The 57,671-nt window shown below is 38.5% G+C and carries 52 protein-coding genes (2 of these 52 cut by a window edge); 42 read left to right on the top strand and 10 right to left on the bottom strand.

Features of this window, described 5'->3' with window-relative positions:
• The 7 genes from glmM to H509_RS0100525 form a co-directional block, all read left to right on the top strand.
• Window positions 1–1,055 carry the 3' portion of a phosphoglucosamine mutase gene (gene glmM, locus H509_RS0100555; RefSeq protein WP_028543347.1) on the top strand. The gene continues 286 nt to the left of window position 1, outside the view, so only the last 1,055 of its 1,341 coding nucleotides appear in the window; its start codon lies off the left edge, out of view; its stop codon occupies window positions 1,053–1,055.
• 971 nt (window positions 1,056–2,026) lie between these two features.
• Complete coding sequence (gene glmS / locus H509_RS0100550) at window positions 2,027–3,862, top strand: glutamine--fructose-6-phosphate transaminase (isomerizing) (protein ID WP_028543346.1); 1,836 nt, start codon at window positions 2,027–2,029, stop codon at window positions 3,860–3,862.
• A 176-nt stretch (window positions 3,863–4,038) separates the two neighbouring features.
• Window positions 4,039–4,377, top strand: a complete 339-nt coding sequence (locus tag H509_RS0100545) for a helix-turn-helix domain-containing protein (RefSeq protein ID WP_028543345.1) — start codon at window positions 4,039–4,041, stop codon at window positions 4,375–4,377.
• Window positions 4,378–5,008: 631 nt separating this feature from the next.
• Window positions 5,009–5,542 (top strand): GNAT family N-acetyltransferase, encoded by a 534-nt coding sequence (locus H509_RS0100540; RefSeq protein WP_028543344.1) that lies wholly within the window; start codon window positions 5,009–5,011, stop codon window positions 5,540–5,542.
• 141 nt (window positions 5,543–5,683) lie between these two features.
• Window positions 5,684–6,157: a DUF2716 domain-containing protein gene (locus tag H509_RS0100535; protein WP_028543343.1), complete on the top strand. Its 474-nt coding sequence runs from the start codon at window positions 5,684–5,686 to the stop codon at window positions 6,155–6,157.
• Between the two features lie 253 nt (window positions 6,158–6,410).
• Window positions 6,411–6,704: a GNAT family N-acetyltransferase gene (locus H509_RS23905; RefSeq protein ID WP_342663628.1), complete on the top strand. Its 294-nt coding sequence runs from the start codon at window positions 6,411–6,413 to the stop codon at window positions 6,702–6,704.
• A 256-nt stretch (window positions 6,705–6,960) separates the two neighbouring features.
• Window positions 6,961–8,280, top strand: a complete 1,320-nt coding sequence (locus tag H509_RS0100525) for a DNA polymerase III subunit epsilon (RefSeq protein ID WP_028543342.1) — start codon at window positions 6,961–6,963, stop codon at window positions 8,278–8,280.
• A gap of 595 nt (window positions 8,281–8,875) precedes the next feature.
• Here the strand turns inward: H509_RS0100525 and H509_RS0100520 are convergent.
• Window positions 8,876–10,216 (bottom strand): hypothetical protein, encoded by a 1,341-nt coding sequence (locus tag H509_RS0100520; protein ID WP_028543341.1) that lies wholly within the window; start codon window positions 10,214–10,216, stop codon window positions 8,876–8,878.
• A 223-nt stretch (window positions 10,217–10,439) separates the two neighbouring features.
• Here H509_RS0100520 and H509_RS0100515 point away from each other — a divergent pair, with 223 nt between their 5' ends.
• The 17 genes from H509_RS0100515 to H509_RS0100415 all read left to right on the top strand — a co-directional run bounded on the left by H509_RS0100515 (window position 10,440) and on the right by H509_RS0100415 (window position 29,533).
• The gene (locus tag H509_RS0100515; protein WP_028543340.1) at window positions 10,440–11,285 is read left to right on the top strand and encodes a heteromeric transposase endonuclease subunit TnsA; all 846 of its coding nucleotides are present in this window, start codon (window positions 10,440–10,442) and stop codon (window positions 11,283–11,285) included.
• Window positions 11,269–13,434 carry a Mu transposase C-terminal domain-containing protein gene (locus H509_RS0100510; protein ID WP_028543339.1) on the top strand — a complete coding sequence of 722 codons (2,166 nt, stop codon included), beginning with the start codon at window positions 11,269–11,271 and terminating at the stop codon, window positions 13,432–13,434. The genes H509_RS0100515 and H509_RS0100510 overlap by 17 nt, the downstream gene beginning before the upstream one ends.
• Window positions 13,427–14,257, top strand: a complete 831-nt coding sequence (locus tag H509_RS26545; RefSeq protein ID WP_051286737.1) for an ATP-binding protein — start codon at window positions 13,427–13,429, stop codon at window positions 14,255–14,257. Before H509_RS0100510 ends, H509_RS26545 begins: the two co-directional genes overlap by 8 nt.
• Before the next feature lie 47 nt (window positions 14,258–14,304).
• On the top strand, window positions 14,305–15,171 hold the full coding sequence (locus H509_RS26540; RefSeq protein ID WP_157277388.1) for a hypothetical protein: 867 nt from the start codon (window positions 14,305–14,307) through the stop codon (window positions 15,169–15,171).
• Window positions 15,172–15,227: 56 nt separating this feature from the next.
• Window positions 15,228–16,952, top strand: a complete 1,725-nt coding sequence (locus H509_RS0100500) for a TnsD family Tn7-like transposition protein (protein ID WP_084159021.1) — start codon at window positions 15,228–15,230, stop codon at window positions 16,950–16,952.
• A 3-nt stretch (window positions 16,953–16,955) separates the two neighbouring features.
• On the top strand, window positions 16,956–17,441 hold the full coding sequence (locus H509_RS0100495) for a TniQ family protein (RefSeq protein ID WP_028543337.1): 486 nt from the start codon (window positions 16,956–16,958) through the stop codon (window positions 17,439–17,441).
• Window positions 17,417–18,808 (top strand): TnsD family Tn7-like transposition protein, encoded by a 1,392-nt coding sequence (locus H509_RS0100490; protein WP_084159020.1) that lies wholly within the window; start codon window positions 17,417–17,419, stop codon window positions 18,806–18,808. The genes H509_RS0100495 and H509_RS0100490 overlap by 25 nt, the downstream gene beginning before the upstream one ends.
• A gap of 411 nt (window positions 18,809–19,219) precedes the next feature.
• A complete protein-coding gene (locus tag H509_RS27015) occupies window positions 19,220–20,143 on the top strand; it encodes an AlbA family DNA-binding domain-containing protein (RefSeq protein WP_084159019.1) in 924 nt (307 codons plus the stop codon).
• A gap of 97 nt (window positions 20,144–20,240) precedes the next feature.
• Window positions 20,241–21,869 carry an ATP-dependent nuclease gene (locus H509_RS0100470; RefSeq protein WP_028543334.1) on the top strand — a complete coding sequence of 543 codons (1,629 nt, stop codon included), beginning with the start codon at window positions 20,241–20,243 and terminating at the stop codon, window positions 21,867–21,869.
• Window positions 21,823–22,980 carry a UvrD-helicase domain-containing protein gene (locus H509_RS0100465; RefSeq protein ID WP_028543333.1) on the top strand — a complete coding sequence of 386 codons (1,158 nt, stop codon included), beginning with the start codon at window positions 21,823–21,825 and terminating at the stop codon, window positions 22,978–22,980. Before H509_RS0100470 ends, H509_RS0100465 begins: the two co-directional genes overlap by 47 nt.
• A gap of 413 nt (window positions 22,981–23,393) precedes the next feature.
• Window positions 23,394–24,059 (top strand): MvdC/MvdD family ATP grasp protein, encoded by a 666-nt coding sequence (locus H509_RS0100460; RefSeq protein WP_211234289.1) that lies wholly within the window; start codon window positions 23,394–23,396, stop codon window positions 24,057–24,059.
• A gap of 4 nt (window positions 24,060–24,063) precedes the next feature.
• Window positions 24,064–25,185 carry a hypothetical protein gene (locus H509_RS0100455; protein WP_028543331.1) on the top strand — a complete coding sequence of 374 codons (1,122 nt, stop codon included), beginning with the start codon at window positions 24,064–24,066 and terminating at the stop codon, window positions 25,183–25,185.
• 5 nt (window positions 25,186–25,190) lie between these two features.
• Window positions 25,191–25,496, top strand: coding sequence for a hypothetical protein (locus H509_RS0100450; protein WP_028543330.1), 306 nt, complete (start codon window positions 25,191–25,193; stop codon window positions 25,494–25,496).
• A gap of 728 nt (window positions 25,497–26,224) precedes the next feature.
• On the top strand, window positions 26,225–26,959 hold the full coding sequence (locus tag H509_RS23885; RefSeq protein ID WP_036695732.1) for a sacsin N-terminal ATP-binding-like domain-containing protein: 735 nt from the start codon (window positions 26,225–26,227) through the stop codon (window positions 26,957–26,959).
• A gap of 322 nt (window positions 26,960–27,281) precedes the next feature.
• The gene (locus H509_RS0100430; protein WP_028543328.1) at window positions 27,282–28,532 is read left to right on the top strand and encodes a hypothetical protein; all 1,251 of its coding nucleotides are present in this window, start codon (window positions 27,282–27,284) and stop codon (window positions 28,530–28,532) included.
• A gap of 130 nt (window positions 28,533–28,662) precedes the next feature.
• A complete protein-coding gene (locus H509_RS28700) occupies window positions 28,663–29,016 on the top strand; it encodes an ATP-binding protein (RefSeq protein ID WP_084159018.1) in 354 nt (117 codons plus the stop codon).
• Complete coding sequence (locus H509_RS0100415; RefSeq protein WP_157277382.1) at window positions 28,988–29,533, top strand: hypothetical protein; 546 nt, start codon at window positions 28,988–28,990, stop codon at window positions 29,531–29,533. Before H509_RS28700 ends, H509_RS0100415 begins: the two co-directional genes overlap by 29 nt.
• A 47-nt stretch (window positions 29,534–29,580) precedes the next feature.
• Here H509_RS0100415 and H509_RS28105 read toward each other — a convergent pair whose 3' ends face one another.
• From H509_RS28105 to H509_RS0100405, 3 genes are all read right to left on the bottom strand, one after another.
• Entirely contained in the window at window positions 29,581–29,799 is a 219-nt protein-coding gene (locus H509_RS28105) for a hypothetical protein (protein ID WP_211234288.1), read from the bottom strand.
• A gap of 257 nt (window positions 29,800–30,056) precedes the next feature.
• Window positions 30,057–30,290: an NAD(P)-binding domain-containing protein gene (locus H509_RS28695; RefSeq protein WP_028543325.1), complete on the bottom strand. Its 234-nt coding sequence runs from the start codon at window positions 30,288–30,290 to the stop codon at window positions 30,057–30,059.
• Between the two features lie 153 nt (window positions 30,291–30,443).
• Complete coding sequence (locus H509_RS0100405) at window positions 30,444–31,388, bottom strand: alpha/beta fold hydrolase (RefSeq protein ID WP_028543324.1); 945 nt, start codon at window positions 31,386–31,388, stop codon at window positions 30,444–30,446.
• A gap of 98 nt (window positions 31,389–31,486) precedes the next feature.
• Here H509_RS0100405 and H509_RS0100400 point away from each other — a divergent pair, with 98 nt between their 5' ends.
• The 5 genes from H509_RS0100400 (at window position 31,487) to H509_RS0100380 (ending at window position 36,375) form a co-directional block, all read left to right on the top strand.
• A complete protein-coding gene (locus tag H509_RS0100400; RefSeq protein ID WP_028543323.1) occupies window positions 31,487–32,398 on the top strand; it encodes a helix-turn-helix transcriptional regulator in 912 nt (303 codons plus the stop codon).
• 363 nt (window positions 32,399–32,761) lie between these two features.
• A complete protein-coding gene (locus H509_RS0100395; protein WP_028543322.1) occupies window positions 32,762–33,130 on the top strand; it encodes a DUF6713 family protein in 369 nt (122 codons plus the stop codon).
• Window positions 33,131–34,043: 913 nt separating this feature from the next.
• Window positions 34,044–34,721, top strand: coding sequence for a stalk domain-containing protein (locus H509_RS0100390; RefSeq protein WP_028543321.1), 678 nt, complete (start codon window positions 34,044–34,046; stop codon window positions 34,719–34,721).
• A 368-nt stretch (window positions 34,722–35,089) separates the two neighbouring features.
• Window positions 35,090–35,806, top strand: a complete 717-nt coding sequence (locus H509_RS0100385; RefSeq protein WP_028543320.1) for a hypothetical protein — start codon at window positions 35,090–35,092, stop codon at window positions 35,804–35,806.
• 146 nt (window positions 35,807–35,952) lie between these two features.
• Entirely contained in the window at window positions 35,953–36,375 is a 423-nt protein-coding gene (locus tag H509_RS0100380; protein WP_028543319.1) for a GNAT family N-acetyltransferase, read from the top strand.
• Window positions 36,376–36,697: 322 nt separating this feature from the next.
• Here the strand turns inward: H509_RS0100380 and H509_RS23875 are convergent, their stop codons facing one another.
• Window positions 36,698–38,002: a sensor histidine kinase gene (locus H509_RS23875; protein ID WP_028543318.1), complete on the bottom strand. Its 1,305-nt coding sequence runs from the start codon at window positions 38,000–38,002 to the stop codon at window positions 36,698–36,700.
• Window positions 38,002–38,715, bottom strand: coding sequence for a LytR/AlgR family response regulator transcription factor (locus H509_RS0100370; RefSeq protein WP_028543317.1), 714 nt, complete (start codon window positions 38,713–38,715; stop codon window positions 38,002–38,004). The genes H509_RS23875 and H509_RS0100370 overlap by 1 nt, the downstream gene beginning before the upstream one ends.
• A 684-nt stretch (window positions 38,716–39,399) precedes the next feature.
• On the opposite strand from H509_RS0100370, the gene H509_RS27430 reads away from it, so the two are divergent.
• From H509_RS27430 to H509_RS0100335, 7 genes are all read left to right on the top strand, one after another.
• Window positions 39,400–39,537, top strand: a complete 138-nt coding sequence (locus H509_RS27430) for a lasso RiPP family leader peptide-containing protein (RefSeq protein WP_157277378.1) — start codon at window positions 39,400–39,402, stop codon at window positions 39,535–39,537.
• 370 nt (window positions 39,538–39,907) lie between these two features.
• The gene (locus H509_RS0100360) at window positions 39,908–41,443 is read left to right on the top strand and encodes an asparagine synthase-related protein (RefSeq protein WP_036695730.1); all 1,536 of its coding nucleotides are present in this window, start codon (window positions 39,908–39,910) and stop codon (window positions 41,441–41,443) included.
• Window positions 41,444–41,478: 35 nt separating this feature from the next.
• A complete protein-coding gene (locus H509_RS0100355) occupies window positions 41,479–41,727 on the top strand; it encodes a PqqD family protein (protein ID WP_028543315.1) in 249 nt (82 codons plus the stop codon).
• Window positions 41,727–43,997, top strand: coding sequence for a lasso peptide biosynthesis B2 protein (locus H509_RS0100350; protein WP_028543314.1), 2,271 nt, complete (start codon window positions 41,727–41,729; stop codon window positions 43,995–43,997). The genes H509_RS0100355 and H509_RS0100350 overlap by 1 nt, the downstream gene beginning before the upstream one ends.
• A 168-nt stretch (window positions 43,998–44,165) precedes the next feature.
• A complete protein-coding gene (locus H509_RS0100345; protein ID WP_157277376.1) occupies window positions 44,166–44,882 on the top strand; it encodes an ABC transporter ATP-binding protein in 717 nt (238 codons plus the stop codon).
• 1 nt (window position 44,883) lies between these two features.
• Window positions 44,884–45,672, top strand: a complete 789-nt coding sequence (locus H509_RS0100340) for an ABC transporter permease (RefSeq protein ID WP_051286734.1) — start codon at window positions 44,884–44,886, stop codon at window positions 45,670–45,672.
• Entirely contained in the window at window positions 45,672–46,391 is a 720-nt protein-coding gene (locus H509_RS0100335) for an ABC transporter permease (protein ID WP_036695728.1), read from the top strand. Before H509_RS0100340 ends, H509_RS0100335 begins: the two co-directional genes overlap by 1 nt.
• A 360-nt stretch (window positions 46,392–46,751) precedes the next feature.
• Here H509_RS0100335 and H509_RS0100330 read toward each other — a convergent pair whose 3' ends face one another.
• The gene (locus H509_RS0100330) at window positions 46,752–48,521 is read right to left on the bottom strand and encodes an oleate hydratase (protein WP_028543310.1); all 1,770 of its coding nucleotides are present in this window, start codon (window positions 48,519–48,521) and stop codon (window positions 46,752–46,754) included.
• A 175-nt stretch (window positions 48,522–48,696) separates the two neighbouring features.
• Between H509_RS0100330 and H509_RS0100325 the strand changes: the two genes are divergently transcribed.
• Window positions 48,697–49,251, top strand: coding sequence for a TetR/AcrR family transcriptional regulator (locus tag H509_RS0100325; RefSeq protein ID WP_028543309.1), 555 nt, complete (start codon window positions 48,697–48,699; stop codon window positions 49,249–49,251).
• A 177-nt stretch (window positions 49,252–49,428) separates the two neighbouring features.
• Here the strand turns inward: H509_RS0100325 and H509_RS0100320 are convergent, their stop codons facing one another.
• Window positions 49,429–49,785: a hypothetical protein gene (locus tag H509_RS0100320; protein WP_169450836.1), complete on the bottom strand. Its 357-nt coding sequence runs from the start codon at window positions 49,783–49,785 to the stop codon at window positions 49,429–49,431.
• A gap of 245 nt (window positions 49,786–50,030) precedes the next feature.
• The gene (locus tag H509_RS0100310; RefSeq protein WP_036695726.1) at window positions 50,031–50,618 is read right to left on the bottom strand and encodes a DUF3267 domain-containing protein; all 588 of its coding nucleotides are present in this window, start codon (window positions 50,616–50,618) and stop codon (window positions 50,031–50,033) included.
• Between the two features lie 214 nt (window positions 50,619–50,832).
• On the opposite strand from H509_RS0100310, the gene H509_RS0100305 reads away from it, so the two are divergent.
• The 5 genes from H509_RS0100305 to H509_RS0100285 all read left to right on the top strand — a co-directional run bounded on the left by H509_RS0100305 (window position 50,833) and on the right by H509_RS0100285 (window position 56,664).
• Window positions 50,833–52,476: a sensor histidine kinase gene (locus tag H509_RS0100305; protein ID WP_028543305.1), complete on the top strand. Its 1,644-nt coding sequence runs from the start codon at window positions 50,833–50,835 to the stop codon at window positions 52,474–52,476.
• Entirely contained in the window at window positions 52,473–53,219 is a 747-nt protein-coding gene (locus tag H509_RS0100300; RefSeq protein ID WP_028543304.1) for a LytR/AlgR family response regulator transcription factor, read from the top strand. Before H509_RS0100305 ends, H509_RS0100300 begins: the two co-directional genes overlap by 4 nt.
• A gap of 168 nt (window positions 53,220–53,387) precedes the next feature.
• Entirely contained in the window at window positions 53,388–54,653 is a 1,266-nt protein-coding gene (locus H509_RS0100295; RefSeq protein WP_028543303.1) for an L-lactate MFS transporter, read from the top strand.
• A gap of 298 nt (window positions 54,654–54,951) precedes the next feature.
• The gene (locus H509_RS0100290; protein WP_028543302.1) at window positions 54,952–55,746 is read left to right on the top strand and encodes a MerR family transcriptional regulator; all 795 of its coding nucleotides are present in this window, start codon (window positions 54,952–54,954) and stop codon (window positions 55,744–55,746) included.
• Between the two features lie 108 nt (window positions 55,747–55,854).
• On the top strand, window positions 55,855–56,664 hold the full coding sequence (locus H509_RS0100285) for a CPBP family intramembrane glutamic endopeptidase (RefSeq protein ID WP_028543301.1): 810 nt from the start codon (window positions 55,855–55,857) through the stop codon (window positions 56,662–56,664).
• 36 nt (window positions 56,665–56,700) lie between these two features.
• On the opposite strand, the gene H509_RS0100280 is transcribed toward H509_RS0100285, so the two are convergent.
• Window positions 56,701–57,671, bottom strand: the 3' portion of a protein-coding gene (locus tag H509_RS0100280; RefSeq protein WP_028543300.1) for an LLM class flavin-dependent oxidoreductase. The gene runs 109 nt beyond the window's last position; only the last 971 of its 1,080 coding nucleotides appear in the window; its start codon lies beyond the right edge, outside the window; the stop codon is at window positions 56,701–56,703.

Raw genomic sequence — 57,671 nt, 5'->3', positions numbered from 1 at the left:
TGATTTCGGCTTCCCACAATCCTGTAGAGGACAATGGAATTAAATTTTTCGGTCGAGATGGCTTTAAGCTGCTAGATGAGACGGAACTGGAGATTGAAACGCTAATTGATGCGGCAACGGATGAACTTCCTCGCCCTGTAGGTGAAGGTTTAGGTACAGTTACTGTAAACACGGATTTGAAGTGGGAATATTCGAAGTATTTGAAGACAACAGTCAAAAATTCGTTCGAAGGACTCCGGATTGTGTTGGATTGTGCACATGGCGCAGCATATGAGCTTGCACCACAATTGTTTCGTGATTTGGGTGCAGAGATTATTACTATCGCGGCGGAGCCAAATGGGTTGAACATTAACGATCATTGTGGCTCGACGCACCCTGAGCGCTTGCGTGAGGAAGTAGTTCGCCATAAGGCGAATCTTGGTTTGGCTTTTGACGGCGATGCGGATCGTCTGATTGCGATTGATGAATTGGGAGAGGAAGTGGACGGAGACCACCTGTTGTTAATTTGCGGTGATGCTATGAACCGTGAAGGTCGCCTTCCTGCAAGCACGATTGTCACTACGGTCATGAGTAATATTGGCTTCTACAAAGCGACAGAGAAGTATGAGTTAAAGTCTGCCAAGACAGCAGTTGGTGACCGGTATGTCATGGAGGAGATGCGACGTGGTGGCTACACGTTAGGCGGTGAGCAATCCGGCCACATCATTTTCCTTGATCACGGAACGACTGGAGACGGCATGTTATCTGGCATCCAATTGGTCGATACATTAGTGAGCAGCGACAGATCGTTGTCACAAGCGAAGGCTATGATGCGGAAGTATCCGCAGGTACTTGTGAATGTCCGTGTAGGTGACAAGAGCAAGTATGCTGGAAATGCCGCAATCGAAGAGGTTATCGCTGCTGTAGAAGCGGAGCTTGGAGATAATGGCCGAGTATTGGTACGTCCGTCTGGTACGGAATCACTCATCCGTGTTATGGCAGAGGGACCAGAAGCAGATGTTGTAGAAGCTTATGTGAAGCGGATTGCAGATGTAGTCATTAATGAATTGCAATAATATATATTAATTATCGTTCTGAAAGCTGTGTTTCTCTTGGTGGTAGTGCTAAGAGAGATGCAGCTTTTTTTGGTTGTGTATTGCCATTCGGAAGCGGGTTGCATATAATAGAGCATATTCCGCCTGTCGGGAGCATGTGATGAACTGCCGTGTCAGTCTTGCTCCAAGTCAAGAAGCCGGACGACGGTCGGAGTAGGTAATACCTATTCATGTATAGAAAGGCAGGGTTGACTGCATATTAGAAGGCTTATCGCAGGATAAGCTTGCCATATAAGCGCCAGCACTTGTACGCTACGGACGGCAACCAGCGACAAGTGGACGAGGTGGAGGTGTTCGAACCTGTTCGGCGGGGACCTCCCGGTGTGCCAACGGCACCGTAACGAGACAGCGGAAATCAATGAGGCAACTTGTTGGACAACGCACTCGATCTTGGTGATGTATCTTTTTGTTTATTGGTTGACTTGCGTCTACTTATGCATGGCGTAAGGGATAGAATCGTAATGTGTTACAAGATCAACTATGTTCACATATACGTGAAGGAATCATTTATATAGGATTAATATTTTACTAAATTAAATGGTCTGCCTAGCATATACGCGCCTAATCGGAATCGAAGCGGACTTCCAGTGGGGAAGTGCCGTTAATGTTTGATGGTGCTGTCTATGCCTTAATGGCTGAACAGGTCAGGTGGACGATGTATAAGAGGCGAATGTGTCAAAGGGCGACACATTATTTAAATATGCCTATATGACAGGTTCCGGTATTCATGTTCGTTTTTGTCAGACTGGAACAAGTACAGGTTGAACTTTTGAGCATGATAAATGTTTTATTTGGTCATGAGCAGCCAAGACAACAGCATAACAGCTCCAGTCTGATGGAGAGCCATTAATCTGGATGGATAAGGACCAACGGACAGGCTGACGATTCGATTGCGCTGCTATGTGCAGACACACAATCGGAGGCTATGTATTATGTGTGGTATTGTCGGATATATTGGAGCTCGTAATTCGCAGGAAGTATTGTTGGATGGATTAAGCAAGTTGGAGTATCGCGGCTATGACTCCGCAGGGATTGCTGTGTTTACGAATGAAGGACTACAGATTCGTAAGGCGCAAGGAAGATTGGCTAACCTGGCAACACGATTAGAGGATGAACCTCTTGCTGGGGGAGTTGGTATTGGCCATACGCGTTGGGCGACACATGGCAAGCCATCGGATGAAAACTCACATCCTCATACAGATGCAACAATGAAATTTTCTGTTGTGCATAACGGCATTATTGAAAATTATATGGAACTGAAAGAGGAATTGATGGCACAAGGCGTGCCCTTCATATCAGAGACGGATACGGAAGTTATTTCTCACCTGATTGCCCGTGAATATGATGGTGATATTGTTAAGGCAGTACAGCGCGCAATTACTTACATTCGTGGAGCATTTGCACTGGGTGTGCTGACTGAGTACGAACCGGACCGACTTGTGGCTGTTCGTTGCGCCAGCCCGCTTGTTATTGGTATTGGAGAGGGCGAGAATTTTATTGGCTCGGATATACCCGCCATTTTACAATATACACGCCGAGTGTATATATTAAACGACAATGAGATGGCTGTATTAACTAAGGAAGCTGTCGAATTGATGACGATTGAAGGCAACAGTATTTCTCGGGAAATGATTGTTGTCGATTGGGATGCGATGACTGCGGAAAAGGGCGGATATGACCACTTCATGCTGAAGGAAATTCATGAACAGCCGAAGGCATATCGCGACACAATGCGTGGTCGTTTGCAGGAAGGTTTGAGCGGTGTCAAATTGACAGAGCTGAAGGTGCTGACCAATGAGCGCTTGCGAGAAATTCGCAACGTGCATATTGTCGCTTGCGGTACGGCTTACCATGCAGGCTTGGTTGGACGCACGTTGATCGAACAAGCGATTCGGATTCCAGTAGAGACCGATGTTGCATCCGAGTATCGTTATCGGAATCCGATCATTACACCGGAGACGTTAGTAATCGTGGTCAGTCAGTCTGGCGAGACAGCTGATACACTGGCAGCACTCCGTGAAGCAAAGCGCTGCGGTGCTGCGGTGCTTGCAATTACGAATGTAGTTGGCAGTTCTGTCGCACGGGAGGCAGACGACACGATTGTGACTTGGGCAGGGCCGGAGATTGCGGTTGCGTCTACGAAAGCATATACGTCACAATTGATTGCATTTATGCTGTTGAGCTTGTATTGGGCGGAACAGACAGGGCGCATGGGAGCTGCTGAGCTGCGCCATCAGCTTGCTGCGATGGAAGCACTACCTGAGCAGGTAGAGAGCATTCTAACACAAGCTGATGAATTGAAGCGGGTTGCAGAAGAAATGGCCGCACACGATAATTTGTTCTTTATCGGTCGGGGCGTTGATTATGCGGTAGCTATGGAAGGCTCGCTGAAGCTGAAAGAGATTTCCTATATACACTCTGAGGCTTACGCTGCTGGTGAACTGAAGCATGGTACACTTGCGTTGATTGAAGAGGGCATTCCAGTAATTGCATTGGTCACGCAATCCTCATTGGTGGAGAAGATGATTAGCAACATCAAGGAAGTGAAAGCGCGGGGTGGTGTTGTTTATGCCGTCACCGACAAAGCTCACGCTGAGCTTGTGTCGAAAGCGGTAGACGGTACGTTTGTACTGCCGACGACACTTGCACATTTAAGCCCGGCACTGTCGGTTATCCCATTGCAGCTAATCTCCTATTATGCTTCACTTGCTCGTGGCAACGACGTAGATAAGCCGCGTAATCTGGCGAAAAGTGTAACGGTTGAATAGGTTTAGCTGATGGTAATTACAAATTGTCCAGTGATAAAAAAGTCGTGAACTAGTAAAAAAAGTCATGAACCAGTAAAGAGAGTCGTGAACCAGTAAAAAAAGTCGTGAACCATCTATGTCAGTCCCGGTGATGCAAATGCTCATCGGGACTTTATTATTTATAGGGGGTATTTCGAATGGAAACACTAGGCCGACGTATTAAGAAGATCAGGAAGCTCAATGAAATGAATCAGATTGATTTCTCTAGTAGAGTGGGGATTTCACAAGCTACGCTGAGTGAAGTGGAGCAAGACAAGTACAAACCTTCGGTTGAGATCATAATTTCAATAGCTTCTATATTCCATGTCGATTTAGCATGGCTTGTGCTTGGGACTGCAAGCTCAAATAATAAGGTTATTGGTGTGAATGAAGTCAATGAAAAGGAAGCAGATTTGCTATTGTTATTCGATAAATTAAAAGCAAATGACCAAGACGAGATTATTGCATTTATTAAGATGAAATTGAGTCGATACTAATTCGAATAAATGCTATCTTCGTATATACTCGAATTAGTAATTTTATATTAGGGTAAGCGTAAAATATTCTCCACTCACTATTTGAAAATAACCCATAAGATATTCTTCTTGTATACTATGTAACAGCAAGACCTAACTCGTAAAATTTTTAATGCACTTGGTCAAATAAAATTTGAAAACTGGATGGTTAGTAAATAAAAAAAGGCTCTTCGCTATACTGGTGGTGATATACGTTTACTAATCTAATAGAGCGATTTGACATGGAACCTCTGCGGGGATGAGTACTCGCGAGAGCTTCGAAGCACAAGTATTTCGCGATGCTAGGCAGCATATCATGCCTGCTTCTTGACGAAAGAAAATAAAATACTAGACTGAAAAATAAAGTACTAGACTCGGAAAATATATTTGTAGACTGGGAAATTAAAGTATTAGAGTGGCGAAAGTGTTAAACTAACGGGCAGGATAGTTCAATAGTTTCGCGAATATCCTACATATGTATTTACGAAGTTCGTGAATAAGACGTTATCTGAAATAGCCTAAATACTTACTCAGAAGGGGAGGTCAATAGAGGTATCTTGGTGCGTTTATTTTCTTATGAATAAGTATTCTAAATAAACTGGAGTTGTAAAATATGATATTAATAGAATCAAAAAGGCTAGTAGTGCGCCAGTTTAAACCGGAGGATTGGAGAGATTTGCATGAATATCTATCTCAAGAAAGTGTTCTTGAGTATGAGCCTGGAACGGTAAGTAATGAAGAAGAATGCAAAAGTATAGCGAAGGAACGATCAAAGGATAACCTTTTTTTAGCTGTATGTTTGAAAGATACTAATAAAATGATTGGACATATATATTTTAGTCAGAAAGAGCCGAGAGAATTCCTTACTTGGATGATTGGATATATTTTTAATCCTTCATATTATGGACAAGGATATGCGACAGAGGCTTGCCGAAGGATATTAAAGTACGGCTTTGAAGAATTAGGAGCACATAGGGTGATAGCTTTATGTAACCCTGAAAACATAGCTTCATGGAGACTATTAGAACGTCTATCGATGCGCCGTGAAGGAATTTTCATGAAGGAAGTATTTTTTAAAACAACAGGAAACGGACAGCCTGTCTGGCAGGATACCTATCAATACGCTATCTTGAAAGAAGAATTGTGAAAAAAGATACATTGAAAGTAATTCAAAGAAGAGGCAAAAAACTAAAACGCGACTACCGACATATATCGGCAGCCGCGTTTTGCTAACGGGCAGGATAGTTTAATGGTATGATAACGGAAAGTGCAATGAGGAGTGTTTCAAATGAAAAATTGGATTCCATTGAGCGATGATCAAGACCACTTTGTATGGGATAATTTCTATGAGTCCTTCAATTTTAGACCGAGTGTTCATAGTAAGGATTGGCCATCTTTTACCTTGCCGAATCCTTATATTACCTACAAAATAACCGATTATACGGATTCTGACCTTGATGATTTAGAGGAAAAGTGTGTTAAAACCCTCAGAGCATTAACTGAACCGAGTGAGTATATCTATGCCTTAGACTGGCAACATGAATCCTTCTTTTATAATCCACACTTAGAAAAGGGGTCAGCGGACTGGACATTATCTTTTTATCCAGACGGCGATTATTATTTTTTCTTGCAAAAAGATTTTAAGTGGGGATACTTGGGACACCCTTGGGAACACACTATTACTTTATTTGGAGCGGAGTTAGTACGCCAGATCGAAATCAACAAGCCATCATTATTTGGGGCAGTCGTACGAAGAAGTTAAAAGGTACGCCTCGTTCCACTAACGGTACACTATAGTTCAATTTCATCAAGGCTGCCACATGGCAGCCTTTTCTCAACTAACGGGCAGGATAGTTTCAATATGATGGAGAATTCCAGATAAAGAAGTATTGCGGAAGGGGATAGATCGCTGAGTCGAGAGATAGTAATAAATCTGCCTATAGAACCGCATGAAGTACCAACTTTAAGAGAGTTAGTGGGATGGGACGGCAGACATGCTGATTACCCTGCTATATTTGAACGTTGCAACTTTTGGGCTGGTCTTCGAGATGAAAAAAAACATTGAGCTTATAGCATTTGGCTATGTTGCAGGAATGGGATTGCAACATGGCTATATGGAGGACATAATTGTGCATCCTAAATTTCAGAAGAGAGGAATAGGGCAAGCCTTAGTGAAGAAATTACTTCAAGAGGCGGAGCAGTTCGGGTTAGAAATTGTGACGTTGACATACGATTCAAAACACACGTCATTCTATTCAGAGAGTGGATTCACACCTTGTTCCGGAGGATTATGGAGGAAAAAAGACTAAGCTAACGGATACGTTAGTTGAATGACTACAGCGGCAGTCTAAAACTTTATTTTTTCCAGTCTTGGTCCGCTGCTGCTTCTTTTTATGATTCAGTCTAAAAACTATTTTTCAAAAGCTGATGATTCATCAATTCAAAACAGCGTTAAATCAACAACTCCAGTCTAAAACTATATTTTTACCGAACACTTCTCCAAATAAAATCGCTGTTTATCTAACCCATGAGGAGTAGCGAGGAAGCAAAAAAAGGGGGAGACCTATGGGATTATTCGATAAACTTTTCGGGAACAAAAAGAAAGATGAACAAGAAGAAAATCAAAACTCTTTCGAAGAAATGAGAAAGCTGAATGATAAAACAAAAGATGGTGAAATGGAAGAAGAAAATGGAAACAAGAAAAAGGGATCAGGTATTTCTATCAACCTCAAACCAAACTATGAGAACGGAAGTATTACAATTTCTTCTTCTCATGTTGGAGTATCTACTGGTAGTACCGCGACTGATTTTTATGTATATGAATGGTTCATCAAAGAAACTGGCGAGATTTTTTATGTAGGTAAAGGCCGAGGAAATCGTTATAAAGAATATCATACAAGAGCTTATGAAGCTGAAAAAATTCGCAAGCAATACGAAACCGACTCTCGTTTTGTTTCAACTGGATTAACAGAGGACGAAGCTATTGAATTTGAAAGTAAAGAAATGGCTAGGGTGTTAAACGAAACAAACGATAGATTAACAAATCGTGTAATTCCGTTGTTTGTTAATCGTGCTAATGGTTATTCTCGTAGCCCTAACACACCCGAATTAAAATTTGAAACTGCTCCTGTGTTATTTGCAAATGAAATTGAGGAACATTACTTCGGACAAAAGGCAAGAACCTTTGACGAAGTAGAAGACAAGAACTTGAAAGCTGTTGTATTCATTACACGCAATATACGAGATGAAATCAACGTAATTTACGGTGGAAACCTAGAGAAGTATCAAGACGAAACTAATGCTCTTCTGATAGGAAGTGGGAAGAATATACTAAGGAGCAAATATGCTAAGTCCGTTAGTGCATGGATATATGTAGGCGACGATGAAGTCCAAAATTATGAGATAGATCAACAACAAGCGTTAGAGAAATTAGGTAGAAACATACCTACATATCATCTGATTGATGTATGGAAGTTTCTAAAAGAACAATATGGCGCTGTTGTATTAAAAAAGAACGAATCTTCTTCTATTAACCCCGTTCACTTACGCGTACCTTTATCTGAAATAAAGAATATACACAACTGGGATAGAGGTATCGACGAGGGTATGCCATACTGGGAAAAAGGGGATAAAGAACGTAAGATGGGCAACTTAGAAAAAGCTATCGAGTTGTTCGATAAAGCAAGATATAACGGCTACAACGCACCTGCGCTATACATATCGTATGCTATGGTGTTTCGTAAATTGAAAGATTATGATAACGAAGTTGCTATCATAGACGAGTGTATTGAGCGCTTACGTGCTGAAAAAATAAACGTGAACCAAAATATCATTATCGGCATGAGAGACCGTCGAGCAAAAGCGCTAGAATTGAAACAAAAGTAAATGGCATACAAAGGGTTCCTTAACGAGGGAGTTTTAAATTTCCAAACATTTCAATCTGCTTTTACACATTGAGCGACAGTAATTCGGTCATTGCAATAGGTTTCAGTTTGCTGAACCCAGTCATGTAGACCAGGATCGGTGATTCATTCATAATTTTAAGTTGGGAATGTCGGCTTTACTTCGAATTATTTTGTATTCTAGCTCTTCCTTGATCGTTCGGGTCGTGCAATCTTAAATTTGGGTTGTTTTTATGGGGTTTAGTTTCAGTGCTCATATTATAGTTCACCTTCTTCGTAATCCATAAAGAGTATTTCTCCAAACCGTTATTCGTATGAGAATATTAGGTACTAAACTAACGGACACTATAGCTTAACAAGCGCCAGGATGAGACTGCCGACATGAAGAGGCAGCCTCTTTGAGCTAGCTGCCATTAAGATCATACTTATTCATTTGATAAAATTGCTTTTGCAGAACTTGGATATACTATTAACTACTACATGGACTGCATCGAAATTGATCGGTAGCCTCAATAAGATGAACGGTAAACGTGATGAATGCTTGCCTAATAGTGTGATAAACGAAGAGACCTGTCAGGTTATTGGCGGGCCTCTTTGTTATTTTCCTGTCTGGCCAAAGAGAATAATGATTGTCCATGCACACTTAAACCCCAGTACTTTGACCCATTCAGATGATGTTTCAGCAAGTGAACTTGTTGCGCGATTTCAACAAAAATAATCTCTGTTAATCTTGATATGGAATATACATTATTGTCATATTCCCATCTTACCGCTGGTTTGTTATTTATAATAATAATCCACGCTATTGACATTTTCTCATCTAGTAGAAGGCCCTTGGTCTTATTCGTAGGAAGTAATATGATCTTATCTCCATATTGTATAACACCTTTCTCATACAGTAACTGAAGTGTATTTGTTTTTCGTGTTTTCTGCTTCCTGAGATGCTTCACATCCGACTTAATGATTTGGATGAATTCATTAAATGGGTCGTTCTGTGAAAACAAGTATGATGAAACACCGTGTCTTTCACCAATGTTCATCGAGAAATTTGCATCAGGTAATTTGCGATGTATGATATCAGCTATTTTTTCATAATAATCGTTTGAAGTTCTTAAATTGTGCCAGGTCAGCAGATTGATTTTTTTACCTTCAGATGCTATTTCGAATATCCAAGGCTGCTGATCAAAAATCCATTCCATGTCATTTATTATCGTCGTAAGTAGCCTGTTAATTGTTAATGAATGTTCTGGTTTCGTTGTGTCAGTCTCTATTGACAGCCACCCTGCCTTCATCAATACCCTTTTATTTCGGGGACTAGTTGTAAAGTTAATGCGTAATGATCCTTTTAAAATAGCATCCGGGTCTCTGTAGGAAAATCTTGCTCCACCTGAAAAATCCTGATGAATATCATTGAAATAACTGACTACTGACTTCCAGTTACCAGCAATTACTTCGTGGTAATGCTTATAGCCTAATATGTTTTTGAGCATGCCAGTTAAAATGTCAAACTCCTTTTCAGGAATCCTTTTGGAAAGCTCGTAATTGAAGTCATCATAAAGATTCTCGTACTCACTGAAATACGGTAAATCAATCGGTGTAAGAATAGAGTTGATCCTTGAAAATAGCCCCTTGATCTTGCTGTTCTTTTCCTGGTGATTGAAAAGTAACCACGGAGGAATACCCAAAAAATCGGCAGTATCCCTGACTCTCGGATAGCTAACTGTCCTGAGGGTTTTATTTATTTTGGATGGCCACCGAGTTGTATCATTAATGGAATCGCACAAAAAACGAACAGAACAATCAATACTTTCTAGTAAGGTTTTTATGAGTTCTAAATCTACCCACTCTACATAAGCTTTTTCAAACTCTTCTCGCCATGTGGCATTATCTGTTTCATATGTATGTACACTCGTACTCATTCTCATTGTCCCCCCATCAAATTTGCGCCATAAGTGGATAATGTTGCGCCATTCCTATGCCTCATCATTCTTTATACTACTACTAGTAGCCATCAGAATGATAGAAGCTGTAATACAGAGAAAATAATATATCGATTTACCAATATATATTGTTATTGTTCTAATAAATATTGGATATTACTGTGGGTATGGAGGGTGAAATCAAAAGAAAGAGGGGGATAAGATGAGTAAACGCAGGCGTATTATTACGCAGTCCGTAATTGAGAGGAGACTAAAAGAAGGCAGGGGAAAAGGTCATTTCGCCGAGTATAAACCTTGGCTCACCATTCATGATGTACCATCCCAGGGAGTGGTGACTCGGACAATGGGATGGAAGAGCAATCGACTTCATCACTACTTTTCCGAGCATTTTGAGTTGGCACATCACTATCAATTGGAGTGGTCTTCTAAAGTTTGTGATATTCGTGAACAGTATCCACTACTGCCTTTGGAAAAGACGTTATATATTGCTGGCAAACTTGATGTAAGACACCCCGTAGATCCTAAATCAAAGCATCCAATCGTTATGACAACAGACATGCTGTTGACAGTTCATGATAATGATGACATACGTTTTGTGGCTCACTCCATAAAGCCAAAATCAAAATTAAATAAAAGAGTTCTGGAGAAGCTAGAGATTGAGAAATCGTATTATAGAGATATTGGGATCGAATGGGCACTCATCACTGAGTATCAAATTAATTATGATCTCGTTAAAAATGTTGAATGGCTTCACGCGGCAAGACAGATCGAGGGGAGTCAGGTCACACCGAAATTAATTGAACAACTCGAGCCTGTCCTATTCAATGCGATTGAATGCCAAGACAAGCCGCTGGCTAAAACTACATTAGAATTGGACTGCAAGGAAGGTCTAACGCCCGGGACAAGCATGTTTATTGTAAGGCACTTGATAGCAAACCGGTTATGGATCATCGATATGAACAAAATGATCATTCCTACTCTTAAACCGTTAAAAGTTTTTCATAACCATTATCAAATTGGAGGGATAGGTCATGAATTTGTTCGTTAATAACCTCTTTGATCGACGGGATCAGGAAGCCAAATTAGTAGATTGTGAAAGAGTGCTATGGATCAACCATGAGAAAGATGTTGTTGTGGTGATCTCAATTATCGATAAGAGGGGGGTTCCCCGAATGAAGAGCCTTTCTGCAATGCGGTTGGAAATTGATAATGGTACTTTAACAAAACGTGAGCATGACCCCTATTCTAAATTTATGGTCCCCGACGAAAAACTGACCCTTAAGGAGATTCAAGTGAGAGACCATGCTTGGGGACTTATAAGTGAAATGGTTGAAATAGAACCTAATATCTTTAACCCGACGGAAAGATACCAGATGATCAAGAAGGCAATTAGTGAGACTGGAAAAGGTAAGAATCTCTATTATAAATACCTTCACTATTATTGGACGGGAGGCAAAATGGTAAATGCTTTAATTCCGCGCTTTCGAAACTGTGGAAAGCCAGGCTTTAAAAAAAATCCAACTCAGAAAATGGGTAGACCAAGAGAAACGAAAAAATCGGTCAGTCCGGAGATGGAAGGTGTGCTTGTCAGTGAAGGGACCCGCAAGATATTCGACAGAGTCATCCGAGATATTTATCTAAAAATCAATCGGCGGGACTCCGTAAAATTTACATATGTTCAGATGCTGAAAGATTATTATGCGATCAATACTGAGATAAGAAACAAGGTCGAAATTCCAATCATACCACCTGAATACAAGGTACCAAGTATCGCACAACTACGCTACCATATTCGGACCCATTATTCCAAGCGAACAAAATTGATAGCTAGAGAAGGGAACGTAAGCTTCAGTAGAGATTTTCGGCCGTTGTTGGGTTCTGAGACCCGAAAAGCAACTGGACCTGGCCAGATATTCGAGATAGATGCCACAGTTGCGGATGTGTATTTGGTTAGTTCGGATGACCCGAATTTGATAATCGGAAGACCTGTTGTTTACATTGTTGTGGATGTATGGGGTCATATGATCGTTGGGTTTTATGTAGGATTAGAAGGACCATCTTGGCAAGGTGTAATGATGGCAATCGAGAATACGGTTGTAGATAAAGTCGAATTCTGTGCCCAGTTTGATATTTCGATACAGTCTGATGAGTGGCCCTGTCACTATATGCCGGAGAACTTTTATGCGGACCGTGGAGAAATGGAGAGTAAGAACGCAGATTCAATGGGAAAGGCGTTTGGAATTAAACTTAAAAATGCGCCGCCATACCGCGCGGATTTGAAAGGAATTGTTGAGCAACAGTTCAGGACTTTGAATCTGACGCTTCAGCCTTGGATGCCGGGAGCGATAAAGAAGGAGTACACCAAGCGAGGCGGACCGGATTATGTGCTAGATGCTAAGCTGACGCTTAAGGATTTTACGGCCATGTTTATTGAAATGATACTCTATCGCAACAACTCCCGTTATATGGAATATTATCCTTTGGATAAGGCACAGACTCTGGACAGAGTTAGGCCTGTAGCACGGGATATTTGGCTTTGGGGAGTCGCTCACAATCACTTTCTCAAAGAAATTAACCCTGACGTTGTTCGATTGAATGTGCTGCCTGAGGCGACGGTAACTGCAAGTAGAGAAGGGATTTATTACGAGGGAATGTATTTTGGCTGCGAGGAGCTTATTCGTCAAGGATGGTTTGTGAAAGGGAAATCTATTAAAACCATAATTGCTTATGACAGGAGATGTATGAATCAGGTTTATGTTAAAACAGATAATGGAAAGAGCTTTATCAAATGCTTCCTGTTAGATAAGTCCTCAAGGTATCGAGATCTCTCCTTAGAAGAGATTAAAGAAATACGATACTATGAGAAATTAAATCGTAGCATTTATCGCTCTACGGAGTTACAGGATGAAGTGGCACTCAACGCAAAACTTGAGGCAATTGCAAAGAAAGCAAAGCAACGGATGGAAGATGAAAAGGATGCCTTCTTGACTAATACCGAACGAAGAACAGGTATACAGGCAAATAGAGCGGAAGAACGTGATAAGATCCGTAAAGCTCAATCATACGAGTTAGATAAACCAGCTGGAATCGCTGAGGAATTCGATGATAATGTAACCTCAATCGAATCGTATCGACCTAAATCTAAATTAGGTTTACTGGCAAGTGTGAAATCCAAGGAGGATAAAAGTCATGGCTAGAAAAATGTTGCAGGAAGCTAAGTATCAGTACTCCCCAAGCCTAGTAGGCCGGCAAGTAGAAGCGGATTACTTACCTCAAGACATTGCCGGCTACAGAGATAATCCATTTATTGAAGCATTACCTCCTATTTTCGAAGACCAATGTGTGATTTCAAGTATTGCAAAATACCCTGATTATGACGAGGAACAGCGTAAACTTGGTAAACAGACAAGGTTGCATCTGGTTCAACAGATTTCTGATTACGTTGAACCATTGCCATCACATCTCCTGGTCGAACAACGATTATCCAGGCTAATTCGCCATGGTTATAAGGCGAGAAATCCATTTTCACCAGAATCGGTTCGTCAATTCCATGTAGGATTCAAAAACATTCTGGAAGCAGGTGTAGATTCAAATGGAAAGAATTTAGCTGGTGTTCGATCAACAGCAGCAGGGTTTGCAATACTTGGCGTTAGTGGTCAAGGTAAGACGACTGCCATCGAAAGTTCTTTGTTACTATACCCTCAAGTGGTTCATCATGTTTCTTATAAAGATTTGCCATTTATCCGCAAACAACTGGTATGGCTCAAACTAAATTGCCCCTTTGACGGGTCCCTGAAGGGATTATGTTTGAATTTTCTCCAGGCGATGGACTCGCATTTGGGGACAAATTACTTTCAAAAGTTTGCTTCTAAAAGATCTTCCGTCGACATACTAATACCAGTCATGGCGCATCTAGCGACACTTCATGGACTTGGAGTGCTAGTAATAGATGAAATTCAGAATTTGAGTTTCATGAAAAGCGGCGGTGCCGAGAGGATGCTTAATTATTTACACAGCTGATTAATACAATCGGTGTTCCGGTAATACTTATTGGCACATTTAAGGCAATGCGGCTATTATCCGGATCATTCAGTCAAGCTAGAAGAAGCACTGGTCAAGGTGACCTTATTATGGACCGATTGGTGGAAGGAGAGGAATGGGATTATTTCATCGATTCTTTGTGGAAATATCAATGGACTGCCAAGCCCGCGCTATTAACTGAGTCTATTAATAAAACGATGTACCAGTTGTCTCAAGGAATTGTTGATATTGCGGTCAAGCTATATATGTTGGCTCAATGGGAAGCAATGGAGGCTGATGAGTCAAAAGACGAGAGGATTACCGCAGGGCTTTTGAAATCTGTGGCAAAACGGCATATGCAGCTTGTTCAGCCGATGTTGAAGATATTGCGTCGAAATGACCCTGATCTTCTGTCTTTGGTGGATGACCTTTACCCTGAATGGAACGTGTTAGATCAGTATCTCAAAAAATCTTCAGAGAAGGTTAATCTGCAAGGTGAAATTAGGTCCAAGCTCAATAGAGAAGACAAAGTGGAGTATGATCAGAAGAAATATATTGAGTTGGTTAAGACTGCTATAGATTTTGGCGGATCATCCGAAACAGCTGAAGAGATAGCACGGCGAATATTACACTCCCATGAAGCTGAGAGAGATCTCATAGATTTAAGGAAGCAGGTAGTAGAGATGGTCTCGTCGCGTGCCGCGGCGGAGATTGGAAACGAGTCAGAGAACATGGAAGAATGTAAGAATGAAACAAGGCCAAAATCAACGAAGCGAAAGCAGCCTCTAAATCTGGATGAGGATGATCTGCGAAACGCATTACAGAATGCTGATGGAGTAGACGGAATCTACGACAATTTGGTAGAGATGGGGAGCATACCTTCATCTGACGATATTTCAAAGTTGATTGTTTAACATTGTACTAGAGGAGCTCTAGATAGGGAAAACTGACAATAGGATCTTGTGAAAGGGTGATTCTATTGCTAGCTCATTTTCCTTCTCTTTATGAAGACGAATTACTGTATAGCGGCATAGCCAGGTATCATTTACGATCAGGAAACCGTACACAGAGACAGACGATTGAGGATTTGTTCGGAGAGCGATTGGTTTGCGCGACTGCAGATCTCCCGAGTCATCTTGGCCGATTAGCAAGCCGGTTGGAGAAGCAATATACTGTTGAGCAATTAATTCGGTATCATACGTTGTTCCCATATTACTCGTTTTATTTACATGTTGAAAAATGCGCACAGACTAAGTTGTTGATGGTCGAGGAGACTGAATTTAGAATTATCCATGCAAGTCTGGGCTTATTAGCAGGACAAATTAAGTCTCCGAGCCATCTAAAGTATTGCTTACTATGTTATCAAGAGGAAAGTGCACGGTTAGAGCCATACTGGCATCGCTCTCACCAACTTCCTGGTGTTGTTATTTGTGAGAAGCATAAGATACCACTGCTTCAAAGTACAGTCATGTATTCAACGCGTGATCATAAATTTGCTTTTATTCCTATTTCACATATAAACGAGAGTAGCGGTCTGAGTTTCAAGATTGACCCTTCCTGGGTGAGTCATCTTCAATTTCTTGCTGAAAAGTCTGCATTACTTTTAAAATCACCTTCAAATCATAATGCTCCTAATTACAGGAACGCGCTGTATAAAAAGGGATACCTCACTGCTGGAAATAGAAATAGGCACAAGAAGCTAATTAATGATTTTAGAAATTTTTATTCCGAACAATTGCTTGATATCCTTCACTGCGATATTGATGTCGAAGGAACAGATACGTGGCTTCATAAATTGGTTAGAGGTGACGGGGAGATTATACAGCCTTTGAGGCATCTGTTACTATGCAGATTTCTTGGTGAATCCATAGAGAGAATGAAATCATCAGGGTACTATAGACCGTTCGGACAGGGGACTTGGCCGTGTTTGAACAAAGCTGCCGTTCATTTCGGAAATAACGTGGTCGATGAATGTAAAATTACTCGGTGCTCAAAAACTGCTCTTCCTGTCGGAACATTCACCTGCTCATGTGGATTTGTATACTCCAGAAGAGGACCAGATACATGTAAGGATGACAGGCTAAAGATTGGAAGGATTAAAACATTCGGAGAAGTGTGGTTATCTCAACTGAATGTGCTTAACCAGACTAACAAATCACTACGTGAGAAAGCTACCATTTTAGGTGTGGATCCTAATACTGTAAAGAGACAAACTGAGTTGTTAAAAGCTGCTCTAACAAATATGGAGTGCAATGTCTATTACCGTGATGCTGTTGTAAAATCCCTGCGAAAGAGTAGGCTCAATAAAGGACATGCTGCACCCAGAATCGATTGGGGAAAGAGAGATGAACTTCTATATAGAGAAGTGAAGAGTGCCGTGCAGAAACTCCAAGCTTTAGATGCGCCGCTAAGAATTACTGTCAGCTCGATTGCAAGAGCAATCAATACGAGTATATTGTCAAACAAAATTCTTAAGAAGAGTCTAGATAAGTTGCCGGCTACAAAAGAGTTGATCCAAGGATCTATCGAAAGCACTGAGGAATATCAAATTCGAAGATTGCTATGGGCTGCAAAAATAATTGAAGGTACAGAAATGGCCACAGGCTGGCGAATATTAAAGCTTGCGGGTTTGAATTTCCCCTTAAGGCCGCCTGTTCAAGAGAAGTTTAAAGAACTTTTAGACAGAGGAGCGTAGAGCATGAATCAACTGGCGTATTTTCCAACTCCGCTTCCAGGGGAGGATTTTCGGAGCATTTTGTACCGCTATCACGTGCATGTAATGAACAAAGAAATAATAAATACGAATATCGACTTGTTCGGGGCGAAGTCGGAGTTTGCATTATTCCCAAGAGGACTAGGGTTACTCATTAAAAAACTACCTCAGCAAGCGCTCCTTTCTACTGAGACTATTATAGAAAATCATACATTATTACCATGGTTCCTCCCCTTTCTTCCTGATAAGCATAAAGACAGGATTTTTAATGAAATAAAGATAGGAGGAAATCTGAATGAGAGCTTCGTTGGTAAATTAGCCGGTAACAAGTATGGGAGATGTATAGATGTTGACATCAAGTATTGTCCGATGTGTATAAAAGAAGATGAATCTAGATATGGTACAGGATACATACACCGTGAACATCAATTTGCCTTTATTCACAAATGTACAAGCATGATTTGCATTTAATTAGTGAATGCAGTTGTGGTTCTAAGCTTGGATACGAAGGGATTAGCGGGGAATGTAAAGCTGGTCATCCAGTTATACTTGATGAGAAAGAAATTGTTAGTGGTATTCAAGACCAGCTGATCGCTGATCTAAACTCGATTATTAGTAACAAGAACGTCTTATCTTTGGATCTTATCCGGCAGCGGTTATTTGAGCATCTTCACTCAAAAGGATATTTAACAAATGATGTTAAGACTCGTCGGAAAACTTTGGTTAAGGAGTTTCTCCAGTATTACTCTTTGGATGATTTAATGAGTGTGGGATTGACTCAAGAGTATATAATGCAAAGAAATACTGTTGAAAGAGTGCTATGGAATGACTCAATCGTATATATCAATCTTCCTTTCTTACTTTTGCTGTTTCGATTTATAGGTAAATCCTTTAGAAAATTTATTTTGAGATCTTCCCCGTATGCGTTGCAAATCCCTTTTGGTTACGGTCCATGGCCATGTCGCAATAAACATTGCCCGGATTATCTGAAGTTAGTAATAAAAAGATGTAACCGTATTGATAATATGTATAGAGGGCTCACTGGAAAGTTTTATTGTCCAACTTGCGAGTCGGAGTATGCGTTACTCTGGAGCTGGACGAAAGGGTACAATAATAAAATGCCTAAAGTGTGCCTATCGGCGTCCAAAAGAGATGAAAGTATTGAACTGTTTAATAAAGGGAAATCAATTGAAGAGATAGCAGCACGACTATACTGCTCAGTGAATGCAGTTAAAGGTACTCTTAGTAAGGTTTTATTCTCAAATATTGAAAGTTGTAGTACTCTTTCAGACAAACATATGTTACAAAGAGATGCTTATCGTGCTAAGGTAGAGACAATTATTAAAGATAATCCAAACTGCAGCAGGTATGAAATTTGTCGGAAATGCTCGAGACCTTATCAATGGTTGAAGAAGTTTGATGCTGATTGGTTGGAAGGGCAGCTGCCAAAATCGAAGTCTAAAAATAATTATGACTGGAATAAAGTTGATGAAGTACTCTCGAAACGAGTGAGGGAAGTCTCTGAGTTGTTAATTAAATCAAACCCTCCTACAAGAGTAGGAACATACTCCATCCTAAAAGCTTTAACGAAAACAGACAGTGGTCGGATTAAAAACTATATTAGAAATTTACCTAAGACAAGCAAAGTCTTACATAATGCTGCAGAAACAAAGGAGCAATACCAATTACGGCATTTACCAGCGTTAGTAAGACAATTAAGAACTCATTATAACTATAAGGAAATATCGATAGAGACTATTCAATCTTATCGGAGATCGTATAGAACTATACCCGAAGAATTAAAAAGGATCTTAACTTTAAAATTATTAGAACTTTAGATGGTTAATGTGGGAAACGGAGGGGGTTGTCCAGAAAGTTCAGTCAAAGCTGTTTGCTGGACGCCCCATCTTTAGTGAACAATATTTTGCTCCGATATCTCCCCGTAATTATTAGTCAGATGAAGAAAAATAATAAGAAGGGATATTCATTAGAAAACATAAAGACATCTAGTCCAATGTATAAGAAATATACAGGAGAACTAGATGTAAAGCCAACAGAAAAAGTGCATGACCTGATATAAAAAGGATGAGCATAGCGAACTATAATTGCGCTGCTCATCCTTTTTATATGCCACTATGGTTGGGTTTATTATGGGTATTTCTGTGAATGAAGTAGGATTTTCTTGATTGATGTCGAATTTTTACAGTAAACATATAGTCCGTTGTACATAAGGTTATAGCGAGGTGTCTATGGATAAGATTATTGAATTAATCGAATTTGGCTATGAGTGCGAATATCTGGACTTCAAAGAAAGACAATACCATAAAGACAAGAGTATGGATTTACTAATGGATATAATGGCGATGGCTAATTCACGGCATAGTGGAGATAAATTCATCATTATTGGAGTCAAGGATCGACCAGAAGGTAAGGAGATAAAGGGAATAGATCCGAAAGAATTTATAGATTCATCTAATTATGTGCAGTTGGTTCTGAATAATATCGAACCGGAAATACAGTTTGATTATTTCAGATATGTATACAAAGGCGCAGTGTTAGGTGTTTTTAAGATTTATAAAACAGAAAATAAGCCATACATGATGAGGAAGAGATTTGACAGACTGAACGAAGGGTATTGCTTAATTCGCAAAGGAAGTACGAATACAGTGGCTAAACGCAGCGACTTTGATTATATGTATTTAAACAAAGGACAGTTCGAGATAAGATTTCTAGAACATGCCTTATACGCCGTACATGATACAGAAGGTTACGCATTTATAAAAGTTGTATTAGCGAATACAACTGAATTGCCTATTACGATAATCGGGGGCACGTTGTTCATCCGCAATGATTATGGAAAAGAGTTATCAAGACATCAAGTGTATGGTTTGGATGAATTCATGGGAGCGGACTTCAAATTATCATTGCCGCCAAAATCAGAAGTAGTTGGACACTTAATGGTTGGTTTTCTATCATTAGACCCTTTTAGACTAAATATTGATGAAAACGGCGTAGGTGCTGAACAATTTGATTTTGAGCTTCTGCTAGTGGATGCACGAGAAAAACGATGTTCTGCAACAATGAATAATGCAAGTGTTTTTGTAGATGGCGACTTTCTTTGGAAGGTGAAAGAACAGAAGGGAATTTCACATAAGTTTCGGACGCATAGCTGATTTAATAGCATGTGAGTATCAAAACTATCGATCTAGTATTCTATTTAAAAGAGGATGGTTAACAGGTATTCTATATGGAATTTGGGGAGAGCTCACTATGAAGATGAAAAAACTTTATATTAGGAATTATAAAATGTTTAAAGATGTTCTGATAAAACTCAATAGTGGTTGCAATATTTTTGTTGGCGATAATAATTCTGGTAAAAGCACATTACTTGAAATAATTCAAGTCCTTCTGAGTGGAAGAATAAATAATTCGTCCTTTGAGCGTCAATTTAAGGCATCCTTTTTCAACTATGAATCTCGCTTCAATTTCAAAGAAATTATTGCAGATCCTTCTCAGAAAATTGAAGAATTGCCTTCTATAGTTGTTGAAGCTTATTTCGAGAATGATGGCAATAACTCTGGATATAAAGGAACAAATAATGAGTTTGGTGAAGACTGTCCGGGCATTCGTATGAGTGTTGAGTTTAATCCTGATTATTCACTTGCATTTCAAACGATGTTAGAAAATGGAGAGATTTATGATATACCAGTTGAGTTTTATAAAGTAAGTTGGAGAGATTTTGGTGACAATCCAATTATATTTAGAACTTTTCCAGTAAAGGTATCTCTGATTGATACTACACAAAAAGATTATGACTCAGCAGTAAATAAATTTATTAATTCAAGAATTACTAACAATTTATCTGATGATGAAAAAGTACATTTAACTAGGGCATATAGAAAAATGAAACACGAATTTAATAACAATCCGAACGTTTTAGCCCTTAATGAAAGGTTAGCAGTAGAAGAAAAACTTGATGATAAAGCTATTAAGTTTGGTATGCAGGAAGATGTGCTCGAATCATGGATGAACGAGGTTTCAATCGAAGTCGAGAATATTCCTTTTGAAGATATGGGGTTTGGTACTCAGAATCTAATTAAAATGGAACTCGTATTTAAACAAGATACTGAGAAATCTAATATAGTATTGTTCGAGGAGCCTGAAAATAATTTAGCATTTGGTAATATGTCACGTCTGATTTCAAAAATAAATCAAGATGAGAATAAACAGGTCTTTATATCAACACACAGCAGTTTTGTAGCAAATAAATTAGGCCTTAAAAATATAATTCTCCTGTATAAGGGAAACGCAAATCAGCTGGATGCTGTAACCCCTGATACTATGGATTTTTTTAAAAAATTGCCCGGTTACGGGACTGTTCGTTTTCTATTGGCAGAAAAAGTGATATTGGTTGAAGGGCCGACTGATGAATTAATTATTCAACGCGCTTACAAAGATGTTCACGGAAAGCTGCCAATTGAAAATGGAGTGGATGTCATTACAGTTGATTCATTAGCATTTAAAAGATATTGTGATTTAGCCATTTTAGTAAGAAAACCATTACGAATTATCACGGACAATGATGGAGATGTTCAACGAAATATCATAGATAAATATAAGGAATACATCAAGGCACATAGTGATTTGATAGCAATAGATTATGAAACTAATGAAACACTTCATACACTTGAACCTAGTGTCCTGGCTGTCAACTCAGTTGAAGAGGAAGTCTTTAAAAAGTTTAAACGGGTTATCTCTAAAGGGAATTCAATGGTCAAAAAAAATGTAACAGAAATAGAATCTTTCATGCTTAACAATAAAGCTGAATGGGGGATGAGGGTATTTGATTCAGATGAATGTATCGAATATCCTGCGTATATTAAAAATGCGATACGATAATACATTGGTTATTGCTTGTGCTGGCTCGGGTAAAACATACGGAATGTGTAGTGAAGCAAAGTCTATAACTGAGAAATCCACTAAGAAAATATTGATGCTGTCTTACACGAATAAAGGTGTTTACTCAATAAAGAAAGAGTATGCGAAGCAAAATAATGGCGTACTCGATAAAAATGTTGTTATAAGCACATGGTTTCAATTCATATTAAAAGAATTAATTAGGCCATATCAGAGAAGCTTTTTGGGAGTAACCAGTCAAATAAAGTCTTTTGATTTTTCTAGGACATATGGTGTTGATTATACAAGAAAAAAAACCGTGTCGTATTTTTTGAATAAGAACAACGATGTAAAAGCTAACAACGCTACTGAGTTTGCACTTCTCTTAAATCAATTATCAAAGGGCGCTGTCTTAAAAAGGCTTGAGGAAACATATGCATGCATCTATATTGATGAGTTGCAGGACCTGGTGGGAAAAGATATAGAACTCCTTGAACTTTTATTCCTTTCATCCATCAAAACTCATTGTGTCGGAGACTACAAACAAGCAACTCTTAAGACCCACAATCCGAAATCGGATAGAAAAAAGGGTGGTATGCATGTTTTTAGTTATCTTGAGACTTGCAAAGAATCACATCAAATAAACATTATTAAAAATAACACTTCCAAACGATTTGTTTCTGATATAGCAAACTTTGCGAATCTGGTATACCCAGAGGACCCGATTGTTGGACTGCTAGAAGCCGAAGAACCGGCTATCGGGGTTTTTCAGATTCTTCAAGCTGATGTACATGCTTATATTGAACACTTAAAACCATCTATTTTAAAATACGATGCCAGAACGACGACCTTGGGGTATCCTTCGATAAACTTTGGGGTCAGTAAAGGGATGACGTTAGAACGTGTTTTAATTTTCCCCAATAAACCACTTTATTCATTTTTATTGGATCCCGGTAGTCGATTGAAGGCTCCGGATAAATATTTTGTTGGTGTCACTCGAGCAAAGTTTAGCTTGGCATTTGTGGTTGAAAAATTCGAGGCCAACACATACTTCTTTGAAGATAGCATGAATTTAGGTGATAGTGAGATTAAAGTTCTAAAATTTGGGATTTAGATGATACAAGACTTAGGGCACATATACCAGGAGGAACTCAATTGAAAAATTTGTCTCAACATCAGGGGAAATGATGTCCTTTATTTTGTTATTAGGGCTATGGTTCAAGATAGCTGCAAACTCTCAGATGTTAATTAAAGAAAGGATACTTACTCATGCCCCCTGTACTAATAATAACTCAATCTAAAGATTTAACTGTTGATTATCTTGTCAATCAATATAAAGAATCGGTTACGTGGCTAAGAATAGATGTCGACCGATTTGGAAGATATTGCTTTGAAGTTCGAAATAATTACATACAAATTAGCGATTCAGTATCAGGATGGGAGATTAAGAATAATGAAGTTCAAGGGCTATTATACCGAAAGCCCGCATTTCCAGAACTATCTGCGTATAATCCCTATTATATTCCTATGATGCAGAAAGAGATATTAAGCCTTATTGATGGAGTCGCTGAATCATCTGGGCAAAACTGTCTTACTAGACCCTCCATTTTAAGGAGAGCAGAAAATAAAGTGGTTCAAATGAATTTCGCAACCTCAATTGGTTTTAAGCTACCTCAAAGTTTAATTACGAATGTAGCAGAATCAGCGGATAAATTTATTGCGTCTAACCCTTCGGTTGTTAAACCGTTATCAACTGGCCGTATTAGGACAATAGAGGGATGGGAAACCATTCAAACAAACATGGTAGTGTCTTCAGAGCCGATTGACAACCTTGACGTTTCGCCGGCTTACTTTCAACATTATGTAGACAAAGTAGATGGTGAATACCGAGTTACCATCATTGGAGAATTTGTTTTTGCAGTACGCATAGAATCAAGCAATATGGTCGACTGGAGAAGAAAGGGGGCTAGAAATAATTATCAGCTCGTCGAATTACCCCAACAAGTGTTGGATCAATGCTTTAAATTGATGAAACAACTAGATTTGGCATATGGTGCATTTGACTTTATTAAAGTTGGGCAAGAATATTGTTTTCTGGAGGTTAATCCAAATGGACAATGGCTTTGGTTGGAACAACTTTTAAATATTCCAATATCCCAAAAAATCGTAGATTACTTGATAAAGGGGAGCTAACTCAATGAATAAACCAATTAAATGCTATGCTTTTGCAAAGAGTTTACCTTGGATATTCCCCTTTTTTAATCTTACAGATGATGCTAATTTCGGGACGTTAAAACCAAATTCCAAAGAGCTAAGAATATCCCTTTTTAGTCTGCACTTAGGTGTGTCAGTTATTTACATATTAACATTTGGTTTTTGGCGTAAAGGGGTTCAAGGAGCGGAAACCCCTTTTTCAAAGGGATTTAAGTTTTTTTATAAACTTCACATTTCACAATATAAAAGAGAATATTCTCAAGAGAAAAAGGATGATTTATGGTCTAAGCATGATACTTTTCTTAGTGGGAAAGACAAGTCAGAACATATCGCTTACAAAGAGACCTTAATGTATAAGATGGATCAGGTAAAAGAGAGGAACAGCAAGACATTTAATAAATTATTAGCTTATCTTGCTGTCATTGCTTTTCTTGTTCCTATATATGTCCCACCTGTTTTGCAATTACCGGAATTAATTGAAAAGCCTTTCTGGATCGCTCTTTGTTACTTTTATCTTAGTGTCCTCTTGCTTTATAATTTATACAATTTCGTTTCGCTTTTTTTTGGATTTATTAAAGTAAAGTCGTATGAACAATTTTCATATGCAAAGGTGAAGAATTCGGAAAGCCCAGAAAGAACATTTATTAATGGCATTTATCTAGAATACCAACTCCGGAATAATGAAAATACTGAAGATGTTTCACTAATTTTAAATATTGAAAGCTACGTAAAATCTATTCTTATTATCAGCTTAGTACTACTAGGCTTTCACCTGAGCGTTGGTATTTTTGATGAACAGTCTCAAATACCTTTTTTAGTTACAAGTAATAATCAAACTTTGCATCTGGATTTAAGTAAATCATTGTTTGCTATTCTTAGTGATCAAAAGACAAATCTGCAAGAAATTGAATCTCAATTACTAGAAGACAAATTAAAGCGAATTATGTTTATTAAAACAGGTACTACTCATACGGATAAGTATAAAAGTTTACTAGGATTAATACAGACATATAACGTTCATAATATAGATGTTATAGAAGTTCAAGAGAAACTTCATGGTTTATCTAAGGACGGCCATTTGGTAGTAATAACTGAAAGGAGGTGACAAACATGAAAAAACCCTACATAGCCCGGTATGTAAATATAATGACTTCAGACGACCCTTCTATTATCACAGAACAAGTTGAAAATACAGACCCAGACGAAATTAAACTAAGTAGTGACGATTTCAAAAGGGAGACTGCACAAATTGAGGTTTCAGACCCGGACGAGCTTGTCTTATATAGTAGACGTGAAACACGCTCCATTGAGAGTTCTGAGCCTGATGAACTTCTGTTTGGTAAAGAAAAAGATGGCAAAACAACTTTTGTTGTGGAAAATACAGACCCGGACGAATTTTATTTTCATTTATCATAAAAAACGGCCATCTTAATCAAGACAGTTTTTGAAAAGAATCTAGGAAAACAATCATTTTAAAAGTCTTGATCCTGAGCACCTGGCATGCCTGTAAAAACCTTAGGCGATATAACGCCTGTTCAGTATCGTCAAGAGCTCTTAAAAAAGTTGTTTGATTTACTGTTGACAATCCATATTAAAATCTTCTTAGTTCTGGGGTAAGTAGAGCATTCGTCACCGGGTAGAATCCGTTCTTAGTACAAGAATCTAACTCCAAACGATGGAAGTATTCAAGATGACAGGGATCAAAATATCTTTCAATTCTAGGCAGCCGGTCGTCGGGATTTAACCGGCGACTGGTTGTTTAATTTTGATTAAGTGCGAATTAAGATGCTATTGCAGCTGTATTTTCCTATGTTGAACGGAACGCGAAACAAGACTTCAAGAGGCTACACCAACATGCGCGGCAGAGCAAAGCTTCCGAATATTACAGTATAACGCAAATTAATTGTGGATATAAAACCACCTTTTTGAGATATTTTTCACACTTAAATGGTCAAGTATAGTGAAAATGGTATATTGATGCCTGATATATAAATTATACTAATTCACATTATTAAAGGTTAGTTCCAAGTGGAGGATCAAAAATGGATGAAAATTTGCTTGAGAAAGTATTTGATGCTGGTGCAAATACGATATGGGCTGAAATGAAAAAGTTGAGAGGACAGGCTTCAGAATAGAAAGAAATAATGAGAAGGAGATGGGTATGGGAACTAATTCAGAATGCTTCTGACTGTACGCCTAATGATAAGAAGACAAACATTAATATATCAATTAATAACGAAAGCAAGCTAGAATTTTCTCACAATGGAGTTCCATTTACCTATGAAAACCTAGTTGATTTAATAACACAAATATCTTCAAAGGAAGGCGATGTCGAGGAGAAAACAGGGAAGTTCGGAACTGGTTTTATCTCAACACATTTATTATCCGAAAAAGTTACGATAAGTGGTGTACTTAAAAAGAGCTCCAACATGTATATGGATTTAAATTTATTAATCGATAGGAGTGGAACTTCATACACAGAAATAAGAGATAATATAAAGGATACACTGAGCTCACTTGTGAAGATGAAACAAAATAACAATAATGAACATAATACAATGATGCAAAATAGATGGAAGACTAGCTTTAGTTACGACTCGAGTAACTCTATAGAGACACGAGAAGCTATTACGGGGGGGTTAACAGATTTGAATAAGTCGGCACCCTTTGTATTAGCAATAAATAATTCAATCTCATCGATTATGTATAATGGAATTGAATTTACAGTGGATTCTGAAATAAAAGTCACCGAAGGTCGGCTAATTAGAATAAATAAAACGTCAAAGGATAGAATAGATCGATTTAATATATTGATTAAGTCAGAAGGTGAGTTATCAATACTCGCATTTGTTCGGGAACAAAAATGGAAGAGTCACTGAGGTATTACCTTTTCCAGATAAAATACCGAAATTATTTTGCAATTTCCCTCTAGTGGGGACAGAAGAATTCTGCTTCCCAGCTATTATAAACTGCTCAAAGTTCGATGTTGAGAGAGATAGAAATGGAATCCTTGAAGGTAATCAAGAAAATAGAGAGTATCTCGAAAGAGCTGTAAAACTATATGGTGAGCTTTTAAATATAGGTTGTAAAAATCAGTGGAAGAGCATGTATAATTTATGCCATCTTTCCAAATCAAAAGATTCAACTGTACAAAAGCATTTTAGGACTGAAATAGTAAATATATATGAGTAGTTACCGATTGTGGATGTTAATTTAAATGGGAATTATAGCGGTTATAGAGCTGCATTGAAAAATAACACACAAGATTTAATTGGAATACCGAATTGGTATGTTTCAGAAGAAGTAAGTAATGAATTCTGGGAACTAGTTAATTCATATGCAAAATTCCGTATCCCTACAAAAGATACATACTTAGAATGGTATAAAATTGGTCAAGTCAAAATTGATATACCCTATATTAATAAAGAAATGAAAAATAAGAGTTTAGAAGAGTTTAAAGGGAAGTTTAATGGAAACATAGATCCGCTATATACATGGTTGAATAAATACTACTCCTTGTGGATTAAGATTAAAGGTGAGGATGATTTTACTCAAGATGCATGGGTTCTAAGCCAAAATGACAAATTTATAGAAGTATCAAAGATTTCACTCGACGACAATATAGATAATGTATTAAAAAAAATAGTAAGTGATTTAGGTGACAATTTAATTGAAAGTCTGCTGGTTAGAGAGGTAAAGCTACCAGAAGACATCATAAAAAAGAAAATAGACAATAGAGTTGTAGCAAAGAGAATTCAGGATAAAATTAATCAAATTCTCTCAGATGAAACCCTAAATAATAAACAAAGAAGTAATGAACATCAGGGTATTTTTAATAGGTTAACTAATTGGTTCCTTGAAAATCCTAAACCGAGCGAAGAGCTATTTGATCAGCTTTATAACAAAAGGAATCTTCTTTCTACGCCAGAAGAGAATATAAGAAGATTAAAAATTGCTGAAAAAATAGAAAGTAATAATATCGAGTATGAGCAATTAGACGACATGATTAATAACCATCATAGAATCGCTGAGTTGATCGATAATTTGAGTAGCATGTCTGGTGAAGAAATAAGGTCTCGATTAGTACATATCTCATCAAATTCTAGTTATGCTCGTGAGAAGTTTAATTCGATGTTAGAAGAAACAATTGAAAAAGTATACATTTATTTAAATGATATAAAAAAATATCATCTTGCTGAATCTCTAGAAGATTGGATAGAACAAAAGTACTCAGAAACAGTTTTTCGAGCAAAAAAAGATGGAAAAGAGATTAGAATAGTTATTCGACCTGGTTATCAGAACAAAATAATTTTTTATTATGATCAAGAGATTGAGGCTCTAGATGATACTAACTACGAATTATGGACGTATGATGGTCAAGGAAATACACGAATGATTACTTTAGGAGATATACTTAGAACAACCGAGTTTACTGTAATTCCACTTGGATAGCATATAGTCAAAAACGCCATATTTTAGGGAGGGTGTATGATTGACTTTATTATGAAGAAAGTAGAACAATCGGATAGGAATAGCATTATATATATTCACCCAGTTTCTTCAGAGGAAACGATAAGTAAATATATCGGCCTTTTCAAATTCAGAAGGAGGATTTATCGTTTTTGGAGTAAAAGATGATGGTAAGAGGCTAATGCTTAGAAAATTTGCATTTACTATCGATGAAAATATGGTTAGAAGCTTCCTAGCCGAACATGTTGAGTTTTCAATTGTAACTTTTGAGTATCGTGGTACAACATTAGCCTGCATTAAAGTAAATAAGAGCAATGTTGAAATAAAATCTAAGAACGTTACTTATATTTTCGATAAGAACATGGAGGTTATAGAGTTGTTGAAAACTAAAGTGTTTTTATCGTATTGTCACAATGATAGTTGTATTGCTGATATATTTGGAACAAAAAATCTTGGAGAATACTAATGGAAGAGTTGTAATCTCAAGGGATATTAATAAATTGAAATTCAAGGATGGTCTTGATGAATATATGCAGACTATAAAAGACCATGACTACGTTATTTCTATTGTTACCGATGGATATTTAAGGTCTCTTAACTGCATGTATGAAGTTTCAGAACTTATGAGGGATAGTAATTACTATGACAAATTATTGTTCGTTATAATGTCTGATAAGGATATAGAGCATTATGATAATAAAAAAACGATAGTTAAAGCCGATGTTTATTCAATCAATAGGTTCGACTATATAAGCTTCTGGGAAGATGAAAAAAGAGCGATCGATGCTAAAGTTGAAAAGATTAAGAATCCTGCACTCATGTTACAATTGGCTGAAGAATCAAGAAGAGAGTTTATAATGCTGAGCGTAGGTGCTTTTATAGAAAAATTAAAAGATGGGTTAGGTGTATCTTTTCAAAACATGTACTCATCGGATTTCAATGAATTTGCTTCAATTCTCTTGAATCACAATAATAAGACTTAGTGGTTTTTTAAATAATGTTCATCGGCTAGCAATTATCAAGGGATTTATTAGATAAAAACTAAATTGGGAACTGCAGGTTCAAGCATCTCAAAGCCTTCGTGAGCATCAAATCCAAAGGGGCTGTCCCCTAACTGGGACAGTTCCTTACAATATATGATGTTAGCAGACGTCCTGATTATGGTTTCAACTTTAGATAACAGGTTTCCAACTTTCTTTTCATGGTAATATCTAGTGGTTCCAAACTTTCTTTTTTTCGCTTTTATCACGTACTCTGGCAAACACAATAAAATCAACAAAAATGGTTCACGACATTTTTATCACCCAACACAAATTGTGTCAGAAGAAAATAAAGTGTTAGACTGAAAATTATCAAGACCTAAACTTAAGGGAATCAAATAACATAAAGGGTTCTACATATTATGCATAACTAATATGTGGAACCCTTTATTTTTAACTGTCGTTCCTCGTTAGTTCAACGTCAATTACCTTGATTAGGTTTCTAACTTATGAATCGAATACTTCCCTATTTGCGTAACAACATTTTGAATGGAAAATCACCATCTGAAGCTACCAGCTTTTCCATCACCTTGTCACGTAGAAATGGTGCTTTTTCTTTATTCGCTTTAGTTAAAGCTATTTCTAGTTCCTCTTTTGTAAGTTCGGTGCAGTACGCCGGAGTTCCTGGTTGTTGTCTCCACGAATCGCTTAAAGAACCGCTATCTACGGCATCGAAGCCTAGTTCGTTTGCTACACCCATGATGATTTTTTTATGGGATAGGTCATTGTCAGCGTCGACCGCTATAGCAATGCGTACATCCGTCCCTTCAGGAGTCCCATGATGCTCTAGCGTATAGGCTAAGAAATTGTTGAATGCTTTAAAAATTGGTCTTCCTAAATGACGCTCTTGGGACTAGATGGAATTCTGCTGTTCCAGCCATCTCAAAATCGCTTTATTTGATTCCTCCGGCTTTTCTTCCTGGATCCAATGACCGCAATCCAGATTGACAACTTCCACATTGGGCACGAACTTTGTCAGGTTTTCAGACTTCGCAACCATATCCCGATCGCCGTAGATCATGAGGGTCGGCTGCTGGATGATTGGGTTCACCTCCGCCAATAAGTGCCAGTTGCGGTCAAGGTTCCTGTACCAATTTATGCTGCCCGAGAACCCTGATGTTTCAAAAGCGGAGACGTAAACGGCCAGCTCGCTTTCGCTCATTACGGGCTCACCGAGCGGTGTTTCCGCGTTGGCGAGATTGATCAACGCCATACCTGGCTCAGGTGCTCTGAGAGGCTCGTTCTTCCGGTACAGGTTACGAAGGAACCTGTACGTATTGTCTTCGAATACGGCGTCCGCGACGCCTGGCTGTCGATTGAAGTGGACGAAATAGAAATTGTCGCCAAGTATTTCTTCCATGAACTCGATCCAGGGTTTTTCTCCGCGCTCTTGGTAAGGCAAGCTCAGATTTATCACTTTATTAACGCGGTTTGGATGCAACAAGGTCAGTCCCCAAACGACGAATGCACCCCAGTCATGACCGATAAAGGTAGCGTCTTCGTATCCGTAGTGATCGAGAAGGGCGACGAGATCACCCGACAAGTGTTCAATGTCATAGTCTGTTACTTCGGTTGGACGGGATGAGTTGCCATAGCCCCGCTGGTTGGGGACGATGACATGGTAGCCCGCTGCAGCAAGAGCGTCCATCTGATGGCGCCAAGAAAAGGCATGCTCTGGCCACCCGTGGCAGAGTACAATAGGTTTTCCTGCGTTTTCTCGGCCTGCTTCAAACACTTCAAGTTCCACACCGTTGACTGAAATAAGGGTGGGTTTAGGAAAATTGGTTGAATTAAACATTGAATTAATACCTCCTTCTTGTGATACATGTAGTATAATCGATAAACGATGACATCATATTGTCACCGTTCTGAAATCATCTAAAAAAGAGGGCAATTATGGACAAAGTGGAGAGACTCATTTCAATTATCATGATATTGCTGAAAAAAGAGGTTGTTGCGGCAACGGAATTCTCACAACTATTCAATGTCTCCAAAAGAACGATCCTTCGCGATATGGAAACATTGGGCTTGTGCAACATCCCCATCTACTCTGTCATTGGGGTCAAAGGCGGCTTCGGCATAATGGATGAATACAAGGTGGATAAACGCTTATTAAGCAGCTCCGATTTACAGAATATATTAACTGCGCTGGGTGGATTGGAACAAATTCTTCTTACCGAAGAAGTTGAAAGAACGATAAAAAAAATAGAGGCAATGGTTAGTCCATTGTCTCTTAATCGTTCCATTCAACTATCGTTTTATGATTGGGAAGGTCGATCCGAAATTCTTGAAACCGTAAAGACATGTCAAGAATCCATAACAAAGAAAAGGCTGGTTTCGTTTAATTATACAGATAAAGACGGGGCTGTAACGGATAGAATGGTTGAGCCCTATGAGCTGCATTTCAGCGAATCGAGTTGGTACTTGAAAGGATTCTGTTTACATAGACAGGGATCTCGAACATTCAAGTTATCCCGAATCGATCATATTTCTATGGATGAACGCGCGTTTCATCCAAGAGACGATTGGTCTGAGCAAGGACACGAAGCAAGTTATTTACCGCAATTCGTCACGATTAAGGCATGGATATCGCCTAGCATAAAAGATCAAATCATCGAAAGGTATGGTCGAAAAAGTATTGAAGACCATGGTCCTGAACTTTTATTAGCAACCATATATGTCCCTCAAAATTATATGGGATTTCAACTTTTAGCAAGCTTCGGCACTCATCTAAAAGTTGTAGAGCCCAAAACCTACGTTGATGACTTTAGAAATTATTTATCTCAAATGATGGAGAACTATTCCTGATCAAGGTCCGCTATGGGCTACGCCCTCCACAAGTAGAATCATATTTGTATTTAATCTTAACATTATATACATTGTAAACAGTAACATCGATATCTAAATAATGAATCTATCATATATAAATATAGTGGATATATGCTCTCTCATAAATTGAACATAGTATCCACTATTTATAATAGTCTAATTAATGAAAAATAAAGTGTTAGACTGGCGGCCAGTCATTAAACTAACAAGTGGTATGGGATCTCAAATAATTAGGAGATGGTTTTCCAAATTGTGATAATGTTGTGTCCGATTAGTATTTTGATCTCTTTATTTATTAGGGTATAGTAACATAAAGTAATAAAATTGTAGGGGGATTTTTGAATGCCTGATCTCTTGCTAGTGTTATTCTTGATAAACTTATCTTTATTTCTCTTGCACGAAATGGATGCGATAAGACGTTCTGAGTGGAGATTGTTTATCGTGCTTAAGGATATGGAAGATTCTAAAGCTTATAAAGTATTCACCTTTATTCACCTTCCTCTTTACACAATAATACTCTATTTACTTTTTAGTAAATATCAGACAGTTACTTTTTGGGTCCTAGATTTATTTTTAATCATACATGCAATCCTGCACCTATTTTTTGAAAAGCACCCCCGTAATGGATTTAAAAATACTTTTTCAAGAACAATTATTTATCCAATGGGAATTCTTGCGGCTATTCATTTAGTATTACTATTTAATAACTGAGTACCCATAATATCAACAACAAAGATGTTTGAATCGATAGCAATATTAAAACTCATATAATAAAGCACTGACGACTATGCTAACAAGAAAACGATTGTTTAATAAAGCAGAGGCAGTCTAGGAGTTTATTTTCTCGTCCAAGGCTGCCGATTGTCAGATGATATATAAAATAGTGAACCAGTAAAAAAGTCGTGAACCATCTATGTCAGTCCCGGTGATGCAAATGCTCATCGGGACTTTATTATTTATAGGGGGTATTTCGAATGGAAACACTAGCTAAAATTTTAATGAGCTTGGTTAAATAAAATTTGAAAACTGGATGGTTAGTAAATTAAATAAGGCTCTTCGCTATACTGGTAGTGATATACGTTTACTAATCTAACAGAGCGATTTGACATGGAACCTATGTGGGGATGAGTACTCGCGAGAGCTTCGAAGCACAAGTATTTCGCGATGCTAGGCAGCATATCATGCCTGCTTCTTGACGAAAGAAAATAAAGTAGTAGACTGGCATGGCGATTAGCAAACGGCTGAGCAGTGAGCCTGCAGCTCGAGCTCCTGATTCTTTTGGATGCACCGGGGCGGGCAGCCAAAATGAGAGAAGTAGGGAAATAAACAGCCAGTGTGATCCTTGCGGAGCTTCGACATGGTATACGACAAGCATTTGTTAATAATTCGAGTTGGATTACTTATCATATCTTATGAATCAATAGACAAGCCATTTAGGCTTTACTGATAAATTCAATTTATGCAGAATATAGCTATATGCTTTTAAGAAGTAGAAATGGGCATTGGGTTTTGTGATATAATGAGGTAAAATCTTCAACTCTAAAAACGCAGGGACTATCCCTCAAATAACCGTTGATTCCTGAGTTCCTGGATTTGTGGAAATCCCAAGAGGAGGAAAACAGAAATGAAGAAGAAGGTTGTTACGACTTTATGCGGTACCATGATACTTTTAGTGGGCATGGGCACAGGTGCTTTCGCGAGCTCGCAGCTCCAAGAAATTAAAGCGTTGTTAAACGGAGATTTAAAAATCAGAGTGAACGGGGAGATTACCCCTCTCAAAGATGGCAATGGCAAAGCGGTGCTTCCCATTACTTATAATGGAACCACGTATCTTCCGGTACGATCTGTTTCTGAGCTGCTGGATGTTCCAGTGAATTATGACGGGACAGCCAAAGAGGTGACTATTGGCGAACAGCAAGCAGGCGTTCCCGTGAAGCAGGAGGATTTTAACACCAGTCTGCATACCAAGGACCCTTCACTGACCAAATACGGCGGCAAGAATTATAAGGAAGTTCTGTACAGCGCACCTAATTCCAATATTAAATATACCATGCTCAGCCCTAACGGCAAATATAAGAAGCTTGTTCTGCAATTCGCTGCAGTCGGCAAGGAAGTGGAGTCTCTTGAAATTAGGGATGATGACAAGAATGTGCTACTTAAAAAAGTAGAGAAGATTTCGCCTAAAAGTGATCTCCAGACGATTGAGGTAAATATTTCTGGAGTAGAGAACATATCAATAAATGTGACACAAGCGGTTGACGGTGGGTTTATTATTCCGCTAGATACTTCAATTTACAAGTAAGATTAAGTAGATAAGCCCACAATGCCCGTATAGGCGTAGTGAGCTTATTTTCACGTGAGATTACATTAGATATTTTTCTCGTTCTTTTGCAATGAAGAGATTTAAATCCATCGTCCGTTAGATGTGGACAGGCTTACAGGGTATGTGTCGTCGGAGTGTCAGAAGAAAATAAAGTGTTTTCTTAGTGCTTAGGTTATGATAAGTCCCCTGTTTAAGCACTACTTGCCACCCGCGTACGTTCTTTAATAGGTGATTGGAAATGGAATATAATAAGGAGGACGTAGCCCAAGCGAAGGCGCGGGAGCGTTCTTTTTATTGAACTAACGGGCAGGATAGTTGAAACCGTAGCATCAAAGTAGGGGGCAATTATGAAAAACAAAACAATATTAGATATTAGGTATTTCGGAGTAGAAAATTATCACTTTGACATTTCTTACATTGGAGACAGATATGCAAGAAAACTGCGTGAATTCGATTTTAAAACGAGAGAATATGACCATATATACATTAATTTTAAAGATTCATTACAAGATGGTCATATAGAGATTTCACCACAGGATGATAGGCATATTTACGTTAACATCGGAGTTTCCGTTAATAAATTCAATATCTTAAACCCAGATGAAAAATTCATTTTTATAATTGAATTAACTACTGAAGCTCTACGTGCCCTTTGTGAAAGAGACGAACTTGACTTTGAAGTAGTAAAAAGGGTCAAGAATTTGATGCTACAATATTATACCGAATTGGAAATTGTTCATAAGGAAAAGGAAACGGCAAAATATAAGGTCGTAATTAGCTATCAGATAAGACCATTGAACAAGGCTTCAATTTCATTTGTTGAATATACTGATAAAATCACTGGTGTTAGTAAGAAGAAAATACTTACTAAACTTAAAACGTATACAAATATTTATTTTTTGGTTTCAACCATAAGTGTTACAAAGGACGCTGTGACATTAAAACCAAGAAATTCATCAACAACACAAGTGCATTTAAGTTCATACAGAACACCTATCCAAATTCCTATTGTGGATTTTTTTACGAAAGATGATAAGATTTCTTCACAGGTAATGTTCCGCTAACTGGGAACGATAGTATAGTATATCATTAGGCTGCCGGCACGATCGGCAGTCTGTTTAGTTAACGTGCAGGCTAGCTGGTTAGTGGTGGTAAATATTTGAAAAAGGGACATATCACATCAAAACTTTAGTGCTGAGGGAGTGAGCAATTGAATATTAGAGAGGCCCATGAAGGGGATTACCCTGAACTAAGAAAGCTGTATCTCGAATCACGGCACAATACCTTCGTATGGGACCATATTATTGAAATGACTTTGGAGGATTTCGACAAGCATACGGATGACGAATTCATCATCGTAGCAGAAGAGGCCGGTATCCTTATGGGCTTTACCTCCTTGTATTTGTCGGATAACTTCATTCATAATCTTTTTGTTCACCCGGATTGCTCAGGGAAAGGTGTCGGCAGTCGATTGCTGCAAGCAGCTGACGTTAAAATGAATAAACCGATGCGATTAAAATGCGTATCTAAAAATCATAAGGCATTGACATTTTATGAACGCAACGGATGGAAGAAGGTTGTTGAGGAAGGTCTTCCGGGAGAAGAGAAGTACTGGGTTATGGAATATAATTAAAATAAGGAGCCGCATTTGGTTTTGGTTCCTTTTGTATGGTTGTCGAGAAAGTCTCGATAGCCATTCTTTTTGCTTTATATTTTTATATGACAAGATAACAAGTAACCTCAAAGAGTTTCAGACTTTATTAGTGACCAAACAGTGCATTTCGTTCAACTAACGGGACACGCTAGTTGAATGACTACAGCGGCAGTCTAAAACTCTATTTTCTTCGGACGGATAATTTTAAAGTTAGTTATTTAACATGAATGTGAGTAAAACCAACGTAACAAAACACAAGCTGCTTATTGATCCAATTAGCGATTAGGTCGATCGTGCACCATCAACTCCATTGTTTCGCTTCTTTATCATATACATGGAATAAAAGTATACTTACGATATACTGATTATTTTGAACCCATTGATTATAAATTCCACCATTCTCTTCTATAATACTTTTTACATTTTTAATTCCTATTCCCTCGAATCTCCTATTCTTGCGAGTTTTAAGCTCTACAGGATTAAAGGCATTTGAAATTTCAATAAGTAGGTTTTTTTCAAATTGTTTAATAAGAAGTGAAATCTCTTTGTCTTTAGAATTAGGTAAACGTAAGACGGCGTTTAAGGAGTTATCTATTAAATTGCCGAGCACAACGGTAAAAATGTCAGTATCTAAATCAATGTTTTCAGGAAGGAAAGATTGAACGGTCAAAGATATTCCATTGCTTTCAGCGATAGATTTTTTTTCATTCAGCAAATAATTTAGCACATAGTTATTTGTAAAGAAATAATCAGTGTGTTCAACTTTTTGGAGCGAACTTTGAAGATACTTTTCAGCCCCAGCAGTATCTCCCTGACTTAACATTCCCATTAGAACTACGTATTGGTTTTTTAAGTCATGCTTCATTGAATATAGTTTAGATTGTGATTGCTTCAATTGTTTGAAAAAGTTCAATTCTGATTCAAATCGTATTTTTTGCGTTGTAGTTTTTTCAAGCTTTTCAAAATAACTTCCGAGTGTTATATAAAGATATAGTATGCATATATTCATATATATAATACAAGAAGCAATTAATATAAATATAAAATTAGGATGATTAATAAAGTTGATTTCAGAAACTACAATTGTACTTAACATAAATACGGATATCATGGGTATAGAAATTAGAGTCATAAGGAGAAAAACATTTATTGGCTTCTTTAAGTTACGCTTTTGGAGAGCGATAATTTTAAGAACAAATAAAGCTATTAGTTTTAAAATTACCGCAATACCGGCTCCTCCAATCATAAAAAATAAATACGAAGTATAACCTTCTGATAATGAAATCGCTTTCGTAATAACAAACGAGATGGAATCGCACATTAGAAACAATAAAAGTAAGCAAATTAACCAAAAGAACTGTTTCCTTACATCTATTTGATTTCTCTTTGTGATAACTAAAAACAATATAGCAGTGAAGATAATAGTGATTAGAATGTAGGATTGTTGGCTAGATAACAAATAAAATGTGGTAAGAAAAAGAGCCAAGGATGTAACAACAAAGTTTTCTTTAGAAAACAGTTTGTAAGTGGGGGTGTTTGGAAAATAATAATTAGCCAACAATAAATTTACAACAAAGTTGATTAATGCAACGATAGTATCATTCATTATATGAAGTCTCTTAACTTCATCAAAATTTGTTTTCTGGCACTATCTAAAAATTTACGGCTTATTGGTATTTCAACCGTTTCCTTATCATTTAAGTTGGCGATAATTATATTGTTTGTTATTTGTTTTACACACCTAACATTAACGATAAATGAGGTGTGGACCTGCACAAAATTATCATTAACTTTGGATAAAAGGGCTCTTGTTTGAAGAATCGTTTCGTATATATCTGAGGGCGTGTGAATAAGTACGCTCCTTTTATTTTTTTCAAAGTAAATAATTTCACTAAAAGAAAGGCTGTAAAACACTTTGTTAAATGTAAACAAAAATTTGGAATTATCTAAATCTAAATATTTAATTGCACGATTTAAGGCAGGATATAATTTGTCTTTTGTTACGGGTTTTAAAATGTAATCAAAAGTGTTAACCTTAAAAACCTTTTCCATATATTCTTTGAAACTTGTAATAAAAATAATTGGACAAGTAAAATTATTTTTTCTAATAGTTTCGGCAACTTCTATACCCGATAAATTAGGAAACTCGATATCTAAAATAAATAAATCATATGTATTTCCTTCAAGTAATTCCATTAAACGAAATGGACTGTAGAATATATCTATCTCAAATAATGAGGAGTCATATTCTAATAGTAAATCTTCGATAGCTTTTGCAATAACAGGAACATCATCACAAATAGCGACTCTTATTACCATCATTTCACTCCTTAAATAGAGGCATTTGTAGCTATGGTGCACGATCATGTTATAAACAATAATTAATGTTTTATGATTATTATTTTACAATATAGTATATATTGAAATTCAACTAATAAGTAGATATAACGAATGGATTGAGTTAATAATTAAATTGTTATCAACTTCAGATGTGTGTGTGTCCTATAATGTGGTTGAGAGGCTTAACATTACTGCTGCACTTTTCAAAGATGTGGAGGACAAAACCGGAAATTTAGAGATGGGGTCTTTGGTGATGGCGGTAATTGAGCTCAAAGCAAAGTCACAGAGCGGTCTTATTTATGTTGCTAATAAATGGTCAGTTTCATAATATGTTTGCCCCCCCTTTTTTTTATAGTTTACGACCACTCAGAAATGCCTTCTAAAATGAAGATTAAATACTGAACCCCTTCTGTTCGTCTACAACCATCTTCCATAACTAGCTTATTTATACATTATTATTAATAGTATAAAAGATACTGTCTTCTGTATCCAGCTATTATTTTAGTATAGCTATGATGCTAATAATTACATTTAAATTGCAGTTTGTTACATCTAAGAAAAAAAGAGTTAAAGGTAGATTATTATTAAAACAAATAGAGTATCATTTCTATTTGGAATTTAATGAAAGTGATGTGACCTTATAGTTAAAGGGGGTGGAATTCAATGACAAACGTTGTTTACTCCAAACCAACAATTGAGAAAGTGGCTGGCTTTAAAGAGTCTACTAAAGGGCTTTGGACTGGTAAATACACAGATGTTTTTGGTGGACGTGCATTAATTAAAATCATAATTCAAACCTAGTGTAAAAGAGAAAAGTGGTCATTGGACAATTTTGAGATGTTCAATGACCATTTTTTATAAAAATGCTGTGTAGAGACTCATGTGTTAATTTATTTCTAATAACGATGAAAACTAAGCGAGAGGGGGGGCTATTATTAGCATTCAGTTAAAAGAAAACGCAACAAAATCAAGTCCTAAAAAAGTACCATTTCAAATACATATAAAAACGGTTTCGGTAAGCATTTTACTTATTTCTCAACATGAGTATATTAAATATTCTACAGGCGATCTGGACATATATTGTATATCAAGTGAATATCTAAAAGTTGTAGACCAGATAAAGGGAAGTAATGAATTTGAACTGTCAAAATTAGCGCTGACTCTTCAAAAAATGGTTTCGAAAGGGATCTTTGTTCTGGTTGATCATCACGAAGTTATGGTAGGAGGAGCATTATTTGATGTTTCTTTATCCTGGAAAATGTTAAATGATATTTTAATTATAAGTGATTCGGCTAGTGATATTGCGCGATACTGTGATTTAAATATATCAAAATCAGCAGTTGCATTGAATCTGATAAGTAGTCTGCCCTATTATCCTTTTCAAAATATACCTTTATGGGACGGTGTGAATAAAATCCACCCTTTTTGTGTTTTAAAATATGGAAAAACCCAGGAAGTAAAACAATTTAAAAATTGGATGTCACCAGAACTAAATAATGATGTTGAATTGACGCTGCAAAATATAAGAGAGCGTTTTTTTGAATTACTAAGAAATCATACTAGTAGCTTTGCTAATATATCTGCTGACCTCTCTGGTGGTGTTGATTCAGCCACCATTGCATATGCTTTAAAAGCACATTATGCAGACATTAAGCTGTATCATGCAAAAACAGATAGTAAATGGAATAGTGATTCCAAGTGGGCCACTATGATTGCAAATGATATGAATGAATCGCTAAATTCTTTGCCATCTATCGGTGCGTCTGGTCGGAGATTTGAAACAGACATGCCATACTCAGGATTAACGCTACCGGATTCCCCGGTTTTTTGGGCAGATACAGAGGGTTATGTTGAAAATATAGTTCATTTCAATGAGAACTATGGAAATTCAATTCATTTCACAGGTCTTGGTGGTGATGAATTGTTTACACCTATGCCAGCATATGCGTGGTCCATTGTAAGGCAGAACAGAATGAGGAGTGTAACGTTTGGCTTCCAATACTGTTTAATTACGAGAACACCATTCCTACAAGGTATATCTAATCTTATGAACAATACATCATTTAAAGAAGCACTAAAAACTGAAATAGATATTGGATTTGGCCATGCAAAACTAAGGAAGAAAGAGTCTGATTTGAATTGGTTCGGAAAAATTACGATTCCAGCATGGCTTGTAAAAGATTATCATGTTCCATGTTATCAAACTGCTATGAAAACGTTAAATGAAATTTCTGGAGCTCTTGATTCCGATCGTTCAAGACATCAAGCGCTAGAGTCATTGCTGTTTCAAAAACGTGTACTAAGCCAACTTAATGTGATTTATGGAAGTTTAACATGGATAGCTCCTTTTTTAGATTCAAAAATGATTGAGTCTTCATTATCTATACCAATGCGGTATCACTTAGAATCTGAGCTTACCAAACCCATGTTGTATCGAGCAATAAAAGGAATTGTTCCGAGCGAAGTATTTACTCGAGGTTTTAAAGGAGATTATTCATCATTTTTATACAAAGGATATAAGGAATCTGCAAAAAAAAATATTCATGCCGTTAGAGATTTTAAAGTTGTGGAGCTAGGAATTGTTGATCCAGACATACTCGTCTCTGAATTATCTATGCCAACTGCTTTACACAATCGAATTGTAGCCTTTGAAAGGCTAACTGCTGTTGAGCGATGGCTTCATAATGCAATGAGTTATTCGTCGTAAATGTGAAACTAGGAATTCGGAAAGGGGGCAATGTTATGAAAAAAATAAAAAGAGAACTTAAAATCATTGAACAGGATAATGGGGCAATGATTTTTGACAAAAGCAGAGGCATTTATTTTCAAGTAAATCACGTTGGAAGACTTTTAATTAATGGATTAGGTGAAGGAAAAAATAGAAATGAATTAGTGGCTGAATTAGAACAGACTTTTGGTTTAGAGAGTGCGCATGCAGAGAAGGACGTTAATGAATTTTTTCTAATGCTTAGAGAGGTGGGACTAGCATAATGGATATACCACTTTTTTCGGAGCAGCCAGCACAAGCATCAAATGGGGCAAAATGGCTTGCCAGAATAGCTATACTTCTATCAGCACCTCTAAATTGGCTGTCTCCAAGTATGATAGAAAAAATATTATCTCGTTTAACGAGAAAATATCCAGCAGCTTCAAAGGAACAAGTTCAGGTTATTCGTGATGCAGTATGTATAGTAAGTAAGAGATGTCGAAGTCAAGAGGGGTGTCTGAGACGGTCACTTGCGGTTGTTGTAGCCACGTGGTTACAAAGAAGATCTGTTAGTTGGTGTACGGGATACGCCCAAGAACCTTTTAGGGCACACGCATGGGTTGAATTAAACAGTATTCCAGTTGGAGAGCCGGATGATGTTAGTTTATATTCTAAAGTTATAAGTGTATCTCATTATGATGAGGAAAAATCAAAAAAAACAATGGAAAACAATAATCCTAAACCTAAAAAAATTGAACAAGATGAACGCTATGAATCGACTCCAAGAGCTAGTTTACGACAATTGTTCGCTTTAACTAAAGGACATAATGTAGAATTTTTCTGGGTATTCATATTGGGTATTGGAAGTGCAATTTTAACACTTATTCAACCAAACTTAGTGGCAGATTTAATCAAGCAATCAAGCTCAGGTTTTACAGTCAGTATGACTTTAATAATTCTTATTTTGGTATTATCCGTTTCAATGATTTTAACTACTATACAATACTTTTTGCTACAGAAAATAGGAGAAGGTGTTGTTTTTGAAGCACGAAGCAATCTAATTAGCCATTTGTTAAGACTCCCAATTTTTGAGTATGACAAAAGAAGTGTAGGGGATTTGCTAAGTAGAGTGAGCGGTGATTCTTCAAGACTAAGAATGGCTCTTATTCAAGGGACAATTGCACTAACTAGTGGATTTTTTATTGTAGTTGGAGCAGCGATAGGTTTGGCTTTAAAAGATTTCCTTTTGTTCTTGACAGCTTTAGTAACGGTAAGTCTGGCGTTTATTGGAATCGTTTTTATGAGTACGATGATTCAAAAGGCAAGTTTTCGTGTTCAACATGAACTCGGAAAACTTAGTGGACTGGTTGAACGCGACTTACATGCGATCAGAACGATCCGTTCTACAAATGCTACTTCAGTTGAAGAAAATAAAGCTAAACTACAGGCAGAGCATTTACGAAAGTTAGGAATTCGTTTAGCCAAAATACAGTCATTTATGACGCCAATTTCAAATATGAGTTTACAAGTATGTGGATTGATTGTGCTTGGTTTTGGCGGTTATCGTGTTTCTATGGGATATATGAGTATTGCAGATTTGATTGCTTTTGCTTTACTACTGTTTATAATGATTGGTCCTGTGGGACAAGTTTTTGGTGCTTTTTCTGGAATAGGAGAATCACTTGGAGCTTTTGCAAGAATTAAAGAAGTATTAAATCTTGCTTTAGAAACGGATTATGATACAAATTCTAAAATTACATTTTCACATAATGCTGCGGCACAAAAAGGGATGGTCCATTTTGAAAAGGTTAGCTTTGGATACAATAAATTAGAGTTTGGAGCAGATATTGCTCAAAAGGAAGAGGAAATGATACTTAAAGAAGTTACTTTAAGTGCAGAATACGGGAAGCGCACCGCTATTGTCGGGCCTTCTGGCGCTGGGAAAAGCACTGTTTTACAATTAATAGAAAGATTTTACGATCCTAACAGCGGGCAAATTTATGTAGACGGTAAGGATTATCGAAGCTATTCTCGTGAAGAACTTCGTAAACTTATCACTTATGTTGAACAAAATGCCCCTGTTATAGCAGGCACTTTACGAGATAACCTTCTTTTAGGAAATTGGGATGTAACTGAACAAGAATGTTACGATGTTTTAAAAGAGGTAAACCTTACCCATCTAATAGAACGTTCTTCTGAAAAACTCGACATGAAGATTGGAGAATCTGGTACTACTTTATCTGGCGGAGAACGCCAGCGTTTAGCTATGGCACGCTCTCTTTTATCAAAAGCGAAAATTGTTCTACTTGACGAATTGACATCCAATTTAGATAGTTTAAATGAAATTGGGATGAAAAAAGCCGTTGACAAGATGAGAGAGTCTAAAACGGTCATTGTTGTAGCACATCGCCTCTCTACAATAGTTGAATCAGATATAATTTATGTGCTTGAACACGGAAGAATTGTTGGTTCAGGGAGTCATAATGAGCTACTGAATAAAGTACCATTATATAGAGAGTTAGCCAGAGAACAATTTCTGGACAAAGCAATTTAAATAAATACGGTAATTCGAAAAGGTCTAATTACAGCTAGTTACTGAAATATGAAAGCAGCATATTGTTAGCTTTCTTAACCTTTTAACGACGTTAAGCTCCTCTTTGTTTAATTTAGAAACTGAAATTTTGTTAATCCAGACTAATTTATTTCAAAGGAGATATTTATATTGACGAATAGTATAAACCATATTGTCATATCAAAATTATGTAAGCGACATGGAGAAAAAAATATATTAAAAGATGTATCATTTGAAGCAAAGCAAGGGAGAATTACAGCTTTTCTTGGACCGAATGGGGCAGGGAAAAGCTCAACACTTCGTATATTGTTAGGACTGGATCGGTCAACAGGGACGGCAACTTTTGGCGGAAGCAACTATGTCACATTTGATACTCCATTAAAAGTGGTAGGAGCAGCATTTGACGGTATAGGAGGTACTCCTTCAAGAAAGGTAAAAACTCATCTGAAAATTATAGCACAAAGCAACAACATCTCTGCTAGCCGTGTGCCCGAAGTATTAAATATAGTTGGCTTATCAGAACAAAGCAATGCAAGACTGGGAACATTATCATTGGGTGAAGGACAACGTCTTGGCCTAGCAGTTGCACTGCTGGGAGACCCTCAATATCTTGTTCTTGATGAACCAACCAATGGCCTTGATCCGACAGGAATTCGTTGGTTTAGAAAATTTATTCGTCAGCAATCAGACATGGGAAAGACTATTTTGTTGTCCTCACATCTTCTTTCTGAGGTGGAAGCAGTGGCGGACGATGTAGTTATTATTAATCACGGTAAAATAATAGCTACTGGCGAGCTTCAGCATGTTATGAAAAATTTAAAATCATTGGAGGATGTGTTCTTTTCTCTTACAGAAGGTGAGGCATAAGATGAATAATTTTTCAAGAACCATTCGGTTTGAACTCACAAATATTTGTTCAAGTAGAGTGTGGTGGGTAATTTGTGCTTTAGTTGTGGTGGTTCAACCATTACTTGCACTTATCGCAGCAAAAAGCTTCGCTCAGATTGGATTAGATGCAACACCAGAAACTCATCCACAATTAGCAGAGGCTCTCCCTCCTTTGGATTATTTCGGATTTGATGCGGTGTTATTTGGGTTATTACCGATGGTTGTCTTTGGGGGAATTATAGGGGCAAGTGAATATAAACATCATCAATTACGTACAACTTTATTATGTCAAAGTAGTCGTACTAAGGTTTTTTTTGCAAAAGTCCTCGCTCTTTTAATATGCAGTACGTTAGTATCTGTTTTAACAATTTTTTTCACAATTTCTATTACGCATTTTGGTTTGGGGGAGCTGGGATTAAACCCCTTTTATTTAAGCGCAATCGCTTGGCAGTTTATTGGTTTTTCGGTGCTAGACTGGATTTTACTAACTATACTTTCTTTTGGGATTGGAATGCTCTTTAGAAATGCGATAGTGCCTTTAGTTTTTTTAGTTCCTCAGGTTTACAATCTTGGAAAGTACCTAGCACAAAAGTGGGCATGGGGGGAGTATCTCCCTGTAGCAGCAGGAAATCTTCTTTTTGCAACACCAACAGACCCTTTTGAACATGACCCATTAAAAGGCGGTATTGTACTGCTTATATGGGTAATATTAGCTTTGGGCTTGTCTTATTACGCGTTTATTCGTAGTGATGTAGGAGGAAAATACTGATGTACGCTGCGTTGCGTAGTGAGAAAACTAAATTTTTTTCATTTAACTGGTGTATTATAGGTGTACTTGGTGCCATTATCGTTCCCTTACTCTTCTTATTAACCTCCGATACACCAAAGATAGGGAGAGAAAGTGAGATACTTTCATTCTCCTTGCAAGCCCTCTATTTAGGTCAATTAGGAATTATTGTTGCAAGTGCAGGTTATTTTGGACAAGAATATTCACACTCTGCTCTAAGAACAACACTTCTCACACAACCATCCCGATTAAAATTATTATTTGCAAAGTTTGTGAATATCACCTTAATTGCAGTATGTACAGGAATAGTTTCAAGTGTACTTGGCTTAACCGTTCTTTTTTTTCAACAAGATATGGAATGGACAAGTTCTTTAATGGTACAGTTTTTTGGAAGTATTTCTCTGGGCCTACTTAGTTGGATTCAATTAGGTTTGGTTACTTCTGCTCTATCAATTATGACGAAATCGCTTATAGCACCAATCGCTATTATGTTCCCACTTATTTTAGGACTTAGTCAAATGTTGTTTTCTATTTCTCAGTTGGCAAAATTTTTACCTACACTTGCTACAATGAATCTTTTTTCGATACCTGCGGTAACCAGCTTTTTGGACAAGTGGTCAGGATTAGCGGTTCAATTTTTTTGGGTAGTACTATTATTAATTATTTCTGCCTGGTTGTTTGCACATCGTAATGTTCGTTAATAAAGTCAAAGAATGTGTAAGTGAAATAGCTTCAGCTCGTGTACAACCTTTTTTAAAAAAAGAAGTGATAAGAAAACCCAAAATCTTAAAGCCTAGGTGCTTACAAGCGGGGGGAGCAGTCGCCCAGCAGCGAAAAATTGAAGCATGTCTCATTTCGCATGAAGTCAGAAGCTAGATTGAATTTGCTATCGCTCGGCTAAATATTGGCTAGAAGGTGAACAGCATTAAGATTTCTTACAAGAGCAACGATTTGATGGATCTAGTTTCATTATAAAATGAGGCTGATGCACGGTGATTTGGCTCTTGATGCTCTCACCATCGTGCAACAACCTCATATTGTTCTGTCTATTCCTACTTTGTTTAAACTAACTGATACTCTTTAAGCAGTTGCATGATACGGGTGTGCGAAATTTTTTGCACACCGGTCATTGCGGCTAGCTGGATGGCTGGCGGTAGCTCCATATCGGTTAGTTTCTTTCCGTCCATCATTTTTGCTGTAGAATCGAGCAGAACACGGACGTCATAAGCGGAACCAAATACTTCTGGCACGCCGCGGTCAACGTCAAGCAGAGTGTACACGGCTTCCATAGCGGTACGTACCGAATATTCTGTCGTAAATACCGTGTCTCGTGGTGTTTCGGCAAAGTTACCAATAAAGGCAGCGTTGACACAACCATCAGGAACCACATTCGGACGATCTCCCGCAGCTCTTGGCATGAAGTAAGAGGTAACATAAGGCATCATGCAAGGAACGCAGTTTGCCGAGTTTACAGCAAGATCGTGAATTTCTGCTTCAGGTACGCCCATGTGGTAGAGCCATTCTTCCGTAATTTCGATACCTGTACAGTCCTTCATCGGTTTCTTGATGTAGTCACCTGGTACATCGCAATACAAGCTGTATACCCAGACGACGAGTTGGTCTTTGGGCTGGGATTTGAAGTGAGGCTGCCGGTTCAACGTAAAGCTCATTAGCCATTTTGAATCTTTTACCGTCACAATCCCGCCGGTCACGACCTTGCCGTTGAATGGATCTCGTTTACAAATTTTCTCAATATAAGGCGGAATCCGGTTATCTAGTGTTGTAATGGTAGCAGACTCCCAGTTGCTTTCCGCAATGTTGCCACAGAATTTGTCTGGACGGCCAAAGGCAGCATCTTGCTCCGCGATCTTCTTCCATAGCTCCCAGCTTCCACCGAGGGAAGTGTTCATAATGGCAGGCGTGTTGTTGTCGCCTAAAGTGGAGCTTTCGGTATTGCTGCCGTTGGTAATGAATACGAGATCATTTTCCGTCAGATCGATATGTTTTTCTTGTCCTCGCTGCACATAAACCAGCTTGCGAGCCACTTTTTTGTGCGCTGTAATTTCAAACTCAACGTTTGTCACAGTTGTAGCATATTGGAAGGTGACACCATGTTCTTTCAAATAGTTCATGAGTGGCAAGGCAAGAGACTCGTATTGATTATATTTTGTGAATTTTAATGCTGAGAAATCTGGCAGTCCGCCGATATGATGAATAAATCTCGCAATATATCTGCGCATTTCCATAGCGCTGTGCCAAGGCTCAAATGCAAACATCGTCTGCCAGTAAAGCCAGAAATTCGAGTTAAAGAAATCTTCTGAGAAGACGTCTGTAATTTTCATATCTTCAAGTGCTTCTTCTGGAGTAAAGAACAATTTAATAATTTCCAGCGAAGCGGTTTGGCTAAGTGTAAATTTGCCGTCGGTATGTGCATCCTCACCACGATTAAGGATTGCACGCTGCAAGGAGAAGTTTGGGTCCTCTTTGTTGAGCCAGTAGAACTCATCTAATACTGACGCACCTTCCGTCTCAAGGGAAGGAATAGAGCGGAATAAATCCCAAAGGCATTCGAAGTGGTTTTCCATTTCTCGACCACCACGAATAATAAAACCTCGACCGTCATCGTAGATGCCGTCTAATCCACCTCCAGCAATGTCGAGTTCCTCCAAGATATGAATGTTTTCCCCTTTCATCTGACCATCACGTATGAGGAATGCGGCTGCGGACAGTGAAGCAAGACCAGAGCCAATCAGATAGGCGGATTTGTGATCAACACCGAGTGGTTTCTTTGGACGGGCAAAAGCTTCGTAGTTTCCATTGCTGTAATACATCCTAACAACCTCCTTGAATGATCTTACACCTTCACTTTAAAGGAGTATGAAAGGAATCAAAATAGACAGCTAAAGCCAAGTGTCTAAAACTTAAACGTCACGTATCATATGTCTAAATAAGATTTAGGTTATGGTAAAATAAAAAGAAACTGCGACTATTAAGGAGAGGTTTCTTATGCATCCGTACACCAAGCATGCATTGGCTGATGCATTAAAGGAGATGCTCTGCACCAAGACTTTGGATAAAATAACGGTTAAAGATTTGGTGGAGGCCTGTAAGTTGAATCGCCAAACCTTTTATTATCATTTTCAAGATATATATGAACTGCTTGGATGGATCTATAAAACGGAGGCGTTAGGTGCTATCCAAAATAACAAATCTTATGCGACTTGGCAGCAGGGGCTCTTGATTATTTTAGAATATGTGGAAAGCAACAAGGCGCTTTGTATGAACACATGCCGCTCTCTAGGCAAAGAACATTTGGAGATGTTTTTAAATCAGGTCTTGTTTGAGCTTCTAAGCAATGTCATCAATGAGGTTTCCGTTTCCTGTGCGATTTCAGAAGAGGACAAGACGTTTATCGTACAATTTTATAGCTATGCATTTGCAGGGACGCTGCTGGATTGGATTGAAGATGGGATGAAAACGCCTTGTGAGGCGATCGTGAACCATATCGTTCGACTAATGGACGGGCGTTTTATGGATGCAGTGGAGCGATTTAAAAAGTAGTTCACTAGGAGTGTCTACAACTCTGGCTTACTCGCTTGCCAATCGTTTCTTCGTCAGCTCAGCAAATACAAGGCACTCTAGTGATGAAAAGGGCATGCGCTTAAGTGAGAGTCAGAAGGGACGGAGAAGTTTAGAGAAATCCGCCTGCATAGTTGTGCAGGCGGATGGATAATACATTTAGAAGCCAATCGATGTGAAACTAACGGACAGTGCGGGCCCTCCGAAATATTTGACAATGTACGTTCCATATGACAAGTTATGGAAGTTAATCGTGAAGCTCTTAGGCGAGTAATCGCGGTTGGCAAATTGAGATTGGTCGGCAACGAGTTGCTCCGTACCGTCCACGACACGGAGTACTTGCACGTATAGCTCGCCAGGTCCACCGGCAGTAGGATAGCCGGCCGTGAAGGAGCCTGATACGGTCAGGGTTCCTTGACCTACATAAGTTCCTGCTGTGTAGGCACTTACGGAAGTAGAAAACATCAGGAGCATTACAATTGTCATGAGCAACATCGTTAACTTTCTCGCTTTCACATCATTCATCCTTTCGAAATGGAATTCAGAGAAGGATCATATTTCGTTGATGTGTGAATGCTGGCCAGCGCTCGTATTAGTGGAGGATCACCCTTCTATCAAAGACTATATCATATCGTTATTGAATGTAAATAGAGGGGTGAAATTTCTTTTTTCTGTCGATAAGAACATAATTGAACGTAGTTTAAATCCTAATTATAGGTGGCTCGAACAACACAAACCAGACTTTAACGCCAGCTAGGTTCTTATTTTCTAGGAAAAGGGTTAATGCCCCTTTCCCGATAAAATCCTTTGCAAAATATTGAGTTTTTAGGTTTTATGAAGATTAAAAACGAATTAATGATATCGGAAGATGAGATGATCAAATTGAACCAACTAATAAATATGAACAGTACTTTGATATGACCTGACGAAAAGAATGAGAGAATCGCTGGAACTACTGACAATACGATATACGGTAGACTCATGAATACCCAAAACCTCGTTTTTGATAGAATTGTATTCGTATCAAGCCAAAAATGAAAACCGGTGTAGGTGAAACTAATATCACCTTTCTTATTGATCACAATAATGTGAAGCATCTCATGTATTATAAAAATGGCAATCACAACAAGGAGAAGATAGGGAAATTTTATTGTTGCCATAACGTTATTAGTGAACGCTGTAAGCCCGAGCCAATTGGGCGCTAGAAATAAAAAAATCCACATGACATAAACAACCTTCATAAAGTGTCTCCGAAACCAGTCGTTTCGTATAAAGGGAGTCCATTCATTTAAGTTAATATCTACTTCAGGTAATCTTTGAAACCACTTTATCAACGATCCCACCACCATATCCCCATTTATTAGACATCATTTTTATATTACCACTTCCGATTCACAATTCATGCACATATATAGCAGATGCTGCGCAAATAATTCCAACTGGTCAGATCGATATAAAGGTGTTGTATGGATTTGGAACGTGAAAACAGAGCAAACTTTGATAAAATAAACAAACAACAGCTTGTGTTAACGGGAGGTCATTTCCATAAACGGAGATTTCACGATGCTGCTTCAGCTTTTTGAGCGGGCAGCATTATTACTCATTATTTTATTTTTCTTAACGCGGATTCCAAGCTTTAAGCAGGTTTTGCAAAAAGAATCGCTGACAACGAGGGAGTTCGCCGTCGTTACGATGGTGTTCTGTACTTTTGCACTATTCGGCACTTACTCAGGCATCGATGTAGAAGGCTCGCTCGTTAACGTACGAATCATCGTCATTATGGCAGGAGGCATCTTATTCGGGCCTTGGGTCGGCCTTGTTGTGGGTGTGGTGTCTGGCATCCATCGTTATTTGATCGATATCGGTGGGGTGACCTCGATTCCGTGCCTGATCACGAGTATGATTGCGGGGCTAGTTTCCGGTTATATTCATCTTCGAATGCCTAAAGCGAAACGTTGGTTTATCGGTATAATGGCTGGAATGGCTTGCGAGGCCTTAACGATGCTGTTAATTGTAATTATGGCGGAGCCCACACAATTAGGTGTCGAGATTGTATCCAAAATTGCTACCCCGATGATTCTGGGGCAATTAAATGTGGGATTGATCATTTTGTTAATTCAAAATGTTGAAAGTGAGCGCGAAGGGATTGCGGCGCAGCAAGCGAAGTTGGCTTTGGACATCGCCAATAAGACGCTGCCTTATTTCCGCTCCATCAATCCCGAATCGTTACATAAGATTTGTTCCATTATTAAAGAAGATATTCAAGCGGATGCAGTGGCGATTACGGATGCCTCAAGCGTGCTTGCTTATGTCGGTTTCGGGGAAGACCGCTATCAGTTCCGGCATGAAATCATTAGTGATATGACCAAGGAGACGATACGGAGCGGGGAGTTTAGGATCAGCAATCATGCGTTGGATGATGCGTTGCCTGGCATTCAATCGTTACTCATTATTCCGCTGAAAGAGCGAGAAGAAGTGACAGGAACCTTGAAGATTTATTATCGGAAAGCGCATAAAATCACGTATCCGCTCCAGACGATGGCCGTTGGCTTATCCCAAATCATTTCGACATTAATGGAAGTTTCCCGTGTAGAAGAGATTAAAGAGATGGCAAATAAAGCGGAGCTCAAAGCGTTGCAGACCACCATTCAACCCCACTTTTTATTTAATGCATTAAACGCGATTGGGTCCTCCATCCGAACTAGACCGGATCAAGCGAGGGAACTGATCGTTAATTTATCAGGTTATTTACGTTACAATTTGGAACTTACCGATGAGCTCATTGATATCCATAAAGAGCTGGAGCAGGTTCGTAATTATGTGGAAATTGAAAAAGCACGCTTCGGAAATCGGTTACATGTTGTTTATGAGGTGGATGAAGTTGCCGTGAAGATTCCAAGCCTTATCATCCAACCGTTAGTGGAAAATGCAATCGTCCACGGGATATTAAAGGAGAAAGGACCGGGAACAGTCACAATCTATGTCAAAGATACAGCAGATTATGTTCGGATTGGTGTACGAGATACGGGTGTGGGTATTCGTGAAGAGATGATAAAACAGGTGATGGAAGAGCGTGTCCCACCAAACCATATCGGACTTTTTAATGTGCATAAGCGAGTGAAGCTTATTTTTGGGCACGGTGTTACAGTGGAACGATTAGATCATGGTACAGACATTTTTTTTGACATACAGAAGGAGACTCGATGAGAGCGATAATTGTGGAAGACGAAGTGTTGGCCCGGGAAGAGCTGGAATATCTTATTACAAAGCACAGCCGCATTGAAATCGTGGAGCGATTTGAGGATGGACTTGATGTGCTGAAATTTCTACAGGAGAAGGAAATTGATGCGATATTTCTCGATATTAACATACCTTCACTGGACGGAATGCTGTTAGCGACGAATATTAGTAAGTTCGCGCAAAAACCGTATGTCATTTTTACAACGGCATATAAGGAGCATGCGGCCCAAGCATTTGAACTGGAAGCTTTTGATTATATTTTGAAGCCCTATGACGAGAACCGTATTGCCGCGATGCTGCGTAAGCTTGAGACCACCTTTGAGCGGAATGTGCAGCAAGGAGGGCGTTCTCATCCTGTGGAAAGCAGGCCAAGATCGGAGGATAAACGCATTAATTTGCTGAAAAAGGACAAGTATATCGTAACGGATAGTGATGACATCTACTATGCGGAAGCACAAGAGAAGGTGACAAATGTATTTACAAAGAGTGGTGTTTATACGATGCCGATGAGTATATCGGACTTTCATGCGATGCTGCCTCAAGATCGATTTTACCGTTGTCATCGTTCCTATACGGTCAATTTATCTCAAATTCACGAAATCGTTCCGTGGTTCAATAATACGTATCTGCTGCGTCTACGTGATATGGATGCCAAAGTACCTGTTAGTCGAAGTAAAGTGAAAGAATTTAGGCAGTTGATGCACATATAAATGCAGTTCATTCCCTAATCCCGTCATTCCATGTCGCTTCTAGCTCAAGAAAGCGTTTTCTATTGTAATCTAAAGGTGTGAAAGCGAGCCGTGAGCGGCTTTTACTTCCTTAAAGATTAAAGAGAACGTACAACTTGATCATAGCTTACATGGAAAGAGGGATCTATCATGAGAACGCAGCCAGCAGCCCCAACACAAGTAAATCGATGGATGATCGTCCTTGGAACAATTATCGTACAAATGGGCTTAGGAACTATATATACGTGGAGCTTATTTAATCAGCCGTTAGCTGACAAATTTGGATGGGGGCTTAGCTCCGTGTCGATTACGTTTTCCATCACCAGTTTTGCACTAGCTTTTGCGACATTGTTTGCTGGTAAAATTCAGGATCGTATCGGTATTCGGCGGTTGACGATGATTGCAGGTGCTGTTCTTGGTGCAGGGCTAATCGCTAGCTCACAGGTTTCCTCGTTGTGGATGTTGTACTTGCTGGCTGGTGTAGTAGTTGGTTTCGCGGATGGTACAGCCTATATCACATCGTTATCCAATTTAATCAAATGGTTTCCGGAACGCAAAGGATTAATATCGGGAATATCGGTGGGGGCTTTTGGGACAGGCAGTTTGATTTTTAAATATATCAATGCAAATTTTATCAATACGATGGGTGTCTCCTCTGCATTTCTAGTCTGGGGAATGATCGTGATGGTAATGGTTATTGCAGGTTCGTTCCTCATCAAAGAAGCTGTAATTACGGAAACATCTGCAACCGCCAATACTCAATTGCAAAGTGGGCGGAATTATACAGTTAAAGAAATGCTGCGTACTAAAGAAGCGTATATGCTCTTCCTTATTTTATTCACAGCTTGTATGAGTGGATTGTATTTGATCGGCATCGTCAAAGACATCGGTGTACAGCTTGCTGGTCTCGATGTTAGCACAGCAGCGAATGCGGTAGCTATGGTGGCCATTTTTAATACGGCTGGCCGAATTATACTCGGCGCGTTGTCTGATAAAGTAGGCCGAATGAAAGTGGTAGCGGGAGCGCTCTTGGCAACGGCATTGTCTGTCATGTCTTTGAATTTCGTACCTTTGAACTTGAGTACATTTTTCATATGTGTCGCGGTGATTGCATTTTGTTTCGGTGGTAATATTACAGTGTTCCCGGCTATTGTGGCTGATTATTTCGGCTTGAAAAACCAAAGCAAAAACTATGGAATCATTTATCAAGGCTTCGGTTTAGGTGCTTTGGCGGGTTCATTCCTTAGCGCATTGTTCGGTGGATTCCATATTACGTTTACCGTTATCGCGGTATTGTGCATGCTCTCTTTTGTGATTGCGATCTTTATTTCCGTACCTGGCCAACGTAATACGTCGACCAAGAATCAGGAATCTAAACAAGAAGTTGTGCTGAAACCGCATTACAATGTGGGATAATTATAATGGAACAATGTAGTGGAACCTCACATCGATAAGCAAAGCGACTTAAAGTGTTTGCAAATGAAATAGATAAAGGTGTCTTTCGCACATGTAAGCGGTGCAAGGACGCCTTTTTATGTTGAATACGGCAAGGTAATAACTACAGGTTGCTCCGTATCCGATGGGCAAGTTCAGTTGATTCCTCATTTCCTGCAAGCATTTTTGAGTTTATTATTTGGGATGAGGCAGACGGCTCAACATTTTGGACAAAGTAAGACGATAAAAGAAATAAGTACTTACAATTAAGGAGGGCGCCGTGTACAGCATTGGAGAAGTAGCTAAATTTTTAGGTGTGACTAGAGATACTTTGAAATTTTATGAAGAAAAGGATTTAGTCAAGCCTGAGCAAAATCCGGAGAATGGGTATCGAGAATATAATCATTATGATATCTATAATTTAACAACCATAAATTTCTATAGAGAAATGGATCTTAAAATTAAAGAAATCCAGGAATTAAAAAAAGGAAAGAGTATTGAGGCAATACGTTCCTTATTGGAGGAGAAAGAACTAGAAGTATTAGAGGAAATAGAATATAAAAAGCAGCTTTTAAAGAAATTACAGACCGTCAAAGAGAATTGCGAAAAAATAAACCATTTTTTAGAAAATTACACAGTAAAAGAAATGCAGCCTATAGAAATAAAAGGAGAAATCGATCATGTCACTGCGTATCATGAATATGATGCTCTAAAAGAGAACACGGTCAGCTTGAAAAAAGCAGTCACGCTAACTTCTTTAACAAGAGTTATCAGCTTTAATGACGAAGGCATTCTGGAAGATAAGTTTCTCATTGTAAGAAAAGCAGAAGACTTCGATAAAGAACTTGAAGGGGAAATTATAGCTCATCCCAAATGCATGTATACCGTTATTGAAGACGGAAGATGGTCAACAGGTGGTGAGAATATGGACCTTAAAGTAGAAGCTAGCTTAAGAAAAGTAGCAGAAGAAAAAGGGTACGAGCTTTTGGGGCGGGTTTATATCTATTTATTACTTACTACATATGAAGATGGACTTGAGCGTGTGTTTTTTGAAATGTATGCGCCTATCAAATGATGCAGCCCGTATTGACCTGTGAGTAACTCCTAGGTTTAAGCTAAAGTTATTCGTGAGTAGGATGGATATCTTATTTACAAGTAACTTAGTCGAAGCGGGGGATTGTGAATGAATAAAGATAAGAAACTAAAAAAACCAGTAGCCAGTTTTGTTTTCCTAACAAATATCATTTTTTGGCCACTTTTTTGTATTGCAGGTATTATTAAAATGTTAGCATTTCCAGCGTGGCTATTTGATATCGCATTTATTATAGCGGCTTGGTCCTCAACCTTTGCTTTTGCGATCCCATTTAAAAGAATCTATCCCGGGGAGCGTTTTATTTCATTCGTAAAAAGTAAATTTACCACTAAACTTAAACTTTCTGTGCTTGTTACTGCGGCTGGCCTTCAAGTTTTTATTTTTATAGTCACTTTGTGTCTCGTAACTAAAAACAGTGAAGCGGGTTCATTGTTGGTGTTCTCGACATGGGGAGCGCTGATCTACCACTTTAGTTTACAACTTGTTTCGGGGCCAATGGGAGAAGAACTAGGGTGGAGAGGCTTCGCTCAAATGGAGCTTCAAAAGAGATATTCGCCATTAAAAGCATCGATTATAATCGGATTTTGGTGGGGGCTGTGGCATCTACCTTTATGGTTTACTACAGGATATAGCGGCATGGAGTTAATTCAATACATATTCTTTTTTATGATGGCCCTTTTTGCTACAAAGATCGTCATGACGGCATTTTATAACTTAAATCAAAACTTAGTCATACCTATTTTGATCCACCAGTTGTTTAATTTCTTTGTTGGTTTAATAAACGGAAATTTACTGGAGATAATCATGTATAGCGCAGCGTTGTATGCTGTAGCTGCAATTGTACTGATCATTATTAATCCCAAACATGTATTGTATGGAAAGAAGTATGGAGTGAAATAAAAAAGGGGCGTTCTGCCCCTATACATGAGGTAAGTTTTATGCCTTGCCTTCACACTCAGTACGAGCTAGTTCCTTGCGCACGAGCGGTGCAACCTTTGTGCCAAGCAATTCGATCGAACGCAGTATATCGCGGTGCGGGATCGAGCCGATGTCACAATGGAGGAAGAAGCGTGTCACGCCCAAATTGCGGTGGAGCAGTACGATTTTTTCGGCGACGTATTCGGGATCACCGACATACAGACAACCTTGCAATTTGCAATCTTCATCAAACGTGGCGCGTGTGTACGAAGATCCCCAACCGCGCTCGCGCCCGATCTTGTTCATTGTAGCCTGTGTTCCTGGGAATAGCAGCTCTGCTGCTTTTTTGGAAGAATCGGCAACAATGCCATGCGAGTGGGTAGCAATTTGCAGCTTGCTCACATCGTGCCCAGCGTTAGCCGCAGATCTCTTGTAGCGCTCCACAAGCGGCGCAAAGCGCTCTGGCATGCCTCCTATGATGGCATAAACTACAGGCAGACCGAGCATACCGGCTCTGACGGAAGATTCCACGTTACCGCCAGTGGCAATCCATACAGGGAGTGGCTGCTGTACAGCACGCGGGTACACACCTAGATTGTCTATAGCCGCGCGATGGCGGCTTCCGCGCCAAGTCACCTTCTCCGATTCACGGATCGTGAGCAGCATTTCCAACTTCTCGTCATACAAATGTTCGTAATCATGCAAGCTGTAGCCAAACAGCGGGAAGGACTCGATGAACGAGCCGCGGCCAGCCATAATTTCAGCGCGTCCGTTCGAGATGGCATCCAGTGTGGCAAATTGCTGGTAGACGCGCACCGGATCGTCTGAGGATAACACGGTCACCGCGCTGGTTAGCCGAATATGTTTCGTCTGGGCGGCCGCTGCCGCCAGAATAACTGCTGGTGCCGAAGCGGCATATTCATACCGATGATGCTCACCAATGCCGTACACATCAAGTCCAACTTGATCGGCAAGAACGATTTCCTCGA

The organism is Paenibacillus taiwanensis DSM 18679, assembly GCF_000425125.1.
In the GTDB taxonomy this organism is placed as follows: domain Bacteria; phylum Bacillota; class Bacilli; order Paenibacillales; family Paenibacillaceae; genus Paenibacillus_B; species Paenibacillus_B taiwanensis.
Note: the sequence above shows the minus strand (reverse complement) of the source record. Positions and strands in the feature narration are given on the sequence as shown.

Bases quoted from the DNA above. Each gene is read 5' to 3' on its own strand.
- glmS (WP_028543346.1), top strand. From the start codon at position 2,027: ATGTGTGGTATTGTCGGATATATTGGAGCTCGTAATTCGCAGGAAGTA.
- H509_RS0100545 (WP_028543345.1), top strand. From the start codon at position 4,039: ATGGAAACACTAGGCCGACGTATTAAGAAGATCAGGAAGCTCAATGAA.
- H509_RS0100540 (WP_028543344.1), top strand. From the start codon at position 5,009: ATGATATTAATAGAATCAAAAAGGCTAGTAGTGCGCCAGTTTAAACCG.
- H509_RS0100535 (WP_028543343.1), top strand. From the start codon at position 5,684: ATGAAAAATTGGATTCCATTGAGCGATGATCAAGACCACTTTGTATGG.
- H509_RS0100525 (WP_028543342.1), top strand. From the start codon at position 6,961: ATGGGATTATTCGATAAACTTTTCGGGAACAAAAAGAAAGATGAACAA.
- H509_RS0100520 (WP_028543341.1), bottom strand. From the start codon at position 10,216: ATGAGTACGAGTGTACATACATATGAAACAGATAATGCCACATGGCGA.
- H509_RS0100515 (WP_028543340.1), top strand. From the start codon at position 10,440: ATGAGTAAACGCAGGCGTATTATTACGCAGTCCGTAATTGAGAGGAGA.
- H509_RS0100510 (WP_028543339.1), top strand. From the start codon at position 11,269: ATGAATTTGTTCGTTAATAACCTCTTTGATCGACGGGATCAGGAAGCC.
- H509_RS26545 (WP_051286737.1), top strand. From the start codon at position 13,427: ATGGCTAGAAAAATGTTGCAGGAAGCTAAGTATCAGTACTCCCCAAGC.
- H509_RS26540 (WP_157277388.1), top strand. From the start codon at position 14,305: ATGCGGCTATTATCCGGATCATTCAGTCAAGCTAGAAGAAGCACTGGT.
- H509_RS0100495 (WP_028543337.1), top strand. From the start codon at position 16,956: ATGAATCAACTGGCGTATTTTCCAACTCCGCTTCCAGGGGAGGATTTT.
- H509_RS0100490 (WP_084159020.1), top strand. From the start codon at position 17,417: ATGTACAAGCATGATTTGCATTTAATTAGTGAATGCAGTTGTGGTTCT.
- H509_RS27015 (WP_084159019.1), top strand. From the start codon at position 19,220: ATGGATAAGATTATTGAATTAATCGAATTTGGCTATGAGTGCGAATAT.
- H509_RS0100470 (WP_028543334.1), top strand. From the start codon at position 20,241: ATGAAGATGAAAAAACTTTATATTAGGAATTATAAAATGTTTAAAGAT.
- H509_RS0100465 (WP_028543333.1), top strand. From the start codon at position 21,823: ATGAATGTATCGAATATCCTGCGTATATTAAAAATGCGATACGATAAT.
- H509_RS0100460 (WP_211234289.1), top strand. From the start codon at position 23,394: ATGATGCAGAAAGAGATATTAAGCCTTATTGATGGAGTCGCTGAATCA.
- H509_RS0100455 (WP_028543331.1), top strand. From the start codon at position 24,064: ATGAATAAACCAATTAAATGCTATGCTTTTGCAAAGAGTTTACCTTGG.
- H509_RS0100450 (WP_028543330.1), top strand. From the start codon at position 25,191: ATGAAAAAACCCTACATAGCCCGGTATGTAAATATAATGACTTCAGAC.
- H509_RS23885 (WP_036695732.1), top strand. From the start codon at position 26,225: ATGAGAAGGAGATGGGTATGGGAACTAATTCAGAATGCTTCTGACTGT.
- H509_RS28695 (WP_028543325.1), bottom strand. From the start codon at position 30,290: ATGGGTGTAGCAAACGAACTAGGCTTCGATGCCGTAGATAGCGGTTCT.
- H509_RS0100405 (WP_028543324.1), bottom strand. From the start codon at position 31,388: ATGTTTAATTCAACCAATTTTCCTAAACCCACCCTTATTTCAGTCAAC.
- H509_RS0100400 (WP_028543323.1), top strand. From the start codon at position 31,487: ATGGACAAAGTGGAGAGACTCATTTCAATTATCATGATATTGCTGAAA.
- H509_RS0100395 (WP_028543322.1), top strand. From the start codon at position 32,762: ATGCCTGATCTCTTGCTAGTGTTATTCTTGATAAACTTATCTTTATTT.
- H509_RS0100390 (WP_028543321.1), top strand. From the start codon at position 34,044: ATGAAGAAGAAGGTTGTTACGACTTTATGCGGTACCATGATACTTTTA.
- H509_RS0100385 (WP_028543320.1), top strand. From the start codon at position 35,090: ATGAAAAACAAAACAATATTAGATATTAGGTATTTCGGAGTAGAAAAT.
- H509_RS23875 (WP_028543318.1), bottom strand. From the start codon at position 38,002: ATGAATGATACTATCGTTGCATTAATCAACTTTGTTGTAAATTTATTG.
- H509_RS0100370 (WP_028543317.1), bottom strand. From the start codon at position 38,715: ATGGTAATAAGAGTCGCTATTTGTGATGATGTTCCTGTTATTGCAAAA.
- H509_RS27430 (WP_157277378.1), top strand. From the start codon at position 39,400: ATGACAAACGTTGTTTACTCCAAACCAACAATTGAGAAAGTGGCTGGC.
- H509_RS0100360 (WP_036695730.1), top strand. From the start codon at position 39,908: ATGGTTTCGAAAGGGATCTTTGTTCTGGTTGATCATCACGAAGTTATG.
- H509_RS0100355 (WP_028543315.1), top strand. From the start codon at position 41,479: ATGAAAAAAATAAAAAGAGAACTTAAAATCATTGAACAGGATAATGGG.
- H509_RS0100350 (WP_028543314.1), top strand. From the start codon at position 41,727: ATGGATATACCACTTTTTTCGGAGCAGCCAGCACAAGCATCAAATGGG.
- H509_RS0100340 (WP_051286734.1), top strand. From the start codon at position 44,884: ATGAATAATTTTTCAAGAACCATTCGGTTTGAACTCACAAATATTTGT.
- H509_RS0100335 (WP_036695728.1), top strand. From the start codon at position 45,672: ATGTACGCTGCGTTGCGTAGTGAGAAAACTAAATTTTTTTCATTTAAC.
- H509_RS0100330 (WP_028543310.1), bottom strand. From the start codon at position 48,521: ATGTATTACAGCAATGGAAACTACGAAGCTTTTGCCCGTCCAAAGAAA.
- H509_RS0100325 (WP_028543309.1), top strand. From the start codon at position 48,697: ATGCATCCGTACACCAAGCATGCATTGGCTGATGCATTAAAGGAGATG.
- H509_RS0100310 (WP_036695726.1), bottom strand. From the start codon at position 50,618: ATGGTGGTGGGATCGTTGATAAAGTGGTTTCAAAGATTACCTGAAGTA.
- H509_RS0100305 (WP_028543305.1), top strand. From the start codon at position 50,833: ATGCTGCTTCAGCTTTTTGAGCGGGCAGCATTATTACTCATTATTTTA.
- H509_RS0100300 (WP_028543304.1), top strand. From the start codon at position 52,473: ATGAGAGCGATAATTGTGGAAGACGAAGTGTTGGCCCGGGAAGAGCTG.
- H509_RS0100295 (WP_028543303.1), top strand. From the start codon at position 53,388: ATGAGAACGCAGCCAGCAGCCCCAACACAAGTAAATCGATGGATGATC.
- H509_RS0100285 (WP_028543301.1), top strand. From the start codon at position 55,855: ATGAATAAAGATAAGAAACTAAAAAAACCAGTAGCCAGTTTTGTTTTC.